At 48.9% G+C, this 57,671-nt stretch carries 58 protein-coding genes and 4 tRNA genes (2 of these 62 cut by a window edge); 33 read left to right on the plus strand and 29 right to left on the minus strand.

Annotated elements, in window-relative coordinates; all coding sequences use genetic code 11:
• On the plus strand, positions 1-270 hold the 3' portion of the coding sequence (locus WC764_02125; protein ID MFA6006504.1) for a hypothetical protein. Its footprint begins 1,011 nt before the window's first position; only the last 270 of its 1,281 coding nucleotides appear in the window; its start codon lies off the left edge, out of view; the stop codon is at positions 268-270.
• A gap of 92 nt (positions 271-362) precedes the next feature.
• On the opposite strand, the gene WC764_02130 is transcribed toward WC764_02125, so the two are convergent.
• The 8 genes from WC764_02130 to WC764_02165 form a co-directional block, all read right to left on the minus strand.
• Complete coding sequence (locus tag WC764_02130) at positions 363-491, minus strand: hypothetical protein (GenBank protein MFA6006505.1); 129 nt, start codon at positions 489-491, stop codon at positions 363-365.
• Positions 492-507: 16 nt separating this feature from the next.
• Entirely contained in the window at positions 508-753 is a 246-nt protein-coding gene (locus WC764_02135; GenBank protein MFA6006506.1) for a hypothetical protein, read from the minus strand.
• Between the two features lie 168 nt (positions 754-921).
• A complete protein-coding gene (locus WC764_02140) occupies positions 922-1,500 on the minus strand; it encodes a hypothetical protein (protein MFA6006507.1) in 579 nt (192 codons plus the stop codon).
• Positions 1,501-2,218: 718 nt separating this feature from the next.
• Positions 2,219-2,527, minus strand: coding sequence for a hypothetical protein (locus WC764_02145; GenBank protein ID MFA6006508.1), 309 nt, complete (start codon positions 2,525-2,527; stop codon positions 2,219-2,221).
• Positions 2,528-3,023: 496 nt separating this feature from the next.
• The gene (locus WC764_02150) at positions 3,024-3,443 is read right to left on the minus strand and encodes a hypothetical protein (protein MFA6006509.1); all 420 of its coding nucleotides are present in this window, start codon (positions 3,441-3,443) and stop codon (positions 3,024-3,026) included.
• Between the two features lie 117 nt (positions 3,444-3,560).
• Complete coding sequence (locus WC764_02155) at positions 3,561-4,184, minus strand: hypothetical protein (GenBank protein ID MFA6006510.1); 624 nt, start codon at positions 4,182-4,184, stop codon at positions 3,561-3,563.
• Positions 4,185-4,347: 163 nt separating this feature from the next.
• Positions 4,348-4,554, minus strand: coding sequence for a hypothetical protein (locus WC764_02160; GenBank protein MFA6006511.1), 207 nt, complete (start codon positions 4,552-4,554; stop codon positions 4,348-4,350).
• A gap of 208 nt (positions 4,555-4,762) precedes the next feature.
• On the minus strand, positions 4,763-5,095 hold the full coding sequence (locus WC764_02165) for a hypothetical protein (protein MFA6006512.1): 333 nt from the start codon (positions 5,093-5,095) through the stop codon (positions 4,763-4,765).
• Positions 5,096-6,187: 1,092 nt separating this feature from the next.
• On the opposite strand from WC764_02165, the gene WC764_02170 reads away from it, so the two are divergent.
• Positions 6,188-7,012 (plus strand): helix-turn-helix domain-containing protein, encoded by an 825-nt coding sequence (locus WC764_02170; protein ID MFA6006513.1) that lies wholly within the window; start codon positions 6,188-6,190, stop codon positions 7,010-7,012.
• Here WC764_02170 and WC764_02175 read toward each other — a convergent pair.
• From WC764_02175 to WC764_02200, 6 genes are all read right to left on the minus strand, one after another.
• On the minus strand, positions 6,954-9,170 hold the full coding sequence (locus tag WC764_02175) for a GNAT family N-acetyltransferase (protein ID MFA6006514.1): 2,217 nt from the start codon (positions 9,168-9,170) through the stop codon (positions 6,954-6,956). The genes WC764_02170 and WC764_02175 overlap by 59 nt on opposite strands.
• Positions 9,171-9,189: 19 nt before the next feature.
• Complete coding sequence (locus tag WC764_02180; protein ID MFA6006515.1) at positions 9,190-9,438, minus strand: DUF5652 family protein; 249 nt, start codon at positions 9,436-9,438, stop codon at positions 9,190-9,192.
• A 24-nt stretch (positions 9,439-9,462) separates the two neighbouring features.
• Positions 9,463-9,533 (minus strand) — tRNA-Pro (locus WC764_02185).
• A gap of 38 nt (positions 9,534-9,571) precedes the next feature.
• A complete protein-coding gene (locus WC764_02190; GenBank protein ID MFA6006516.1) occupies positions 9,572-10,012 on the minus strand; it encodes a YraN family protein in 441 nt (146 codons plus the stop codon).
• Between the two features lie 134 nt (positions 10,013-10,146).
• Positions 10,147-10,220 (minus strand) — tRNA-Gly (locus tag WC764_02195).
• 66 nt (positions 10,221-10,286) lie between these two features.
• Positions 10,287-10,358: transfer RNA gene (locus WC764_02200), tRNA-Arg, on the minus strand.
• A 750-nt stretch (positions 10,359-11,108) separates the two neighbouring features.
• Between WC764_02200 and WC764_02205 the strand changes: the two genes are divergently transcribed.
• The 3 genes from WC764_02205 (at position 11,109) to WC764_02215 (ending at position 13,839) form a co-directional block, all read left to right on the plus strand.
• A tRNA-Leu gene (locus WC764_02205) sits at positions 11,109-11,192 on the plus strand.
• A 17-nt stretch (positions 11,193-11,209) separates the two neighbouring features.
• The gene (locus WC764_02210) at positions 11,210-12,817 is read left to right on the plus strand and encodes an HD domain-containing protein (protein MFA6006517.1); all 1,608 of its coding nucleotides are present in this window, start codon (positions 11,210-11,212) and stop codon (positions 12,815-12,817) included.
• A 65-nt stretch (positions 12,818-12,882) separates the two neighbouring features.
• Entirely contained in the window at positions 12,883-13,839 is a 957-nt protein-coding gene (locus WC764_02215; GenBank protein ID MFA6006518.1) for a hypothetical protein, read from the plus strand.
• 101 nt (positions 13,840-13,940) lie between these two features.
• On the opposite strand, the gene xerA is transcribed toward WC764_02215, so the two are convergent.
• Both xerA and WC764_02225 read right to left on the minus strand, forming a co-directional pair.
• Positions 13,941-14,864, minus strand: coding sequence for a site-specific tyrosine recombinase/integron integrase (gene xerA, locus WC764_02220; GenBank protein MFA6006519.1), 924 nt, complete (start codon positions 14,862-14,864; stop codon positions 13,941-13,943).
• Between the two features lie 272 nt (positions 14,865-15,136).
• Positions 15,137-15,637 carry a hypothetical protein gene (locus tag WC764_02225; protein ID MFA6006520.1) on the minus strand — a complete coding sequence of 167 codons (501 nt, stop codon included), beginning with the start codon at positions 15,635-15,637 and terminating at the stop codon, positions 15,137-15,139.
• A 310-nt stretch (positions 15,638-15,947) separates the two neighbouring features.
• On the opposite strand from WC764_02225, the gene WC764_02230 reads away from it, so the two are divergent.
• Entirely contained in the window at positions 15,948-16,172 is a 225-nt protein-coding gene (locus WC764_02230) for a type II toxin-antitoxin system ParD family antitoxin (protein MFA6006521.1), read from the plus strand.
• Between the two features lies 1 nt (position 16,173).
• On the plus strand, positions 16,174-16,431 hold the full coding sequence (locus WC764_02235) for a hypothetical protein (protein MFA6006522.1): 258 nt from the start codon (positions 16,174-16,176) through the stop codon (positions 16,429-16,431).
• Positions 16,432-16,517: 86 nt separating this feature from the next.
• On the opposite strand, the gene WC764_02240 is transcribed toward WC764_02235, so the two are convergent.
• Together WC764_02240 and WC764_02245 are read right to left on the minus strand one after the other, a co-directional pair.
• The gene (locus WC764_02240) at positions 16,518-16,874 is read right to left on the minus strand and encodes a hypothetical protein (protein MFA6006523.1); all 357 of its coding nucleotides are present in this window, start codon (positions 16,872-16,874) and stop codon (positions 16,518-16,520) included.
• 127 nt (positions 16,875-17,001) lie between these two features.
• Positions 17,002-18,732, minus strand: a complete 1,731-nt coding sequence (locus WC764_02245; GenBank protein ID MFA6006524.1) for a hypothetical protein — start codon at positions 18,730-18,732, stop codon at positions 17,002-17,004.
• A gap of 86 nt (positions 18,733-18,818) precedes the next feature.
• On the opposite strand from WC764_02245, the gene WC764_02250 reads away from it, so the two are divergent.
• From WC764_02250 to WC764_02290, 9 genes are all read left to right on the plus strand, one after another.
• On the plus strand, positions 18,819-19,577 hold the full coding sequence (locus WC764_02250; protein ID MFA6006525.1) for a helix-turn-helix domain-containing protein: 759 nt from the start codon (positions 18,819-18,821) through the stop codon (positions 19,575-19,577).
• Positions 19,578-20,383: 806 nt separating this feature from the next.
• Entirely contained in the window at positions 20,384-20,647 is a 264-nt protein-coding gene (gene rpsO, locus WC764_02255) for a 30S ribosomal protein S15 (GenBank protein ID MFA6006526.1), read from the plus strand.
• An 18-nt stretch (positions 20,648-20,665) separates the two neighbouring features.
• Positions 20,666-21,208: an NYN domain-containing protein gene (locus WC764_02260; GenBank protein MFA6006527.1), complete on the plus strand. Its 543-nt coding sequence runs from the start codon at positions 20,666-20,668 to the stop codon at positions 21,206-21,208.
• Complete coding sequence (locus WC764_02265; GenBank protein MFA6006528.1) at positions 21,189-23,300, plus strand: polyribonucleotide nucleotidyltransferase; 2,112 nt, start codon at positions 21,189-21,191, stop codon at positions 23,298-23,300. Before WC764_02260 ends, WC764_02265 begins: the two co-directional genes overlap by 20 nt.
• A 124-nt stretch (positions 23,301-23,424) precedes the next feature.
• On the plus strand, positions 23,425-23,715 hold the full coding sequence (locus WC764_02270) for a hypothetical protein (GenBank protein ID MFA6006529.1): 291 nt from the start codon (positions 23,425-23,427) through the stop codon (positions 23,713-23,715).
• Positions 23,716-24,171: 456 nt separating this feature from the next.
• A complete protein-coding gene (locus WC764_02275) occupies positions 24,172-24,963 on the plus strand; it encodes a hypothetical protein (protein ID MFA6006530.1) in 792 nt (263 codons plus the stop codon).
• Positions 24,963-26,126: a hypothetical protein gene (locus WC764_02280; GenBank protein ID MFA6006531.1), complete on the plus strand. Its 1,164-nt coding sequence runs from the start codon at positions 24,963-24,965 to the stop codon at positions 26,124-26,126. The genes WC764_02275 and WC764_02280 overlap by 1 nt, the downstream gene beginning before the upstream one ends.
• Before the next feature lie 9 nt (positions 26,127-26,135).
• A complete protein-coding gene (locus WC764_02285) occupies positions 26,136-27,665 on the plus strand; it encodes a YifB family Mg chelatase-like AAA ATPase (GenBank protein MFA6006532.1) in 1,530 nt (509 codons plus the stop codon).
• 86 nt (positions 27,666-27,751) lie between these two features.
• A complete protein-coding gene (locus WC764_02290; GenBank protein ID MFA6006533.1) occupies positions 27,752-28,327 on the plus strand; it encodes a hypothetical protein in 576 nt (191 codons plus the stop codon).
• A gap of 104 nt (positions 28,328-28,431) precedes the next feature.
• Here the strand turns inward: WC764_02290 and WC764_02295 are convergent, their stop codons facing one another.
• The 5 genes from WC764_02295 to WC764_02315 form a co-directional block, all read right to left on the minus strand.
• Entirely contained in the window at positions 28,432-29,247 is an 816-nt protein-coding gene (locus tag WC764_02295; GenBank protein MFA6006534.1) for a LysM peptidoglycan-binding domain-containing M23 family metallopeptidase, read from the minus strand.
• A 78-nt stretch (positions 29,248-29,325) separates the two neighbouring features.
• Positions 29,326-29,664: a type II toxin-antitoxin system PemK/MazF family toxin gene (locus WC764_02300; protein MFA6006535.1), complete on the minus strand. Its 339-nt coding sequence runs from the start codon at positions 29,662-29,664 to the stop codon at positions 29,326-29,328.
• Positions 29,657-29,908: a type II toxin-antitoxin system Phd/YefM family antitoxin gene (locus WC764_02305; protein MFA6006536.1), complete on the minus strand. Its 252-nt coding sequence runs from the start codon at positions 29,906-29,908 to the stop codon at positions 29,657-29,659. The genes WC764_02300 and WC764_02305 overlap by 8 nt, the downstream gene beginning before the upstream one ends.
• Positions 29,909-29,950: 42 nt before the next feature.
• The gene (locus WC764_02310; protein ID MFA6006537.1) at positions 29,951-32,329 is read right to left on the minus strand and encodes a type IV secretion system DNA-binding domain-containing protein; all 2,379 of its coding nucleotides are present in this window, start codon (positions 32,327-32,329) and stop codon (positions 29,951-29,953) included.
• Positions 32,330-32,333: 4 nt separating this feature from the next.
• Positions 32,334-32,753, minus strand: coding sequence for a hypothetical protein (locus WC764_02315; protein ID MFA6006538.1), 420 nt, complete (start codon positions 32,751-32,753; stop codon positions 32,334-32,336).
• Positions 32,754-32,904: 151 nt separating this feature from the next.
• Between WC764_02315 and WC764_02320 the strand changes: the two genes are divergently transcribed.
• From WC764_02320 to WC764_02330, 3 genes are read left to right on the plus strand one after another with little or no spacing between them, the layout of a single operon-like run.
• Positions 32,905-33,477, plus strand: coding sequence for a hypothetical protein (locus tag WC764_02320; protein MFA6006539.1), 573 nt, complete (start codon positions 32,905-32,907; stop codon positions 33,475-33,477).
• A gap of 1 nt (position 33,478) precedes the next feature.
• Positions 33,479-33,745, plus strand: a complete 267-nt coding sequence (locus WC764_02325) for a hypothetical protein (protein ID MFA6006540.1) — start codon at positions 33,479-33,481, stop codon at positions 33,743-33,745.
• Positions 33,746-33,766: 21 nt separating this feature from the next.
• Positions 33,767-35,878, plus strand: a complete 2,112-nt coding sequence (locus tag WC764_02330; protein MFA6006541.1) for a UvrD-helicase domain-containing protein — start codon at positions 33,767-33,769, stop codon at positions 35,876-35,878.
• A 1-nt stretch (position 35,879) separates the two neighbouring features.
• Here WC764_02330 and WC764_02335 read toward each other — a convergent pair whose 3' ends face one another.
• The gene (locus tag WC764_02335) at positions 35,880-36,350 is read right to left on the minus strand and encodes an RNA-directed DNA polymerase (protein MFA6006542.1); all 471 of its coding nucleotides are present in this window, start codon (positions 36,348-36,350) and stop codon (positions 35,880-35,882) included.
• A complete protein-coding gene (locus WC764_02340; protein ID MFA6006543.1) occupies positions 36,308-36,892 on the minus strand; it encodes a reverse transcriptase domain-containing protein in 585 nt (194 codons plus the stop codon). The genes WC764_02335 and WC764_02340 overlap by 43 nt, the downstream gene beginning before the upstream one ends.
• 54 nt (positions 36,893-36,946) lie before the next feature.
• Here WC764_02340 and avd point away from each other — a divergent pair, with 54 nt between their 5' ends.
• Positions 36,947-37,297: a diversity-generating retroelement protein Avd gene (avd, locus tag WC764_02345; protein ID MFA6006544.1), complete on the plus strand. Its 351-nt coding sequence runs from the start codon at positions 36,947-36,949 to the stop codon at positions 37,295-37,297.
• Positions 37,298-37,333: 36 nt separating this feature from the next.
• On the opposite strand, the gene WC764_02350 is transcribed toward avd, so the two are convergent.
• On the minus strand, positions 37,334-37,483 hold the full coding sequence (locus tag WC764_02350) for a hypothetical protein (GenBank protein ID MFA6006545.1): 150 nt from the start codon (positions 37,481-37,483) through the stop codon (positions 37,334-37,336).
• A gap of 343 nt (positions 37,484-37,826) precedes the next feature.
• Complete coding sequence (locus WC764_02355; GenBank protein MFA6006546.1) at positions 37,827-38,615, minus strand: hypothetical protein; 789 nt, start codon at positions 38,613-38,615, stop codon at positions 37,827-37,829.
• 282 nt (positions 38,616-38,897) lie between these two features.
• Here WC764_02355 and WC764_02360 point away from each other — a divergent pair, with 282 nt between their 5' ends.
• From WC764_02360 to WC764_02420, 13 genes are all read left to right on the plus strand, one after another.
• Positions 38,898-40,013 (plus strand): ATP-binding protein, encoded by a 1,116-nt coding sequence (locus WC764_02360; protein ID MFA6006547.1) that lies wholly within the window; start codon positions 38,898-38,900, stop codon positions 40,011-40,013.
• Positions 40,010-40,912 (plus strand): 16S rRNA (adenine(1518)-N(6)/adenine(1519)-N(6))-dimethyltransferase RsmA, encoded by a 903-nt coding sequence (gene rsmA / locus WC764_02365; protein MFA6006548.1) that lies wholly within the window; start codon positions 40,010-40,012, stop codon positions 40,910-40,912. Before WC764_02360 ends, rsmA begins: the two co-directional genes overlap by 4 nt.
• 88 nt (positions 40,913-41,000) lie before the next feature.
• Complete coding sequence (locus WC764_02370) at positions 41,001-41,738, plus strand: hypothetical protein (protein ID MFA6006549.1); 738 nt, start codon at positions 41,001-41,003, stop codon at positions 41,736-41,738.
• A gap of 6 nt (positions 41,739-41,744) precedes the next feature.
• Positions 41,745-45,833 (plus strand): hypothetical protein, encoded by a 4,089-nt coding sequence (locus WC764_02375; protein ID MFA6006550.1) that lies wholly within the window; start codon positions 41,745-41,747, stop codon positions 45,831-45,833.
• A 4-nt stretch (positions 45,834-45,837) separates the two neighbouring features.
• Positions 45,838-48,219, plus strand: coding sequence for a hypothetical protein (locus tag WC764_02380; GenBank protein ID MFA6006551.1), 2,382 nt, complete (start codon positions 45,838-45,840; stop codon positions 48,217-48,219).
• Positions 48,203-48,856, plus strand: coding sequence for a hypothetical protein (locus tag WC764_02385; protein ID MFA6006552.1), 654 nt, complete (start codon positions 48,203-48,205; stop codon positions 48,854-48,856). The genes WC764_02380 and WC764_02385 overlap by 17 nt, the downstream gene beginning before the upstream one ends.
• Before the next feature lie 159 nt (positions 48,857-49,015).
• Positions 49,016-50,056 (plus strand): Fic family protein, encoded by a 1,041-nt coding sequence (locus tag WC764_02390; protein MFA6006553.1) that lies wholly within the window; start codon positions 49,016-49,018, stop codon positions 50,054-50,056.
• Between the two features lie 60 nt (positions 50,057-50,116).
• Positions 50,117-50,542: a PrgI family protein gene (locus WC764_02395; GenBank protein ID MFA6006554.1), complete on the plus strand. Its 426-nt coding sequence runs from the start codon at positions 50,117-50,119 to the stop codon at positions 50,540-50,542.
• 49 nt (positions 50,543-50,591) lie between these two features.
• Positions 50,592-51,254, plus strand: coding sequence for a hypothetical protein (locus tag WC764_02400; protein MFA6006555.1), 663 nt, complete (start codon positions 50,592-50,594; stop codon positions 51,252-51,254).
• A gap of 77 nt (positions 51,255-51,331) precedes the next feature.
• The gene (locus tag WC764_02405) at positions 51,332-53,158 is read left to right on the plus strand and encodes a DUF87 domain-containing protein (GenBank protein MFA6006556.1); all 1,827 of its coding nucleotides are present in this window, start codon (positions 51,332-51,334) and stop codon (positions 53,156-53,158) included.
• Between the two features lie 97 nt (positions 53,159-53,255).
• Positions 53,256-54,203 (plus strand): hypothetical protein, encoded by a 948-nt coding sequence (locus WC764_02410; GenBank protein MFA6006557.1) that lies wholly within the window; start codon positions 53,256-53,258, stop codon positions 54,201-54,203.
• Positions 54,204-54,262: 59 nt separating this feature from the next.
• The gene (locus WC764_02415) at positions 54,263-55,129 is read left to right on the plus strand and encodes a pilin (protein MFA6006558.1); all 867 of its coding nucleotides are present in this window, start codon (positions 54,263-54,265) and stop codon (positions 55,127-55,129) included.
• Between the two features lie 3 nt (positions 55,130-55,132).
• Entirely contained in the window at positions 55,133-56,452 is a 1,320-nt protein-coding gene (locus tag WC764_02420) for a hypothetical protein (GenBank protein ID MFA6006559.1), read from the plus strand.
• A 49-nt stretch (positions 56,453-56,501) separates the two neighbouring features.
• Here the strand turns inward: WC764_02420 and WC764_02425 are convergent, their stop codons facing one another.
• Both WC764_02425 and rpmH read right to left on the minus strand, forming a co-directional pair.
• Entirely contained in the window at positions 56,502-57,224 is a 723-nt protein-coding gene (locus tag WC764_02425; GenBank protein MFA6006560.1) for a YidC/Oxa1 family membrane protein insertase, read from the minus strand.
• A gap of 439 nt (positions 57,225-57,663) precedes the next feature.
• Positions 57,664-57,671: the end of a 50S ribosomal protein L34 gene (rpmH, locus tag WC764_02430; protein ID MFA6006561.1), read on the minus strand. Its footprint extends 127 nt past the window's final position; only the last 8 of its 135 coding nucleotides appear in the window; its start codon lies beyond the right edge, outside the window; the stop codon is at positions 57,664-57,666.

A 57,671-nucleotide genomic window follows, 5' to 3' on the forward strand; every position in this document is an offset into this window, starting at 1 on the left:
AAAAGATTGGCGAAGCAAAAAGATCCGGAGACCGGCGAGCTTCGCGACGTCAGCAAGCTTAATGAGCTTGTTGTGGAAGCCAAGAATTTCGTCGCCGATATTAAATCCAAGATAGATTCCAAGGCGGAGCCAGAAGAGATCTTCGATGCCTTGTCAGATGGCGAATCGCTCCAGAATGATATTATGGAAGAAATGTCGCACGTAAAGGGCCAAGACACCGCCATCGACAAGATGTTCAATCCGGCCTCCGGTTCACAGGGTAAGTTCTAGATAATCAATACTTGAACGACAAAAAACCGTTCCGGCAAAGTGCCGGAACGGTTTTTTAATGTCTTATGTTTATTCTAACGCGCGAAAATCAGCTACGCAACCTCGACAGAACGCTTGCGGACAAGCTTATGCGCAATGCCTTCTATCATCTCCAGCATGCGCTGTTTTAGAACCTCATTTTCAGAGTTCACCAAGCCCTCTTGCATGTGTTCTTGTGCCATACGTATGCTTTAATAATTAGTTTTTATTGTCTTGTATAAGCTTCTCCCACTCTTTGTCCTCCTCGGCCTGATACTGCGCCACCTTTTTCTCCAAAAGCTGTGAAAATTCAACCACATCGGAATACGGGAGCTTGGTCAGCACGTCTTTCATGAGTTCTAGCTCGCTCTGATTCAAGAAATCGAGCGCCTCCATCCACAATTTCTTGTAGTTTTCCGAAAGCGGGCTGCCTCCGATTAATTTTTCTACATCTTGTCGCAACATGATTGTGAATTGTACGCGCCTAAAAATAAATACGCAAGGAAGTTACTCACAAAATGACAGTCCAGCACACGACCGCAGAACAATCAACCTCACCCCTCCCCCTCTCCGAAAGAGAGGGGTTAAGAAATTCGTTCCCTCCCCTTCGGGGAGGGCTAGGGTGAGGTGGTCTTACAATCTTTTCTTCGTCTGTCGAACGATAAGCTGTTCGATAAACACAAAGGCGAAGATAGCGATGAGGAAAATATAGCCCGCATTGCGCAGATACTGCTCGCCATCAGGTAGCCACGAGCCGGCACCGTAGCCTAATCCACCCACGATCAGCATCCAGACGAAGGTGGCGATGATATCGGCACGGAGCAATTCCGGATATGGTATCTTGAGCGATCCGGCGCGGAGGAGAATCGCATGGTGAAAGCCGTAAGCGAATTTAGAGAAGAAAATAGTATGAAAAGGACGCTCTTTAATATGATTATCAAAAGGGTGGGTCACCTTGCTCACCCATTTATTAAGCCTGTTGCCGGTCGCGTTGCGAATCCCCTTGCCGAATGAGTACCACACCGCATCGCCGAAGAGCATGCAGATGAAGACGGTCATCGCCAAGTTGCCGAGATCGAGATAGCCCAAGCTTGCCACAAAGGCAGCGGTAAAGAGCACGATATCGCCCTCTACAAACATCCCCACACCCACAATAAAGTAAGCGATAGCCGGCGAAAGAGTAAGATATTGTAATAAAGTCAGATCACCCATAAGACACCCCTATTGTACCGCGTTTAGAAGCAAAAAGAGAAGCTTTCTGTCCACAGAGCGCACCCGAAGCTCGGCGTCTGGGAGTGCGACGCCGAGCTTCTTTTGGCGCGAACGAGACATATTCTTTCATGAGAGAAGGAAAGTAAACCCCACCGCAACCTCCGTTGGTAAACGGCAGGGCGAGGAGAGAGCCCCGACTCGGCAGTACCGGTCGGGATAAATTCCTTCTCTCGTGAAAAGGCGCGTCGTGGAAAGGTGAGCGCGGGAAAAGGTTGAACCTTTTGAATCCCTAAGGTTCAACCTTGAGGAGCGCTTTCTTTATCCAAGACCCGCCCATGCATAGAAACTTCATTTTGAACCCGCGACAGAATGTCGTGAACTCAAAAATGGGGGCGAGCAGAAGATGTGCGGTCTTCGTACTCGCCCGAGTGCCCCGTAACGTGGTGCCTCCGGTTGATTTTCTCGCGCGTGTCGCGCATTGGTAAATCAACGTAAAACAATTAACTGAATTTTAAGAAGTTTCAGTAAACTCTCGAGCAACTAACGTGTGCTCTGGTCTAAACGCTCTCTTGAATATGCATTACCCATGCACGCCTCAAGATGAGAAGGGTTTCCCGGGGCCTTTCGGCCACCAAACCGTTTTTAATTACGATTCGGCACTTCGACGACTGCTCACTTTCCGTGAGTTTGTCGCCGGACTCGCCAAGGAAAGGCGAGTTTATTCTCGCTCTTTTGCCACGAAGGTCCCGTCCTTTTGGACGTGAACTTCGTAAGAGTAACCCCCTTCAGGGTTACCCCGCTGGGTCGCATAACCCAGCTCAAAAGAGAACGCCTGACCCAGGACATCGTACAACTCCCGGGTCAGACGTCGAACATCCTCCAGCTTCGAACCAGAGGACATTCCTACGCCGTTCTCTCCGACTTTATATCGGGAGAGAACCTCACTCAGCTTTTCGGCCTGAGCTTCCGAAATTGAGTGGTGGACGTCTGTCCACCATTCAATTTCTATATCGTAGTCTGTCGACATCTCGATTCACCTCCTTTCTGCCGATTTTTGCCCTGACCGCCGTCATGGCGAGTCAAGTCGGGCGCGGAGTCTCGGCACCGCAGTGATTGCTCACTAATAAACCCGCAATCTTTCGGTTACGAACTTATTAGTGAGGGTGTCCAGCAAGATTGTGCAATCTTGCTGGACACCCTGATGAGCTGGATTTCCGCCAGCTCGCCGGCGGCAAGGTCTTCCTCTGTGCGAGAGGCAGGTTCTTGCGTCCCTGGCCGTTTATAAATCAAAACGACAAAAACTTTAGAAGCATAAACCTCCATTTCTGCAGGCAAGGTCTCTCCTCCAAGCGGGAGGTGAGTCCTTGCCTACCATTTGCTCCTACCACGCCGGAGCGTTAAGCGGTTTTGTGTAGGCACTCGCCCATGCGGATGGCTACCGCATTTCCCTGTGGTCTCGCTCGCGCATTACTGCGGAGTTCCCCACTCACCTCCGGGAACGAAGGGGGCTCACCAGCCAGGTCTCAACGTGCGCACATCGCGCACTTGCCCTGGTAGCCTGTGAGGTGGTGGTCGGGGCAATAAATATTGCCATACTCCGACCCGCACCCACAGCTCGGGCTGTCATGAGACCAGCCGGTGGGGAGCTTCTGCCCGCTCGACCTGCCGCCTGCCGCTTTTTCATCAGCGGTTTCGACGTGGTCGAGGACGTGAGCAGGAAGCTCCACCTCCTCGAGGCTCGCGCGCTCGAAAGCACGTCGGCAATCCTCTTCCGAACAGCGGAAGTAGGTGCTGACGCTCTTCTTGAGCTCGGCCGTCTTCAGAGACAGCGCGAGCTTGAGCGCCGCCAAGGTCTTGAACACCTCGGCGTGCGTAGCCTCGAAGCTCTTGAGCGCGGCCGTTGCTTCGGCCACCTCGCCCAAGAGCTCTTCGATTTTCTTCATCATTCACCTCCTTTCGTGAAGATGCCATTTTTTCGGAACTAACGTGTCCGGGGCTCTGAACGCCTTTCTTTTTTCGATCGCGAAAAGAAAAGTAAAAAACGATCGGACGTTGCGGCCCTACCTCGTGGGGGTGGTCATCCTCACGAGGTAGTCGAGGTACTCCTCCGCCTTTGCGAGGCGAACGAGCACCTCTGCCCTACCGTTCACCCAGTCGACCCTTGCGGGCTCCTGGGTGAGTCGGTAGAGCACCCAGACGTCCCCGTCAAAGAGGATGGCCGCGGGGTTGAGCTTCTGCTCCAACCCCCGGATCCGCTCCTCGATCCGGAAGACGCGGCGCCGGAGCGCTTCGCCTTCCCGAATGGCTACCGCCTGTTCGGCGGTGAAGCGCGGGGGCAGGGCAATGCCCCACACCCGTGCCTCTGCCTCCAGGCGGCGCGCCTCGCGGAGGTAATCCACGAGGGCGCCGCCCTGGACCTCCAGCGGCTCCTGCTCCCCCGTTTGGGGGTTCAGAATCCGCTGGAACCGGCTGTCGACCCGGCGGCAGTCCCGGTAGTAATACCGGGACTGCCACCCAGGGTGGGCGAGGTCTAGATACCCTCGCCCCGGGTCAGCGGCCAGGAGCGCCGACGTCCTGGCCGTGAGGAGGATGAAGAGCTGCCGGAGCAACCCCTCATACCTCCTCGGGATCCGCCTTTCGGCGCGTTTGCGCGCCAGCGGATCGTTCACGTCGATGGGATTCATAGTACCCATCCTTTCCAAGAGCACGTTGCTCCTGAATTTAATCGCGAAAAAATAATTTTGATTCGTGTGTAAATTCAGAAGCCCTTCAGCTTTTTTGCGGAAAGCGGAAGGGTTCGTGCGAATTATGATATGTGTGCCGTATCAAAATTCTAATTGTGCCCAATCAGACGCCTGCATATCCGGGACTTTGGATGCTGGGGCAGGCCGCCGACTTGCCGGGGTAGATCGACCCGGCAGCGGCCGGGGAGTTTCCTGCGCGTTGGGCGCAGGTCTTCTCCCAGTAACTGGCCACGACCTCCTTGGTCGTGGCGATGGCCAATTTGACTTGATAGTCCAATATCCTTTTATCGAATAAATTTTCTGGTTTCATATATTTGTTATTTATTATTCTAATTCTTCCTTGTTCTCACCACAAGTTTTACTTGCGATGAGAATCAGGAGGAGGAGCGAGGATACTGTGCAGTATTTCGCTCCCCTCGTGAGTGCTTGTCCCCGTGCAGGGGACCTTTTTTGTGCTCGTTTCTTTTTTCCGAAAAAAGAAACGATGCCGAAAGAAAAACTATTTAAGTTTGCGGGGGTTAGGCCCGCTTCAGCCCCTTGCAGCCGACGGGCTGGCCGTCGGCGCCCCTGACCAAGTCGCCCGGGGCGAACACGTCGCCCCGCCCGGCGACTGTCGGGTGAGCGGCCACCAGGCCGCTCACCACGTAACCCACCCCCTCCTCGGGGGCCGGGAGGCCAGTCACCTCCCCGTAGGAGGCACGGCAGGTGGGGAAGCCTGCCACCTCCTTGTCCGCCACGAAGGTGGCGGCGGTCCGGGCAACCTGCCCGGACGGGTCGATGGACCCGACCTGGGCGTTCCCGCCCAGGTCTAAAATGTTGATCCGGTGCGGGGTGAGGTTGACGAGACGCATAATGCGTCCTTTCCTCCGATTTATGCCTCGGAGCACGGCTTTGGATTCAAGACCACGTTGGGCCCTGAAATTTTCACTCGAATTTTCAAGTGGAAATTTCAGGGTAAAGGATATTTATAAGAACATTCTTCCGTGAACGTTTTCCTCACGACTAAAAACACAAGGTCGGTGTCCGAGGTCTCACCTCTGGCCTGTCTGCTTATTGCAGACTTGGGTTGGCCTGAGGAGAGACCTCGGACGCGCAAACATTTTGCGTTCTTGGTCGTGAGGCTGAACATATGTTCAGCCTCCTTCTTTCCCTGTCGAACAACGCCTTGGCTATTTGCCTCGGACTTACTCGCTCGCAGGGTATTCTGTTGTCAAATAACCCGGTCGTTCTGTTGCATGCTATTACCCATACAACTTCAGATTCTCTTCGTTACTCCCCGCCTGCCATCGCCTGAAGCTCAGGCTTTGGCGGGCAGGTCTCCTCAAAAGTTCTCTCCTCTTTTGGATTAACGATGCCGTTTGGTTCTCTCCTCACTTCTATCAGTGAGTGTCGGGGACGGAAGTTGGATGTCCTTCTGTCCCGACGCACTCATTGCTAGCGCATATACTGAATGTATCATTGCCTCCGCTTCTCTCTTTCTTAACCCTACTTGCCGGTTAGGGCGACCGTCCGGGGCTTTGGTATTGGCATACCTCGCCTTGTCCGGATCAGAGTTGAACGGTGTTACATTCTGTCGTATATGACCCTTGCGGGATTTTTGTAAAGACCTAATGCTTCCCTCTCCTCCTTGTCCGCCGGTGAGGCGGGTTATCTTATATAGAGAGAAGATTGTGTCCGACTTGCTGTCCGCTCCAATCTTCTATCTGTATTTTTTAACTGGCATAATCATACGCTAGCCTTGCCAGATTGTCAATACTATGTGATAGTTTATGGCATTTAGCGTCATAAAGCCTTGATATTAGCCAAAATAGTGGCTTTATTGTGTTATCAGAGTGTCAAACTGTATTGACAAGTAAAAGTCAAGATGATAGTATGGCCGAGGAGAGACCTCTGGCTTGCCGTCTTATCGCCGGCTTTAATCAGCCCGAGGACTCACCTCATCTATGGGCGCAATATACAAAGAGAATCTGGTTCAGATAGGCTTATCCGATAAGGAGGCGGTGGTCTATGAGGCCTTGCTCGGAGGTAAAGAGAACAGTATCGGCCAGTTATTGCATAAAATCCCCGAGATTAAGCGCCCCAATATGTATGCCCTGCTCTATAGCCTTAAAGGCAAGGGGTTGGTGCAAGAGGTAGAGAAAAAGGGCAAAAAGGTCTTCACGCCGGAATCGCCCCAAAAGCTTGTCGACTTCGTCGATGCCAGAGGCTTCGAATATGAGCAAGCCAGGACAAATCTCGATTCCGCTCTCCCCTCTCTCATCTCGCAGTTCAATCTAGCCTCCGGCAAGCCGAACGTGCAGTTTTATGAGGGCGAGAAGGGTATGGAGAAAGTGGTCTTTGACTCGCTCACCTCAAAAACTGAAATACTTTCTTACGTCGACCACGAAGCGGTTGAGAAGTACTTCGCATCGTTCAACTCTCGCTATGTGGCCGAGCGCATAAAGAAAAATATTAAAAAGAAAATCATTGCGCTTGATACGCCCAGTATTCGCGAGGCGGCTAAGACGAGATATAATCCGGAATACACCGATGCCCGTGTTATCAGTGCCAGTAAATATGCGTTTGCGACAGTAATGCAAATCTACGACGGCAAGGTGTCGTATCAAACATTAGACGAGAAGCAACTGGTCGGCGTAATAATTCAGGACGAGCGCATTTATAAAATGCATAAAGCTCTTTTCGAGTACACGTGGGAGACGGCAGAGAATATTATGCCGCCTTCAACTCTTCCTGCTCTACCGACGCCTGATCTTCCCGCAGTAATGTAAAATATTCTTGTTTCCCGCGCAACGTCCGGCCGGTGGTCACGAATTTATTTTTGAGTGTATAATGCGCGAGCATTGGGCTGTCGACGGCAACTATCGCTTCTACCGGCGCGCGTCTCGCCTCTTGATCCAGAATAGTATCAAATAATGCGGTACCGAGAGAATATCCCTGCACGGATGGATCTGTAGAAAATGAACCGACGTAAGTGTGGCCGTTTTCGAGCGTCATAAATCGCACAAAGGCCACGACCTTGTCGCCCACTTTAAGCAAGTGGAAGCGCTGTTTTTCGTCTCGCAGAACTTCATCAAATTCGCGCAAAAGAACGTCTTTGGTCTCATTATCATATCGTCCGCGCGTGCGGTCGAAGATATCCCGCATTTGAGCACGTTCTGCATTGTTAAGTTCGCTTCCCAACTTCGTCTCAACGTGAGATGAAATAAGCTCATTGATGGGCAAATCGCCGGATTTCTTCGCCTCTTTGCAAACCGTAGCGAATAAGACTACATCTTTTTTAATACCGCGGAGTTCTTCTATTGCCTCGTGGCAGGTATGCATTATCTCTCCTTCTTTCACACCCTCCAGTTTTTTCACGGTATTATCGAGAAGCGCCTTGCATCTGGATAGCATTAAGCTGACTAATTCATCTTTTTGTTCCGGTGTTATTTCTTGACCAAAAGTAATCGCCACATAATCACTGAACTCATCTGATGCTCTAATAATTTCTGCAGTCTTTGCAAAAATCACGCTCCCTAGTGCGGAAGGAACTTTTTCAGCTAGGTAAGTTATACTCTCTGTTGCGTCAGCGCCGACCGCATTAGTAAGAAAAGTTTTTAGAAAATTGACACCGTATTTTTCCGCACCTTGAACGATTTTCTCTTTCATTTCCGAATCTTTTTCTATCGTGTTGCCGAGCCATATCTGTTCACGCATATTTAATTTGTCGTGGATACCTATTCCGGTTCGCACAGATAATTCCAGAGAAAGATCTTTCACCTTCTTGCGGCTGGCGATTGCGAACTTTCTTTCTTCGCATTCTTTCGGGGTTTCTCCGGGCAGGCAAATTGATGTCGGCAATATCTGCTCGCCCTTTTTAAGCGAAAAGGAAACTCTGCTTCTGTCATTTTTCATCTCAATCATTTTCCTAGCTATATCTTCTTCGTCTGCGAGCAACACTATATACTCTTCTGTTCCATCTTCGTTAAACAGCATGGCCATACCTTTTTCGAGCATTGTAGTCTTCCAGCCGGCGAACTCTCTCCCGAGAATATATTTAGCACCATTTATGTAGGCTACTCCATTTTTTGCGACTGTTTTCTCTTTACTTACCTCTGTGCCCGCTATATCTTTCATAACCCGAAAGTCTTCCGGCCTAAAAAGTCCTTTTTCAATCAATCTGGGACAATGGTCTCTTAGGAATCGCCACGGCGATTCTTCGAAAGTCCCGGAAGTGCCGCCTATCTGGCCGTATTTCCTTGTAAAGGCATAAGCAGAAAAAGGAATCCTCTCGCCATCCTGGATTATTGTCAATCGCCCAGAATTGTCGCGTTCTGCAGCCAGCTCTCCAAATATTTTTTCTGTCAGAAACAGCTCGGCCAAACTTATGCTATTTCCGTCAGGCAGCACAATCTGATAATCCCATTTATGGTTGCCTCCAACATCCCACAGACCCAATTGAAAATCGGGGTAGTGCGCCTGAACATAGTCCGGATCTAGCGCATCTTTTATGGTCGGCGGTAGGTAAAAAAGCGGCCGTGACAAATCTGAAATGTCATTATCGTCTTCATCAAGCTCTTTTAAGTCAGCATAATTAACTACTTTTTCGCCCCTTAAATTTTCGAACAATTCGCTGCGGGACATCTCTCCTAGCTTTTCTACCCCCTTGGTATAATACTTGCTAAAAGCAAGGCGTCTTAATTTTTCCAAATTAACAACAGGTATCCCATCTATTTCTTGCCATATTCCCAATTGTTCCAATCGCTTTATGAGTTTATCTTTCATGGGGACCGCGACTTCCCTCCCAAGCGTCTTCTGTCCATGTTTTATCTCATAAGCTGTAGTCTTGCCTATATCATACTTCTCCATCAGATCTTTGGCTGACAAAGACCTGTCTTCTTCCGGGATTTCTATTTTATTACTTTCTTCGCGACTGAATGATTCCATGACGGAATGTTGAGTTAAGCTACTTTGACTTCCTCTCCCGCTTGCTGAAGTAGTAGATATACAATATTTCTAAGATTCCCATCGTGTTGACGATAAGCAAGGCGACGAACCAGACTTTGTCATTCTTGTGCGCTGCCTTCCAGAGGGCAATACCCTTCAAGGCGATTACAGCGACGAAAGCCGCAGCCAATATTACCGTCACGGCAAGAACCTGCGGGTTACTCAAGTCCCAAGTACCCGTTCGAAAAATAGAGGCAATTGATTGCATATATTTTGATATTAGCTATTAAGGTCGGGGCGCCGGGAATCGGACCCGGTCTACATGCTCCCAAAGCACGCGTACTACCGGTATACTACGCCCCGAGTAGTTGAGCTACTTTAGCACAAATACATAAGAGACACTAGCAGATATCAATGTCCTCTAGGATGCGGACGCGGCCTACATGCGCCTCCCTATCCACTTCTACTGTTACCACGTCTAATTGCCAATCAGGCTCTTCGTCTTCGTCGTCTGGATATTTAGATAGTAAATAGACTTCTATCGTTCTGCGTAGCCTCTTGAGCTTCCAGGGGTGCACGTTCTCTTCGGCTTCATAGTCTTCGTCGTCTGGATCCGAGGAGAGACCTCCGCCTTTGCCGGAGGACTCTCCTCGGATTTTGTCGGCCGTCACCGATTTTACTTCGACAAAGTGCAAATTGCCGTCTTTTAGCGCGATAATGTCAATTTCACCATATTTCTTGCGGTAATTACGCTCTATTACTGTATATCCATGGCGCTCCAGATAGGTCGTGGCGCAGTTCTCCCCTATTTGGCCGATAACTTGCTTGTCGGTTTGAGCCATATTTTATGGGTCAAGTCTTATATGCAATGTCTGTTATCCCCACTGTACACAGACTTATCCACAGTTTTCTGTGTGTAACGTTTATTTCTGTGGGCTGTCTTTATATTTAGAGACACATTGGGTGTCTTAGACTTTGGTGCGGCCAGGGAGAATCGGACTCCCGCCTGCTCGTTGGCAACGAGCCGTCCTACCATTAAACTATGGCCGCTTTTTCAATTATGCAATTCTACACTTTTTTTACTGAAACCTCAAGCACTTTTCTAAAAAACACTTGTGCACCCGGAGGGATTCGAACCCCCAAAGACAGCTTCGAAGGCTGTAGTGATATCCGTTTCACCACGGGTGCTTAAACAAGAAGTATATATGGTATTCCGACTTTTTACCAGTGGATTAATTGGTATACGCACTTTACTTCAGATTTTCTCTTGATATAATTAATTGATGAGGCCCGGGCCGAAACCAAAGATATACATTTCTACTGAGTGGTCTAGCAACCTCGCTTATGCAGTTGGTCTTATCACTGCTGATGGCTGTCTGTCAAAGGATGGCCGCCATATTGACTTTACATCAAAAGACCCAGATCAAATAGAAACCTTTATCAGGTGCCTCGGACTTCACTCACTTGTTAGACCAAAGAAATCCGGTGCTGGAAGGTTTGCATTTCGAACCCAGTTTGGGAATGTATCGTTTTACAGATTTCTATTAGGCATTGGACTAACGCCCGCAAAATCGAAAACTATTTCGAAACTTGAAATTCCCGACGAATATTTCTGGGATTTCATGCGTGGATATTTCGATGGTGACGGCACGAGCTTTTCGTATTTTGATCCGGTATTTCCTAAAAGCTATCGTTTTTATGTTGCTTTCGCTTCGGCAAGTGAGCCATATCTACTTTGGCTACAAGAGAAGGCATATAGGTCCGCAGGGTTAAAAGGCTACATTAACAGAGGCGTTAACCCTTCAAGCCTACAACTCAAGTATGCGAAGAAAGAAGCAATAGTCTTATGTCAAAAAATGTATTATGATGATAGCGCTCCCAGACTCCAAAGAAAATACGAGAAAATCTTGGATTCGATGAGCATTATTAACAGCAAACGCCGGGGTGGTGAAATTGGTATACACGCAGCGTTCAGAACGCTGTGGGGGCAACCCCATGGAGGTTCAAGTCCTCTCTCCGGCACTTTTAACTCATTTCACGTGAAAAATAAGAAAGAATCTCCAGCTTACTATATCCCCTCCCATGTTCTGGGGGTTGTAACTACTTTACAAAAGGCCGGCTTCGAGGCATATCTCGTCGGTGGCTGTGTGCGCGATATATTGATGGAGAACAAGCCAAAAGACTGGGATGTTACGACAAACGCCCGCCCGGAGCAGATCCAAGCCCTATTTAACGAGACTTTCTATGAAAACGAGTATGGCACGGTCGGCGTCGTGGTAGAAGACCTTTCACGTGAAAAGCTCAATATCGTTTCACAAGAAACGTTTGATGAGCTTTCACGTGAAAGCATGGAAGCCTTAGAGGTCGAACCTCGGGCTCCCAGAGGTTCGACCTCGGGCGCAGACCCAAGCCCGAAAGAGGTGATCGAGGTTACACCTTATAGGCTAGAAACCAAGTATTCCAACTTTCGCCATCCGGACGCTGTCACCTTTAGCACCAGTCTGGGGGACGACCTGAAACGCCGGGATCTGACCATCAATGCCATCGCTTATGACCCCAATAGCCCTAAAGGACAGTTTATAGACCCCTTTAACGGTCTAAAGGACATAAAGGACATGGTAATCCGCGCCGTAGGAGAGCCCTCGGACCGCTTCTGCGAGGATGCTTTGCGCATGATGCGTGCGGTGCGCCTGGCCGCCCAGCTCGGCTTTATGATTGACCCTGCGACCGAGCAAGCGATTGTTGCGAACAAGGCGCTTATCACTAAGATAGCGGCCGAGCGTATCCATGACGAACTTATGAAGCTTTTAAATACCGAGTACGCGGTTGATGGCATTAGGTATCTAAAGATTACCGGCCTTCTTGAACTTATAATCCCTGAACTTCTTGAGGGGATAGGCATAGAGCAGAGAGGGGAGCATATCTATGACGTCTGGGAGCATAACCTCAAGTCGCTCGAACACGCCGTCAAGAAGGGTTGGCCATTTCACGTGAGACTTGCAGTGCTGTTACACGACGTGGGCAAGCCGCGTACGCGCTTGCGCGATGAGGAGAGGCAAATCTGGACATTCCATGGCCATGATGTGGTCGGTGGCAAGATGACCAAAAAGATACTTGAACGGCTCAAATTTTCACGTGAAATGATTGATAATATTTCTAAACTAGTGCGTTATCATCTTTTCTTCTCCGATACCGATAAAATCACGCTTTCTGCCGTACGCCGGATGATTCGCAACGTCGGCGCTGATTTGATATGGGATTTAATGAAGGTGCGCCAGTGCGACAGAATAGGCACGGGCCGGCCCAAAGAAAGTCCTTATAGACTGCGCAAATACGAAGCGATGATAGAAGAGGCAATGCGCGATCCAATATCGGTGCAGATGTTAAAGATTGACGGCGCGAAGATAATGGAAATAGGGGAGATGGACCCCGGGCCGAAGATTGGCTGGGTGTTGCACGCCTTACTTGAGGAAGTACTAGAAGACCCGGCTAAGAATACGACAGAGTATCTGGAGACTCATACTAAAAAATTATTGGCACTTTCTGACAAGGAATTACAAGAACTCGGTGAAGCGGGAAAGGAGAAGAAGTCAGGGCTTGAAGAAGCGGCTATAGAAGAAATCAACAAGAGACACTACGTGAAGTAAGAAGTGCGTGATACAATAGCAAAGGTTCAACCTTAGGCATTCAAAAGGTTGAACCTTAAAATCGTATGCTTACTGCCGACAAGTATATTGTGCGCGTCATAAACGATGCGCGATTGCCCGACATTGAACTTTTTACCGATCCCGAACAGGGGATTGCTATTAGCGTAGAAGGAATTGCGATACCCACGGAACGCAACCGCGTAGCACGAAGCGCGAAAGAAATAATTCAACGCGCGCTAGGACTGCTCTCGCTCGATACGCCTAAGGCAATCGTCCACAACACTATCTCATTATTAAAACGCGAGCTCGCCGAACATTTTAGTAAAAAATCAGGTGTATCAAGCGCGCATACTGCCGTTATTAAATTTGCCTGGGATGAGGCACGCGGGCGAGTTGTGGCGATAGGCGAGAGCGATGGCGGTATAAAGAATTGCGCTTACAAAAAAGGGAAGTTTGGCCTCTTGGGTAAGGAATTATCGGCCGACCCCGGCGACATATTCATGCAATGTTCACCGAGCATCTTATCCAACGTTGACGTGTCGGTAATGAAAGAGATTTTGTCTTTTCGCAAGCAACACGATTTGTCGCTTGAGCAAATTCGCCATTTACTCATCGAATCCGCCCACAATAATCTCGAGAAGTTCCGCCACACCCCGCTCTATGACCCGCGCGACATGTCTGTTGTATTAATGGAATATGGTCCAGTTCGCGAATTTGCCGGCAAGGTCTCTCCTCCCGAAAATATTTTCATGGGAGGTGAGACCTTAGAGAAGTCGCCGGCGAACCCTCTTCAGCAGTTTGGCTTCAGTGATTTATTGTTACCCGAGGGCGCAACCAAGGACGACGCGCTCGTAAATTTACAGAAAGTTAGGAACAGGCTAGGGGAGTTAGGCTATGAAGCAAAGATAAAGCCGCACCACTATGCCGAATTACCCAAGCGTGGCGATCTGCAGAAAGTGGTCAAACGCGCACATGACATACTAGAAGCAGCAGAACTGCGCGAGTACCTAAACAATATTTAGCAAAAACAGAAAAGCTACCCTGGCAAAGGTCCTCGGATCTCCTCGCCAGGAGCGAAGTCAGGCTCGGCCAGACCATTTGCCATGGCACTTTTCCTTTTTTGCTACGACCTTGAGTGGAACGCTTTGTGCACCTCGCGCAACTGTTTATCAGTCACGTGAGTATAAATTTGGGTCGTTGAAATATTAGAGTGGCCGAGCATCGCCTGCACCGAACGTAAGTCTGCGCCATTACCGAGCAAGTCTGTAGCAAAGCTGTGGCGGATGACGTGGGGTGTAACTTTTTTAGAAATTCCGGCTTTGATGGCGTAATGCTTGACGATGCGCTCAACCGAGCGAGAAGTGAGTGGTTCGGTGGAGATATTCACAGATTTTACTTTCAACTTTTTACTTTCAACTTTGCCAACTGCACTGTGAGACACGAACAGTGCGTCCCCGGCATCCCCGCGCTTATCAAGATAACTTTTCACTGCTTTTTTCGCCGCGTCGGTCAGGAACACCACGCGCACCTTGCCGCCCTTGCCTCTTATAGAAAATTCGTCGCGCTTCAGGTCTACTTTATCGATAGTCAGAGAACATAATTCAGAAACGCGCAGACCTGTCGAGAAAAGTAATTCTAGTATGGCCGTATCGCGCAAATTTTTAATATCCGTGCCCTGCGCCGACTTCATTAGTCGCTCAAGCTCGTCGTGACTAATCAAATCCAGATGTCGTTCGCCGGTCTTAGCCAGTTCGATACGGTCTGGCGAGAGGGAAGCAATACTCTCCCGCACCATGTATTTCAAAAAAGAGCGTAAAGCGATAAGATGATAGTTCTGCGTGTTCTTCTGCAGATTTTTACGATTCAAAAAAAGTCTGTACTGCCTGACAATTTCATCAGTAATATCAGAGGGCACTTTAGCCTTCGAGAATTCAAAAAATGTCTTGAGATATCGATCATAATTCTCCACGGTCTTGAGCCCGCGCCCTTTCTCAATCTCCACATATTCAAGAAACCGTTGTTTCAAGTCAGGAATATTGTGCGACATATCTTAATTGTACTCTACCCTCGTCGTCAGCACAAATTAACACAGCCCGTTTCAATCAGAAATCGGGCTGTTGGTTGCGCACTTTCGTACTACTTTGGGCGGCACTAGCCCTAAACTCCTGGACATGGGGAAACCGACAGCTTCTCTTCACTCAAGAAGAGAAGTAAACTCCTCTAACTCTCCACAAGGATTCGCTGGCCATATTACTAACCAACGGTTACCGGTTTACAGTTACCATGAGTCACCATAGTCATCCCGTTATCAAACGAGACTCAACATGAACTGCTCGTTCTCTCGTCATCGTATTCCTGCATGGCGTCCTCGATTTCCATATCACACTCGGCCTTGAATTCGACCTGATTCGTGATTTTGGTAATCTCGGAGTAATCCATTGAGAGGAAATAGCGGTGTACGAAAGATTCGAGAAGCTCGTGCCGAAGCCTGCCCGGGTTATGCTCAGAGTTGAGCACCGGCCAAGATGGACGGTAGTACCTCTCCCAATCCCAGCTGCGGTTCTCGAATTCCAGAGCGAAAAGTCGGGCGAAGCCCTTCAATTCGACCCAGGAAATCGTGAAGTAGACGCTGCCGGTCTTGTTTGGGTCTACAACTACATTGTTGCACCCAACGTTGGGATCCATGAAGTAAACGGTAAGGCCCCACCAATGTTCGCTAAGGCAAAGCATCAAGGTCTTGAGAACCTCGTCTCGCCAGGCGCGCCGCTTGCGTTCCTGAAGCAGGTTTGCCTTGATTCGAAACAATTCCAACTGGTCCATGAATTTCCTCCTCCGGCCGGAGGCCGGGGTTTGGAGTCCAAAGTCTTTTCAGACTCCGTTGCCAAGAAAAAGCATATTTTTAGCCATGCCTTGGTAACGAAGTCTGGTAGTACGTTTTAAATGAACTTATTGGAATATATAATAACACTATATCAGTATATTTGTCAAGTATCAGTCGCCCACACCTCCTTTAAGTATCCTGGAAAATAAGCGTGGCGCAAGATTACCGGAAGTATTTGGCATAGTTTGCGTTCTTATAAGCTTTGGTGTATGATAACGTCATATTACAATATCATATAATAAAAATACCATGAGTACATTATCTGTTCCATTGACTCCGCAGCTTGAGGCGTTCATCAACAGTATGGTGAAGCAGGGCAAGGCTGAAAATAAGGCCCAGGTGGTGCGGCAGGCCATCGCGAAGATGGAGGAAGACGAGGAAACCAATGAGGTACTGCTCGCCTACCGCGAGATAGAAGAGGGTAGGGGCCTGCGTGGAGACCTACGCGAGATTGCGAAGAAATTCAAGAATTAGTATGGATATCCAATACGCGCCTAAGTTCATTCGCCAATTCAATAAATTAGATAAGCACCTGCAAGCTGAGGTATACGAAAAAATAGAGGTTTTCAAATCCGGACAGAACACCGAATCACTAAGAATTCATAAACTGAATGGCAAACTAAAAAATGAACTTGGTTTTTGGGTAAACTTCCGTATCAGAATTCGCTACGTTAAAAAGCCAGACGGAGGGTACTGGTTCCTCCGCGTTGGAGACCATAATATCTACGATTAACTAAAATCAAAAACCGCCAATTTTTTGGTGGTTTTTGTGTTGCCCATGAGTCCTCCTTTCGAAATTTACTCCTGGGCGGGAAAGAACTAGGCCTGCTCGTCGGCAGGCAGAGATTGGCCTCGTGTGAGCGGGCGACAGATGCCGAGCACAACCTTGACGCGTTCCGTTGTAGCGGCGAGAAGTGCCCGGAAGATGTACTCGGCCACCCGCCAGTCAATCTGTTGGCCGTTGGCCCAAGCCCGGCAAGTAGCCTCTGCACTCTGTGCAGAGGCTACGTCGTACAGGTACTCGAGGCCTGGTTTCCCCGTTCGCTCGAGTTCGCGGGCAATATTAACCACGTCCTTGGAACTAGCGTCTGCCAAGACTGCGAGCAGACGCCTCCGTTCTTGGTCGTTTCTGATCAGAGTAAGGACGAGCGCAGCATAAGCCCGACGATCGTCCAAGTCCGGAATTATCGGCCGATAAACCACCTTTCACCTCCTTGTAACCGTTACAAGCACACCGTCTGTAATACTAGCATGCAAAAAAAGATTGACAATGAGCCCTGAAGAAAAAGCAAGGGTGTTTTATCTACGCCACTTCGGCGTTGTAGCAGCTCTCGCAGTATACTATCTCCGGTTTATTGGGCGAATACGCTGTTCTGATATCCTTACCGCACTTCGCGCATTGCCTATCGTATAATTCCAGTTTACTGCGCTGTTCGAGGCGCTCGTAATGCCGACAGGCGGGGCAAAGATGCGGCACGGGTATATTATTATCGCGATAAAACTGCAGCTCCGCGGGAATAATTTTGAATGCGGTTGCGCATTGCTGCGAGCAGTTACCTGCATGTTCACAGCCGATAATCTCATTAAGTATCGTATCCGGGGTATCTTTGATTCTGTCAGGAATATTTTCTGGTTTGAGCGTAATGCTGAAACTTTTTTCTGCAGACTTGCGCCAGGCGAACTTCATTGCCGCCGCTTCTGCGGCGTTTAATGGAAAGTAGTCAAAGGCTATTGTCTCGTTGTAAGCCCAAGGAGAGAACTCGGGCGGGAAGAACTCGCCATATGAATAGACGCGCCCTTTCGTATCTTGATACGGCACATCTTTCATATGCTGAATGATTTTCGGCACGAGCGCTTGATACTCCTCTCTACTATACTGCTTGTTCAGGATGCAATACTCCTTTTTGCGCAGGCCAACACAACCGAATAAATTGGCCGAGCTGGAACAGAGCACAGAATACTCAATGTCATGCACACCTTCTTGAACATAAAGACAGAATTTAATACGGTTTGTATCGATACCGCAGGCGCAACATTCATAATCTAGTTGATTGTTGCCGCCCCAGATAGAGAAATCGTAGCAATCTTTACTGCCCGGAATCTCTTGCATATATTGGCAATAACGCAAATCTTCGCCCTCGCGGATCAAGAAACTATCTTTAACATTCTTACTGTGACTGATATAGCTGCCACTCACATCACTGTTGTGCGAGCCGACCAGATATTTGTTCGGGAACTTGAGCCAGAATTCATGTGCCTGCTTCTTTATCTTTTCTAAATTCTGATGCGAATTCCAATCAAGCTCTGCAAGTTTCTTAAAATACTCTTCTTTCGAATACGACTCGTTCCATATATGATATTTCTGATTGCGCAAACCGACACAGCCGACGCAGTCTGAACAGCCGACGCAATTTTTACTGAAGAGCATGTTTACGCAGCTTTCGCATTCGGCAGAGAAGAAAGTTTTTGCGCATGACGTGAGCCAGAAGCTTTCATAACATTGCTCTGATTTTCCTAAATGCGAAACATCTACAGAATCTAGCGTATGCGTGAGCCCGTTTGAGTACATACAGTTTTCCGAATCACTGCAATTAAAAGCGAGATAGCAATTCTTTGGATTAGTAAAGTGATTAACATAATCACTTCCAACACCGTTCACCACGTTCAAGTTCTTCATCGGCACATTCTTCCAAAGATCTCGCACCTGTTCCAAGAATGGCTTATTGAAGTCAATATCGACTCCATATTCCATCGGGTCCCAAGCGTCAGAAAGCCACACATCTTTCTCATACACTTTGTATCCTGACTCTTGCGAATACATCGAGAAGATATCTTTGCCCGTAGCGGCACTTTTGATTTTATACAAATTTCGCTCGTTGCGAAAAGCAAAGCGGCGTTGGGCGCGACACAGAGAGCACCAAGTCGGCGGGGGAACATCTACCTTTGCGTAGAAAGTAAAATCTTGCACGTCTATAACAAAACTCTTTTTGCAACTCTGGCACACTTTTGTTTCACTGTTTGTTTGCGTATTCATATCAACATTCTGCATTACCAAGCGTAATGAGTCAATTCTTGTCAGACAATTGTTGACAGAACACTGACAACGAGTATAATATCATTATGATTAAGCCAATCTTAAGTAAGCTCGGTTTGAGTGAGAGCGAGATCGCTGTGTACAGTCAGGTGGTAAGGCATCGGCTTTGCACACCGGCACTGATTGCCCGCGAGACCAAGTTAAATAGACCGACGGTATACAACATCTGTAAGAAATTGGTCGCCCGCGGCCTACTTATTGAGGATTTGGGTGATAAGACCTTAAAATTACTGCCTACAGCGCCAGATGAACTCGCTTCTATATTAAAACGGGACGAAGAGGAACTTAAAAATAAAGCACTGGTGCTGGAGCAATTGGGTAATGAGCTCGCGCTTATGAAGAGCAGCAGGACGTACCCCGTGCCAAGAGTACGTTTTATAGAACAGGATCGGCTCAATGCGTATATGCATACACAAACGCCGACGTGGAACACGAGCATCGGTAATTACGATAATATCTGGTGGGGATTCCAAGACCATACTTTTGTGGAGCAGTACAAAGAGTATATTTTGTGGTTCTGGAGGACAGCTGATGAGAGTATTAGCCTTAATTTACTTAGCAATAGCGCGCCAATAGAGGAGGAGATGAAAACAGAGAATTTCACACGTCGCCACATAAAGCCGTGGGACAAGGGCATGATGTTTAGTGCCACGACATGGGTATTAGGCGACTATCTCGTTATGATTGTAACCGACAAAGAGCCGCATTACCTTGTAGAAATCCACGACGAACGCATGGCGGGGAACTTTCGCGAGTTGTTTAAGAACATTTGGGGATTGATTTAGACCAGAGGCTCACAGCTGTTTACCGAGTCGGCGTAGGGCCACGCTCGTACTCGAGTGGGGTAAAGACGCGAGGGAGACAGCTGTGAGCCTCTGGTCTTGAGTAAAACAATAAAGGCTTGCGGGGGTTGGGAACTACCGTTTCATGGTACTTCACACTCCCCACAAGCCTTTTGTTCTGCTTGCGCAGACGTTGTTCGTTAATCACGCTATCAAGCTTCCCTAACATTCCTTCGTCTTCACAAAACTCTTTCCGAACTCAAATCGTCGGAGAACGAGTTGTGATGTCCTTTAGCTCTGACCTATAAAAAATTGAGCTTGGACAACGACTTAGGCAACGTGTGCCTTATTCATGATTACCGTGCAACGAACTATGACTGATAGAAGTATCTCATACCAGTTATAAAGGACAAGTGGATAACTTTTTATGTCCTACAGATATATCGCGTCAAGTAACGCTAGACTAAAGCGTAGATATGTGCTTAAATGATGTCGGCAAAGTACCTCTCTCGAGCGACGGGCATGGCACTCCGTAACTGCCGTGGATGCGGTCAGGCTTGAATATCGGCCTATTTTGTCGAGATTCAGGCCACTATGTGCAAACCTCGAGCCGCATATCGAGGACCTGTTCTGTGGAGCACCCCAAAGCTCCGTCGGCCAAAAAGCCGAGCAGACCGGGCGCACAGGCGTCAAACAGAGAGGTGGGGCCAGTACGGCTGGGGAACATCGTGTTCCCCAGCCGTTTCCACTTCTAGCGCCCAAGAAAGCCTTATTTGCAAAATGCCTCTTTATATAGTACAATGTTGCCCATGTTAACAAAAACTAAAAAAGCAAAGGTTATTAAGAAAGTTCAGTCACACGAGACCGACACAGGCTCGGCCGCTGTGCAGGTTGCCATTTTATCAGAACGCATTGTTGAGCTCACAACGCATTTGAAAAAGAACAAGAAGGACAATCACTCGCGAAGAGGATTACTCCAGATGGTCGCCGATCGCCGTTCCCACCTCAAATATTTAGAAAAAAAGGACCCCAAGGTCCACAAGAAACTGGTAAAAGAGCTTTCGCTCGCCTAGTTTCTCTAACATTTTAATATGTCCATAATCAAACACAAAGCCCAGCGTGTCGGGGTGTTTATCGATACGCAAAATATGTATCACAGCGCGCGCAACCTTTACAACGCGCGCCTAAACTTCGGTGCCGTGCTCGAAGACGCCGTCGCCGGACGCTTTCTTGTCCGCGCTATCGCTTACGTTATTACCACAGAATCGGCCGAGGAACAGCCTTTCTTCGAAGCGTTGGTTAAGCTCGGTATCGAGACCAAGACCAAAGACCTCCAGATATTCTCGAGCGGTGCCAAGAAGGCCGACTGGGACGTCGGCATAGCCATGGACGCCGTAAAAATGGCTCCACGCCTAGACGCTATTATCTTGGTAGCAGGGGATGGCGACTTCGTCCCGATGGTGGAATATCTAAGGGCCGAGACCGGCGCCCAAGTAGAAGTGGTGGCCTTCGGCAAGACCACGTCCGGCAAACTCCGCGAGGCGGCCGACGACTTCATCGACCTCGGCGAGAATCCTGATCGTTATTTAATACGCCCAACTAACCGCAGAACATATGCAAAAAAAGGAGTATAAGCTTGAACTGGCCGGTAAAAGCATTACGGCAGAATTTAATGACCTGGCCAACCAGACGAACGGCTCTGTTATCGTCAGTATGGGTAACACCAGGGTGCTCGCGACAGTAGTAATGTCCAAGAAAGACCGCGAGGGTATCGACTTCTTCCCGCTCGTCGTTGATTATGAAGAGAAGTTCTACGCCGCCGGCAAGATCCTCGGCGGGCAGTTCATAAGACGCGAAGGCAGACCTTCCGACGAAGCGATTCTGACTGGCCGTGTTGTTGACCGCACCATTCGCCCGCTCTTCAACCAGAAGATGCGCAAAGAGGTGCAAGTGGTACTGACCGCTCTGGCAGTGGATGATGACAACGACACCGATATTCCGGCAATCTTAGGCGCTTCGCTCGCGTTAGCCGTATCCGACATCCCGTGGGATGGACCTGTCGGTGCCACGCGCGTCTGCGGTTATGCCGATGCGACACTTGAGCTTAATCCTGACCATGCCAAGCGTGAGACATCCGCCTTCGACATGGTTATCTGCGGTAAGGCCGAGACTATCAACATGATAGAAGCCGAGGCAAAGGAAATTCCGGAGACTGTGGCTGTGTCTGCGTTAAATCTGGCACTCGAAGCAATTTCTAAACTCGAAGCTTGGCAGAAGCAGATTGTGAGCGAGATTGGCAAGAAGAAAGTTTCTTTCACGTTTCCAGAAACACCGACAGAACTTACCGCACTTTTTAATTCAGAAATTAAATCCAAGATGCCCCTCGCCATATTCAGTGGCGCAGGACACGAGGGAATACACGGTATTCAAGACGAATGGATGAGTTTAGTGGCCGAGAAATTCCCGGAAGGTAATCACAAGACATTTGCCTCACACCTCTTCGAAGACACTATCAATGACTTGGTGCATGAAGAGGCTATCGCAAATAACAAAAGACCCGATGGCCGTAAGATGGATGAGGTGCGTGAACTCTATGCGCAAGCAGGAGGAGTTTCACCTTTACTCCACGGCACCGGCATCTTCTATCGCGGGGGTACGCACGTTTTGACCGCGCTCACTTTGGGCGGGCCTAAGGATTCACAAATTCTCGACGGTATGGAGGTAGAAGGCAAGAAGTACTTTATGCATCACTACAACTTCCCGCCATTCTCGTCCGGCGAGACAGGCAGAATGGGTGGCATCAATCGTCGCGCGACCGGGCATGGTGCACTGGCCGAGAAGGCCCTTAAAGCGACTCTGCCTTCACGCGATGTCTTCCCGTATACAATAAGACTCGTTTCGGAATCAATGGCATCGAATGGCTCGACCTCGCAAGCATCGATCTGCGCCTCGACCTTGGCCCTCATGGACGGCGGTGTACCCATCACTCGCCCGACGGCCGGTATCGCGATGGGGCTAATGTCATATCCTGATGGTAGATATAAAGTGCTGACAGACATTCAAGGCCCGGAGGATCATCACGGTGATATGGACTTCAAAGTTGCCGGTACGACGGTCGGCGTCACGGCCATCCAGATGGACGTGAAAGTCGGCGGAATATCGGTAAAAGTTCTCTCCGAGGCCCTCGAACAAGGCAAGCAAGCGCGTTTACAAATAATTAGGACTATCGAAACAGCTATTCCGGCCCCGCGCGCAGACTTGGCACCAAATGCGCCAAGAATCGCTATTGTCAAAATCAATCCGGAGAAGATCGGCGCTCTTATCGGCCCCGGCGGCAAAGTCATTCAGGGTATTACCGCCTCAACCGGCGCGGATATTAATGTGGAGCAGGACGGCTCGGTCTTCATCTTGGGTAAAAAGGAACAGGTTGAGCTCGCCAAGAAACTCGTTGACGGAATAACTCATGAATATAAGGCCGGGGAGAAATTCGAAGGCCCGATTGTGCGCATCATGGACTTCGGCTTCTTCGTTGAGCTCTCGCCGAACCAAGACGGCATGGTACACGTATCGGAAATGGCCTCATTCAGGGTGAACAACATCCGTGACTATGTAAAAGAGGGGGACAGAGTGCCTGTCGTAGTAAAAGAAATAGACGAAAAAGGCAGAGTCAACCTCTCCATCAAACGCGCGAACCCGAATTTCTTTACGGAAAAGAAGTCTGCGTAAATCGCATCGTCTCTAATTTTAGAAGCCGTGCTTCTGTGAGCCCGAAGCGCGGCTTCTGCGTTTTCGAGTCGTAAGTATTTTTGTCTCCTTGCGTCATAAGTAGGAATGTAGTAAAGTAGGAATTATGAAAACATTCGAAAAAATTGTATATGCAAGTGAAAAAGGACAGATAACCCTGCCGGTAGCTTGGCGGTCACAAACGGGCACAAATATGTTTCGTATTAAGGCGCATACACCGGGAAATCTCGAGGTTGTACCCGTTCAGGACCAAGAAGACGAGGAAACTGGCTGGGTAACGGTCTTTAACAAAGATCGTGACAATAACGGCAAAGGGTTGCCTGCATCAGAATTTATTCGAGTGCTTCGTAAAATCAGGAAAGAAGAAGACGGCAGGAAATCAAAGAGAAAGAAATGAAGTATTGGGAGAAATTACTGCGCCGAGCCTCCAGATTTGATCGTAACCAGGTTGAAGCCGCAATCGAGATAATTCTGGCACGTAAATTTCCACCGAATACTCTCCCATTAAAAGGAATAGATCATTTTCGTACCCGAGTGGGGGACTGGCGGATTGAGTTTCATCACGTCGATAAGATTGTACTCATAGATAAAGTCGGCCGCCGAAACGAGAGGACTTACAAGCAATAACTAAAAAACACCTTTCGACATGCTCAAGGTGTTTTTTAGTCTGGAGAGCGGAACGGAGTGTTCCTTGCGGCTGCTCTCATCAGCCGATTGGTTGCTTAGCTTGCGCTATGCATCGACGTTGTCGCGCTGATTGAATTCAACCTCCAATCAAGGAGAGTTAAGCAGATAACGACGCGATTAGCAATGCACTGGGCGTTTTTGTGTTTCTTTTGTATACTAGAGGCATATGCCAGATCAAAATACAACTCCAACACCACAGCCAGAAGCCGCGCTTCAAATCCCCACCGCGCCTGCCGGCGGGCAGGGAAGCACGGCTTCGAATGCAACACCCACGCCTATAATCGACCCGACGGTAAAAACTGCGGCGGTTTCGGCTTTGTCAGGACTCGACAAAAAATCCTTCGCCGAGCAGATATTGGCACAGACCGAGAAGCTTGCCGAGCAAGTGGTGCAGAATCCGCCGGCATATGGCGCCGGTGGCGATGCGCACTTGATTAAGGATGAAAAACTAAAGGAGTCGGCGATGCAAGCGTTAGAGGGAGACAAGTGGCACGAGAAACGACTCGAAGAGGAGGCGCGACAAAAACTAGAAGATCAAAAACAACAATTGCTTGTTGAAAAAGAATCAGCCAAAGCCGAGATAGAGAAACTTGATCGCGAGAAAGAGGTCTTCGAACTCCAGTGGGTGAACTTGAACGACCAGAAGGCGCCGATAGACGCTGAGCTCCAGACTATAATTAATGAAGAAACTCGCCTCGAGGGTGAGGAAAAAAAGAAAGAACAAGAAGAGATTGCGGCGGAGAAACCAGAAGACCGCAAGGTCATGGAAGAGGCTCGTTGGCAGATCCAACAAGAGCGTCATGCCACGGAAGAGAAAAAGTGGGCGACGCAGGACAAGGTGAGTACTCTTATGACCGCCATGCAAGCCTTAAGTACGAAATATCAGGAGATCTTGGCGCAAGAGGACATTCGTAAGCGCCGAATCCAGGAGATAGATAACGATATCAAGAATCTTTAATGCCTCCGCAAGACCAGACACAACCAATCGATTCAAGCGTTGAACTCGCCAAGAAACGAGCTATGGCCCAGATGGCGATGGAGGGCGAGGAACGCCGGCTGAAGCGCGAGCAAGAAGAAAAGTTCCGCAAAGAAAAAGAATTACTCGATCAGCGCAAACAAAACGAGAAGATCCGCATGCAGGGTGAAGCGGCTCGGCAAGAGATAGAGCGCCTCGCACAGATAAAGAGGCTTCGCGAGGATCGCGCCACGCACGTAGTGGAAGAAAAAATGGCGACAGCGGAGGTTCGCGAGAACCCGAACATAACCCTCTCGCCAATCCGCACGCTCAAATTCGACATGAGCACGATGATTAAAGACACCAAAGCATCGGTAGTATCGATGGCCATCAAAGAGGACGAGAAAAGACGAATGATGGAAACGGGTGTTATTCAGGAAAAGAAAAAGAATTATATTCTTATCGGTTTTTCAGTCATCTTGCTTATTGGCGGTCTGACAGCGCTCGGATTTTGGGCTTACGGTGCTTATAAAGCCAAACAGTTGGCGACTGTCCCAAACTCGGCAAAGACTGTGGATTCGATAATTTTTGCCGAAGATTACACGGACATAGTAGTCACGAACGAGAACGCAATAACCTTGTCTGCCAAACTCCGTTCGGACGTGCCGAACAACAATATACCGATAGGCAGTGTGAAATATTATCGTTTCATTGATAACGCCACCGGCCAAATACGTGTCTTAACCGCCGGCGAATGGCTGGCCAAGCTTAACGTTGCCGCGCCCGATACTTTGCTTCGCCTTATCGGCGACACCTTTATGTACGGAATATACTCCGGCGCCCAGAATAGCGGGTTCATTATTTTGCAAACATCGTATTATGAAAAAGCCTTCGCCGGCATGCTCGCGTGGGAAGGTTCTTTGGCACATGATCTTTATCCGATTTTATCTGGCAGTCCGGTGACTCCGGAATTACAGAACACGAGATTCACCGACGTCAGCATTAAGAACATAGACGCTCGAGTCCTAAAAAACGCGAACGGCAAAACAGAATTGATTTATGCCTTCTTGCCGAACAGAACAACCGTCGTAATAGCCCATAATGAGGCAACAATACTCGAGGTGTTAACAAGGCTTACGACGCCAAAACCACAAGTGACAAAGTAAAAATAATCCATGCTTGCGAAAGTCCATTCTGCACAAGTCACCGGCTTACGAGCAGATATAATTGATATTGAGGTTGATATTTCCAAATCGTTAAAGTCTTTCACTATAGTCGGCTTGCCGGATAAGGCTGTAGAAGAAGCGAAGGACAGGATCTCGGCGGCAATAAAAAATTCCGGCTATCCGTCACCACACAAGGGCAATAAAAAAACCGTTGTTTCACTGGCGCCGGCGGACATAAAGAAAGAGGGACCGATCTTCGATCTCGGCATTGCCCTGGGCCACATGAAGGCATCGAAGACTATCGAGTTCGATGCGCGGGATAAAATCTTCGTCGGCGAGCTGTCGTTAAACGGCGACCTGCGCCCGGTGAAGGGGATACTAATGATCGCCCGCAAGGCTAAAGAAGAAAAGTTTAAAGAACTTTATGTGCCGGCAGATAATGCCAAAGAAGCGGCGCTTATCGAAGGCATAAACGTGTACGGGTGTAAAAATCTTAAGCAGATAGTCACACACTTAACACCCGGCCCGAGCTTCAAAATAAAACCGAATCCGAAGACGGAGATAATATACGTAGAGCCAACTTACGTGACAGATATGGCGCACATTCATGGTCAGGAATCGGCTAAGCGCGGGCTCGAGATAGCCGCAGCCGGTGGCCACAACATCATCATGAGCGGTCCACCTGGGACAGGCAAGACGATGCTCGCCAAGGCTTTCGTTGGTATCCTCCCGCCACTCTTATTCGACGACGCGCTCGAAGTGACTGGTATATATTCTGTCGCGGGGCAATTGGATGAAGAATTAATGACCCATCCGCCTCTGCGCTCACCGCATCATACATCATCATATGTGTCCCTCGTCGGTGGCGGGACATTCCCCAAGCCGGGGGAGATTACGTTGGCTCATCGCGGAGTATTATTCCTTGATGAATTCCCCGAATTTGAAACTAGAGTTATCGAAGCATTACGTCAACCATTAGAAGACAGGGTCATTCACGTCTCGCGCATCAAAGGCACCGTCAAATTCCCGGCAAGCTTCATTCTTGTCGCGGCTATGAACCCATGCCCCTGCGGTAATAAGGGCTCGAAGAAGAAAGAATGTATCTGCAACCAGTCTATGCTAATGAAATATTCTCGCAAAATATCCGGCCCCATAATTGACCGCATCGATTTATATTTAGAAGTTCCGCAGATAGAACATGCTAAACTCGCCGACACCGGCTATCACGGCGAGTCATCTAAGACGGTGCAAGCACGCGTAAAGAAGGCGAGAGAAAAGGCGCTCACGCGATTTAAGAATGCCGGGGTAAATATAAATATGAACAGCGAGATGAGCGGGGAACAGCTGAAGAAACTCGTGCCGTTAACCAAAGAATGCTCGCAAATACTCATTTCGTCTGCAGAGAGGTTGAACCTTTCCGCAAGGGCATATCATCGGGTTATCAAACTCGCGCGCACTATCGCCGACCTCGCCGATGCAGAAAGTGTCGCTGAAAATCATATCTTAGAAGCTTTACAGTACCGCCCCAAGGTTGCATAATTTCAGAAAAAGAGTATTATTTCCGACGGCAGAGTTTTCCGCTGCCTTACAGTCACTGGTCGCGACGGACCTAAAGGAGGCCCGTTTTGCTTTCTGAAACCGAAAGAACTTTCATCAACAAGCTTCGCGAGGATGAGGTACTCCGAGATATTCGTCGCGATTTGTTGACGAACTTCTTTACTGAAGGAGCGCTTCTTGTAGCCTGCGGAGACTGCGAAAGATTCTGGGAGGCTATCGATTGGTTGCGAAACCATACCGACGGCCTACTTTCTCAGGACAAGTGGCGATTGCAGTTGTGCGTCTTCAACGGCGCACCGTTGCATCTTTCACGCAAAATGAGTTGGGAGCACAAGTTCATTCTGGAGCAATTTTCCCAGACGAACAGCTTCAAGAGCATTGAGCGTGTTATTGTCCACGGACATGGCCCTTGTAGCGCGGCAGGGCATATGGGGCTAACCCTCCCACAGAATCTTGCGCTCACAATGCATGCCCGTGAGGTGATCGTTGACGTTTTCGGGCTCAAACCCGAAAACGTCATTGCCCTGTTCCATGCACATTACCGCGACAAAATGCGGTTGTACAAAATCAAAAGGAGTGCATGGAAACGCGCAACAGAAGAGAACCATGATGTTCGGGTAGGGTTGCACACCCTATCGATATAGGTAGCGGAAAAACACGACCCCCATCGCACACGCGGTGGGGGTCGGGGAGTTTTTAATTCTTAAGGTTCGACCTTAAGCATCCAAAAGGTCGAACCTTTTAAATTCTAAAACGGATTACGTGCGCCGCGGACTTCGAAGTGCAGGTGCGGACCGGTGGATTTGCCGGTATCGCCTAAGAGGCCAATGACTTGGCCTTGGGTAACGTGTTCGCCTACGCCTACTGATGATTTAAGCAAGTGCCCGTATAAAGTCTGAGTACCATTAGTGTGCGCAATCACAATATAATTACCATATCCGCCATTATAGCCACTGTTATTTTTACTTATCAGAACATCGCCCTCGGCGGCAGCAAGAACAGGTGAGCCTTCAGGCAGTACAAGATCGACGCCGTTATGGCCGTGAAGTCCTTGCGTGCGCCGATAGCCAGGCAGAGGGTTTGTATAAAAAGAATCTTTATTCGGCAAGATTTTTACTGATTTAGTGGACTTTTTTATCGGCTTGGCAACCGGCTCTTCGATTGATATCGGCAGGATGGTCAGATGCATGCCGTCTATAATCGGCTCGTTCTGTCCTAGGTCGTTGGCTTTACGAATAGTATATTCCGTCACGCCGTACATGTGCGCAATTTCTGATAGAGTTTCGCCCTTTCGTACAACATATACAGCAATCTGGTCGGCATTGGTGTCATCTTCATCATCAAATCCACCGATACCGCGAGTTAGGGTCGGCTGGGGGAGGTATAGTGTCTGAGAATTAACACTACTCATCGCTCCACCGTCAGCATCCGCCAAGGCACTCCGAACATAGTCGGCATTGCCGCTAAATAACGGCCTAGATACGAGATATAACAGAAAAAGAGCCCCGATGACGAGCCCTCGATTTTTCCACGTTTTTAGCTGTTGTTTCTTCGCTTTCCGCACAGGGATATAGTATAGCAAAAAATCGACCCCCTTTCGAGTTTATCCACACGACATTACGCCTGTCAAGACACCCTTATTTTAGATCAAGAATAGCTTTTTGAGACGCGATTTTACCTGCTTCATATGGTCCTCATCAATAATACCGATATCGCCAAGAATAATGCGCCGATCAAGCGTGGCGAGTTTGGCGACCCGAATGACTGAATCTGACTTTAGTCCGGTTCTTGCAAAATGCGGGTCGGTCCGTTTTATAAGAACATCCATTGGATCAGTACGCTCGGTGTTTGTTGAAATAAATGCCACGACAAAATCCTCGCTCGCTGAATGTTCCGCAATAACGACGGCGGGGCGCACCTTTGCTTCGGAAAGATCTGAATAGGGGAATGGCGTCAAAACAATTAGCCCTCGTTTAGACATAGCGGTGCTTTAGGTCAGCCATAGAATATAGATCCGGCTCATCATAAAGAAAATCGAATGAGGGAGAGCTTGCATTAATCTTCGTAATCTCATTTACCTCTCGAGAGAACTCTCGCGGATATGGAATTAATAAGACTTCCGGCTCATTCCATCGGCCAATCGCCACGGCTTCGCTTTTCTGCCGCACATGATCAATTAGATCGGAAAACTGTTTGCGTGCTTCAGTGGTTGATAGAGTTTTCATATCACTATAATATCATTTTTGTACAATTTGTACAAATTCAAATTATAAGCGTAATCTTGCCAAGATATCCGCTTCGACGTCTTCTAGATCTTTGCCGTAGACGAGGCGGGAGAGTTCTTTTAGCTTTTCGCGGACTTCCGCATTGCCGGGCGGGGGAGGGAGCAGGTGCATCGTGAACGGGCGAGACGGCTGGCCATTTATGAGCATCTTCACGTGGGCGAATTTGTTCTCTATGCTAATTAAATCCTTTGCGGTGAAGATCGGGTCGAATTGTTTACCAAGCACTTCTGTATCCGGCACGCCGACGCGGCAGGCGATAACGGAGCCGACGTTGCCGAAGACGGCATCGCGAATCTTCTCCGGCATCTGGGCGACGAACTGGTGAGCAATTATCATATCAAGGCGATATTTGCGCGCCTCGGAGAGAATGGTCGCGATGGAGTCGGTGGTAAAGTTCTGGAACTCGTCTATATATAGATAGAAATCGCGGCGATCTTCTTGGTTAATTATGTCAGAGCGCCCGAAGGCCGCCATCATCAGCTTGCCGACGATAATCATACCGAGAAGGTTGGCGTTTAACTCGCCGATTTTTGCCTTAGGCAGATTGATGAAGAGCATCTTGCCCTCGTCCATCAGCTTGCGGAAGTTGAAGGCCGACTTGGGCTGGCCAATAATCGGGCGGACGAAATCGTTCGAGAGGAAGTTACCGAACTTGGAGGTAATCCAGACGGTCATATTAGCAAGCGAGTGTTCGCCGGAAGTTTTCGTCGCTTCGCGCTCCCAGAAGTCGATGACGGTCGGATTCTTTACGCGCGCAAGTTTGCGTTTGCGAAAGGCCTCATCGGTAAATATTCGAGGCACTTCTACGAGCGTGCACGGCTCGTTAACCGCGTCTTCCATGAGTAGGAGCAGAGCATTGCGCATGTATTGCTGGAACATCGGCCCCATACTCTGCGCGTCGAAGAGGCGGTCGAAGATGGACTGGATCTCGGATACGACGAAGCTCTTCTGTTCCGGATTATCCAGGTCATATTCGAGCATGTTAAGGCCTAATGGGCGCGCGATATCTGATGGATCGAAGATGATAACGTCGTCTATCCTCTCCTTCGGCACAAGCGCCAACATATCGTTAAAAAAGTCGGTGTTCGGATCAATAAGACAGAATCCTTTGCCGTTCACAATATCTTGCGCCACCATATGTTTCATCGTAAGCGTCTTACCGGTACCGGTCTGGCCGATAATATAGAGATGTCGGCGACGGTCGTCGTCGGTCATGCGGACATTCTTATGCTCGTCGCGATAAACACTCTCGCCTATAATAATGCCTGCATCCGGCAAGCTCTCCGGCGGGGGAGCCTCGCGCGACGTGAGCCACTTGATGCGCGGAATGTCGGTCGAGGATGTTGGCAAGTGGAAGATGCTGGCAAGCTCCTCACTGCTTAAGATCATCGTCTGTCCGCCGTCGTACTCGCGAAAAGAATATTCATAGATTAAGCGTTTCAGATTCTTCGGCCTCACTGGCACAAGCTCGTTGCGCACCGGAGAAGAGAACTGTGAGAAAGAAGCGATAACGGAATTCAAAATACTTTCCGCTCTAGCCATGTCTGTTGCCGAGGCAAGTACGCGGACGTTCACCGCAAAGAGCGGCTTAGAGACTTTCTCTTGTAGTGCCTTAATTGCGTCGTCGTCGGTAACTCTGTATGTTTCTTCTCTTTTTTCTTTTTTTGTATTCGTCGTCGGCTTAAGGACTTTATAAAGTTCTTTCGTCGTTATGAACTGCTTCTTCATCACGCGAGAGAACTTCTCGCCTTGCTTCAAGTTGCGGATAGCGTCCATTATTTTCTTCCTCGCCCTCTTATGCGCCGGCTGGAAGATAATCTGGAGCGAGACGCCTTCGCTCACATCGGCGAGCTTGGAGAAGTTGGAGAGTATCGGGGCGAATGTGTCTACCTGCGCCTCTTTATAAGTGCGAATTGGCGCCACATAACTCTGTTTCTGAGTAAAATAGGCCCCTACGGTCGCGCCATTCGGTTCGAAGATATTATAATCTGCGGTCTCTACAACCTGGCTGTCGGGGAAGAGCCCTTGGATCTGGCGTGAAGCAAACTCAACATAAGCCTCCGGCACGGCAATATAGAAGAAGATATCCTCGCCGATGCGATGTACGGATGTTTCGAAAACGACCGGTTGTTTAACCGATGTAAGTGCGGAGAAAATCTGCTCGGTCAACGCAACCTCTTTGGTAAAATCTATTTGCTCGTTTCTATTTGTGCCGAGCTCATCTTTACGTTTGGCAATTTTAATAATGAGTAGCTTTAGATTAAGCGTATCCAGGCGCCCGACGCGGAAATGGTTGTACGCCATAATCCCGCCGACAATAATGATCGCGATAGTTATAAACGTAAAGCCAAGTAGATTCATAAATTTATTTTACCAAACCTCGTGATTTCATCTCACTATAAAGTTTATCGGTAAGGGCGTCGTGGAAGACGTCGAGCAGGAAAGGGTCTTCTTCTATAACCTGGCGCAGTGTGGCCTGGATGCCGTTATGGAACGCTTGCGCGACGTAGCCGTTAACTTTAGCGACCGTCGCATCATCCACAGTATCGAGATAACTTTTGCTACCGGCTTGGGCTTTCTTGACAGCGGCTTGCCCCGAGCTTGTCGAGGGGGCTGGCACTTGCGTAGTATCATCGGTTGTGGCAGATGGGGCACTCCTCGGTAGGAGCTCGCTGATTTTCTCGGTGAGCGCGGCATGCAACTGCTCTTTAGCGTCAGATGCCGGTCTCTCACTTGCAACCGCTTGTGTTAATGCCGCGAGTTCTGCGTCGAAATTTGAGTCCATAAATTTTTTGATTTAAGGTTCAACCTTTTAGGTGCTTAAGGTTGAACCTTTGCCAGTATAACACGCTCATGACTCACTTCGTAATATGAATAGTCCACAGCTTGTGCGAAAATTAATTGACTCTAAATACAAAAGAGAGGATAATGTATACATGCCCACCACACAGACAACAACACCCCAAGATAAGTTCCCCGGCCTGATAGCGAAATTCCTGACGCCACCAGCAGAAAGTATCGAGACGGAGAGCTTTTCATCGCTCGAAGAAAAAGCAAAAGAAAAACAAACTGCCATTAAAGCGCTTAATGAGGCGATTACGACAGGCGAGCGCGACCTGAACAACAAAAGAGATCAGTTAAAAATCGCGAATGGAGAGCTACAGAAGATCAATGACCGGATCGCCAGCGCAGCCGAAAAAGAAATGAAGGATTTACGGGACAAGCTCCATGAGATGGAGAAACGATATCCAAATTTGAAGCCGGAAACAAACACGGTTGTTGCACCGAAGGCTCCGGAAATAAAAGTTACTCCGGAAGTTATCCCAGACAACTTAGCGCTTGAGCCCGTAGTAAAACTCGTGAAAGCACCGGAACAAAAAGATACTCCGATCGCAATCAAAGTTGAGAAAAAAGTTGCAGCTCAAGTTCGCGCACCCGCAGAAACTAGTGATCCAGTAAAAGAAAAGCTTGTTGAGCTGGGTGAAGAATACTTCAAAAATGTAAATTAATATGAGCAAGTACGCATTCTTAGACACACCATTAGGGGGAACGACAGGGGCACAAATCCCGCCGTTAAAGCTTTGGACCGTCGGCACAATCATCGAGAAATCCGAGAATAAGGCTTACCAGACGCCCAAGAATCCAGTCTACGCACTCGGCCTATATCTCAAGAAGCGCTTCGGCAACAAGCCGGAGGTTATGAGCTTAACACTTGCTGACTGTGCGAAAAAGTATCCGGCAACTCCCGCTGATTTTGCAGGAGACAGTGTGGAATAAACAGTATGTTATACTGGCTGGATGCAGAATAATCATCAAGAGTTGAATCCGGCACAAGCCGAGGTGGCCTCATATCTACGAGGGCCGCTTTTGATTGTGGCCGGCGCTGGCGCAGGCAAGACCAAAACCATTGCGCATCGCATTCTGAACCTTATACAGTCCGGCATACCAGCACACCAAATACTGGCAATAACTTTTACCAACAAAGCGGCGAAAGAAATGCGGGACCGCGTCCTGCATCTTATTCAATCCGAATCAGCCAAACTTTCAACTCCCTTCGTTTCCACCTTCCACTCCCTCGGCGTTTATATAATAAAAGAACAAGCATACCGTCTTGGCCTCACGCGCTACTTCACCATTTATGATCAAGACGATTCTCTATCCGCTATCAAGCGCGCGCTAAAAAGCGAGGGGCTTGACCCGAAACAGTATGAACCAAAGCGCCTGCAGAACGCCATCTCGCGAGAGAAAAACAATCTGGTTACGCATGACTTATATTCAGAACAACATTTGGGTGAATATTGGGGCGATATCGTAGCCAAAGTCTGGAAAGCGTATGAAAAGATTTTAGAAAAAGATAAAGCCCTCGACTTCGATGACTTGATTGTGAAAACAGTCTGGCTCTTTGAGAAATTTCCTGAAGTGCAAAAATATTATGCCAACAAATGGCACTATATACATATAGACGAGTATCAGGATACGAACGTGGCGCAGTATGCGCTATCGCACTTGCTCGCAAAATCACATAGGAATATCTGCGTGGTCGGAGACACCGATCAAGCCATCTACGGTTGGCGCGGAGCAGATTATCAGAATATTCTCAAATTCGAGAGTGAGTATCCTGACGCGAAGGTAGTCTTGCTCGAGCAGAACTATCGCTCGACACAGACGATACTAGAAGCGGCGAACAGCATAATAAGCAAGAATACTTTACGCAAAGAGAAGAATTTATTTACGGCGAACGCCAAGGGCGAGCAAGTTACAATCTACCAAGCGGGGGATGGCCCTCGCGAGGCTCATTGGGTAGCCAAGAAATGCGAGGAATTAATTAGAGGCCGAGGTGAGTCCTCCGGTAAAAGCGGAGGTCTCTCCTCGGCCACAACGGGCATAAACCCCAATAATATAGCCATATTGTACCGAATGAACTTCTTGTCGCGCTTGTTTGAAGAAGCTTTCCTGACGCGCGGAGTGCCATATCATTTGCTCGGCACAGCCTTCTACTCGCGCAAAGAGGTTAAAGATACCCTAGCCTATATCCGCCTTGCGCTTAATTCTGAAGACACGGCAAGTTTATTGCGTATTATAAATGTGCCGGCACGCGGGATAGGCGATGTAACAGCAGAAAAAATCGTAGTGGGCAAAGAAGATGAGCTCCCGGCAAGCATGCGCGACAAACTTTCTAGCTTCCGCAGTATTCTTGCAGATATTAAAGCAAAGTGCTTGAGCGAGACACCGTCTAACGCCGTGCGCTATGCGATAAAGAGAAGCGGGATAGAAGCGATGTATGCTGATGGTAAAGAGGAAAGCGAAGAGAGACTGGAAAACGTACGCGAGCTCGCAACCCTTGCTACGAGATATGACAACCTCACCCCCGGCCCCTCTCCGAAGGAGAGGGGAGAACTAAATGACGCCCCCTCCCTTTCGGGGAGGGGGATGGGGGGCGAGGTGACCGCGGGCATCGAAAAGTTTCTAGAAGACACAGCGTTGCTCTCCGATCAAGATTCTTTGATGAATAAAAAAGAAGGCGTGCGGATGATGACCGTGCACGCGGCGAAAGGTTTGGAATTCGATTATGTATTTATCGTTGGACTCGAAGGCGACATCTTCCCGCACAGGAGGATGAACGATGACGCGAGCATCGAACAGGAAGAAGAAGAGCGAAGATTATTTTATGTCGCGCTCACGCGCGCGAGGAAGAAAGTTTTCTTAACGCACTGTCTCATTCGCACCATCTTCGGCTCGCAGAAAATTCAGTCACCATCGGAATTTATTGGCGATATTCCGGAAGATTTAGCAATTACCGAAGGGGCAGAAAACGGCTATGCAGAGCCATTTTCCCTGCCTCGCCGACAGGCAGGTAGCAATAGCGACGGCGAAGTGGTGATAGAATGGGATATATTTAAACGAAGATAAATTATCTTTTAAAGTTCTCCCAAAACATCACTAGCAATTTTTCGCGTAATTCGTACGCGTCAGCATGAGAGAGAACACCGAGATACGAGTTAAGCGACCCAAACAGTGCTTTCTCTGATAATATCCCGTCCTTGTATTCGGCAATTCTTTCTTCTAGCTTCCGGAATATCCGTCGCCTCGTTTTCGTTCGTAAGGTAATATGGTGTGGTCGTACGACGTAGCCTAGAAAGTCGACGCCTTGATGAAATGTACGAAACTTTATCTTTTGTGGGTGCATTTGCAACTTCAACTTTTTGTTCAGAAAAACTTGCATTTTGTCTAGCAAATCCGCAAGATACGACTTGTCTGTTGAAACAATAATAAAATCATCGGTATAGCGCATATAATTCCTTACTTTAAGCTCATGTTTCATGAATTGATCGAACTCGTTCATATAGATATTAGCGAAAAGCTGGCTGGTGAGATTACCGATCGGCGCGCCTTTTCTACTCTCTCTCTCTCTCTCTCTCGATTACTGCTGACAGTATAACTTTCGATAAGATCTTCGAGGAGCCAGACGGCTTTTTCATCTTTAATCTTTTTCTGCAAAAGTCCGACCAGTATATCGTGGTCGATCGAGTCGAAGAACTTCTTAATATCGCACTTGAGCACCCAGCACTGATGCGCGTTGTTTCTGCTCTCCCGCCGTAGTATCGTAGTGAGTTTCCCCACGGCTTTATGTGTTCCTTTACCAACCCTGCAGGAATATGAAGCGGGAATGAATGTCGGCTCGAAGATACTATTAAGAACTTGATATACAGCATGATGAAGGACGCGATCTCGAACGGTCGCCTTGTTAATATTACGAAGCTTGGGGTCGCGTATCCAAAAACTTTCGTATCTATCGTGCCGATATGTCTGATCACGAAGTTCACGATGTAAGGCAAAAATGTTCTGCTCCAGATTCTGCTCATATTCAGACACGCCTTTCTTGTGTTTCTTGTCTGCCTTAAACTTGTCCCATGCAATAAACAAATTCTCGGGACTAATTATTAACTCAAAAATGTTTCTGCAAACTTTCATAAAATCATGCAAGACTTAGAATTACCGATCTTCAAAAAAACGTACGATTTGTACAAGACGTTTTGTGAATTTCGCTCGCTTGTATCCAAGCAGTACAAACATACGATCTGCGAGAAAGTGGAGAATTACATTCTCGAAATCCTTGAACTAATTCTGCAAACAAACAACGTAAACAGGATTGAAAAGCTGGCACTCCTCGAGACCATGAGCCTCAAACTTAACATGCTTCGCATATTTATCAGACTAATGAAAGATACCCGTGCGATAGATATGAAAAAATATGTAGTACTGCAAGCTGACATAGACGAGATCGGCCGTATGCTTGGCGGGTGGATCAAGTCGACGCGGGAAAAGTAGGAACTCCCGCGCAATGCGGGAGTTCCTTGGACAGAGCTATGACTTCCGGGACGACGAGACTGCGATGTTGTTGTTGCGGTACTCGTCGGTGTCGTTGTTGACGTTCAGACCGTTCTCGTCGAAGTTGCCGACGTCCACACGGTTGCCGTTCGAATCGACACTGTTGCTCGCTCCCGTCCGAGTCACCAGGAAGCTCGAGGTTTGCGTTCATGCCCACCAACTGGCAGACAGTGAATTATATCCTCTGGCTTCTGTAATTTATTTGGGAGCTTTCTCCACCAGAAGCGAGCAAGAAGTTCTGTCTCTATCCTGTTCGCACGCCACTTTTATTCGTAAATAAAAATGCTCCGGCGACTCATCAGCGATGAGAATCTTGCGAGATCAAACCATAATCTGATCTGCATGAGCAAGAGTGCAGATACACTAATGTTTTTCAAAATAAAAAGCAAGTTCAAAAATCAAGAAGCCCGACGCAGAATGCCGTCGGGCTTCAGGGAACAAGAGGGGTCAAACCCTCTATGTTCAAGGTTCAGGAGTGAGACTTCCGGGACGACGAGACCGCGAGGTCGCTGTAGCGGCACCCGCCGACGCCGTCGTTGACGCGCAGACCGCCCTCGCCGAAGAAGCCGACCGCCACACGGCGGCCGCCCGAACCGACATCCGAGCATCGAACCCAGATGCCGGGGAAGAGTCGAACTCTGGTGGCGAGGTAGTGGCCGACGACGGTGTAAACCAGAACTCGCGCGGTCGGGGTCTCATCGTCCTTCGCGAGCAGCGCCTGCTGCTCATCCCAGGACTTACTGGTCGAGTCGGGCACCGCAGTCTTGCGTACGAGGTGCCAGCCGAGTTCGCACTTGGTCGTGGCGAACTTCTCCGTGTTGTACCAGTCCTGCCCGTAGAAGACGGGCTGGCCGGTGCGACCCGCCATCTTCGCCCGCACGTCCGTGATGGACAGCGGGAAGGTCGCGACGAGGATGTGGGTGTCCTTCACGGACGTGAGCACCTCGGGTGAGAACGGGATGTCGGCGAGCTTGGCAAGCTGCTTCTTGGTCGGCTTGACCCCGAAGTGCTTCACCGCCTCCTCGACGCCGAACATGTTCTGGCCCATGATCTCGCGAGCCTTGTCGTGGGCGGTGGGCAACTTGGTGAGATCGGCAATCGCTTGCGCGATCCGTGCCTTGAGTTCACCGCCGCGCTTCTGAAGCAGCCTCGTCCGAAGCTCGTCGAGCTTCGACTGGTCGAAGGCCGCCGCACAGATCGACACGATCTGTGCTCCGATGGGATCCCGGGATGTGACCAATGGCTTGTTTGTCGCCATTGTCAGCCTCCTTGCGGTAAGAGAATTCTCGGAACGCCCGAGAAGGCGACCCGGCCTCACATGAGACGAGTATTATGGTGGCCTTGTATAAAAGACCCTCAAAATACTCGCCTCATAGCTACATTTCTCAATTTTCTGAACCTTGAATTTCCAAAGAACTTAATTCCGTAATTAAAACATATCTATAATATAAAGTCAATCTTTTCTAGGCCACAACCTCGGTGTTTGACAGTATACGCAATAAATGCTAATTTAATAGCAATTAGTGCTTTTTGGAAAAATATGCTTATTTTCAAACGTAAAATAGAGGACATAATTGTAGAACGACTGTATAAAAGGCGGGCTATTCTTATCTTTGGGCCACGCCAAGCTGGGAAGACGACCCTGGCCAAACGGATACTGGAGAGACAAGGCAACCGTGATGCCTATTTTAACTGCGAGCTTGCGACGGTTCGAAAACATTTCATACTCGGGGAACCGAACTCGCTTTTATCATTGGTCGGAAATGCAAAGCTGGTCGTATTCGATGAGGCGCAAACGATAGAGAATATCGGCCCAATCTTAAAGACCTTCATCGATACCTATCCCGAAGTGCAGATTATTGCGACGGGTTCATCTTCATTCGATCTTGCGAATAAAATAAATGAGCCACTGACCGGACGAGCGTTTGAATTTATTTTATTACCACTTTCCTTGAATGAGATTCAATCAGTTGTTCCGCTTACCGAGGAGCGTGTTCTTGAGTTGTTGCGGCTCGGATGCTACCCATCTGTCGTCGCTGAAACATCAAAATCAACGCGTGAGGATATTCTGCGCAACATCGCAACCAATTATTTGTATAAAGACATTTTTATTTTTGAGTCGGTACGAAATCCTAAATTGATCGAAGACTTATTGCGTGCGCTTGCGCTCCAAGTGGGGAGTACGGTATCGATAAACGAACTTGCCATATTACTGGGTGTCTCGCGCGCAACAATTCAGAAATATCTTTCGTTGCTTGAACAGTCATACGTCGTTTTTAGATTGCCTTCATTCTCACGTAACCCTCGAAACGAAATTAAAAAAGCCTTCAAGGTGTATTTCTATGACGTGGGGATCCGGAACGCACTTATCGACAACATCGACGAGCTGACCGGCCGCAACGATCGAGGGCCGCTTCTCGAAAATCTTTTTATAACTGAACGGCTAAAGCTCGGATTACAATCAACACTTCCGCCTCGCCTTTCATTTTGGAGAACTAAAAAAGGGGCAGAAATAGACCTTATTGAGGAAATCGGAGATACATTGCGAGCATATGAATGCAAGTGGAAAGACGGAGACACATCCTTTTCTCTGTTTCGCAAAAAATATTCGACAGTCGAAACACATCTGATTACCTTAGCTACACTTATTCGATGACATTTATGAAACCGAAAAAATCATTGGGGCAGAATTTTCTCATCGAGCCGACCATCGTGCAGAAAATAATTTTTGCCGCAAATATAAAGGGGGGAGGCGAGACCTCCGCCTTTGCCGGAGGTCTCGCCTCTGGGCGTAGCCTCGAAACAGTGCTTGAGGTCGGGCCGGGCAAGGGCATACTCACGCGCGCATTGCTTGATGCCGGTGCGAAAGTTATTGCCGTAGAAAAAGATGATGCTCTCGCAAAAAATCTTGAAATAATTTTCGCAAAAGAAATTTCTGAAGAGAAATTAATTTTAGTTCACGATGATATTCTGAAATTTTTTGAATCCCAGAGGTTCGACCTTTTGGATGCTCAAGGTCGAACCTCTAACAGTGGCTTCTCCGTCGTCGCCAATATCCCGTACAACATCACCGGCGAGCTTATACGCAAACTGTTGGAAGGGGAGCATCAGCCACAAGCGATGACCTTGATGGTCCAAAAAGAAGTGGCGCAGAGAATTGTGGCGAGCGATAGTAAAGAATCGCTTCTTTCGTTGTCTGTAAAAGCATTCGGCACGCCGGAATATGTAGCGACGGTTACGCGAGACAACTTTTACCCCGCGCCAAACGTCGATTCGGCAATATTGCGCATCTCTGATATTTCAAACGATTTTATTAAAACATTACAGCTGTCTGACATGTGGAAAACGGTGTGGAAAACGAGTGAACAAGCCTTCTTCGGCCTCCTTCATGCCGGCTTTGCCCACAAACGCAAAATGCTCGTCAGTAATCTTGCCGCAATTGCCTCAAAAAACGAAATTATGGCCGTATTTAAGGCTTTCAAGATCAATGAAAAGGCTCGTGCCGAGGAACTTTCTCTCTCTGATTGGAGGTGTCTTCTATCTCCCATCTCCTAACTCCCGACTCCCGCCCAATCTTATCCACACATAGGCTGATTTTGCCCTTATTTTTCCGTATTTAGAATGGTAAAATAAAGCCATTCTGATGAAGCTTATCCCGCATAACAAAAACGTCGGTCTTGTTTTCTTTGGCGCCCTTATTCTAACGGCTACTTTTTTGTTTTTTGCCGATAAAGTCGGGGGTAAATCGCAACCTAGCAACAGTGACTCTATCTATGTGAAAGGGCAGGGGCAACTTGCCGAGGCGTCAGCATCGGCAAATGAGACCTCAAATCCCTCATTCGGTCAGGTAGATTGGCAGAACACACTTGGAGGGATAGCCCCCGACTCAGCTACAGCGACAGTCTTCACCCCTTCATCACTGCAAGTCACTAAAGACTCCGGGCCGAGCAGTCTCCGCACTTACGCCGCCGACTTGAGACAAGCGCTCAAGCGCTATGAAGACCCCAAGCTCGGCAATGAGGTAGGTATTTTATTGGCGGCGTCTAAAGCTAACGACGCGACCCTGCTTGCGGGTATCGACACTCTGGAACAACTCCACACAGACACCTTGAGCGACCTGCTCGGCGTATCCGTACCGGCGGATGTCGCGGTGTATCATGCGCAGATACTGAACGCCGTAAAGGCACTTGCTGTCGCCGACGAGGGGATGAAGCAATTATTCTCATCGCCGAACTTGGCGCAGGTCGCGGTGCAAGCTTATGCCCACGATGTTGATGCGATACAAAAGACCCTGCAAAATATCAGCGCGCTTCTCGTGGGTCGCGGTATTAAACTTGCCAACGCAGAGAAATTACACATTTATCTTGGCGTGAATAAATAGAAAATCATGCGCCGGATTACCAGAAAATTCAAAATCATCTTCGCACTGCTTGTTGTAATCGGCATGCACGCTGGCACTCTCACTGCGATTGCCCAGACAATGGATTCAAGTAGTTATTACACGCTCACGAGCTCGATGTCGCCCCAGCTAATGTCCGGGGCGGGGCAGAGTCTCCTTGGCCAGATCCAAGCGGCCAACGGCAACCTCGCTATCATCAATAGCGCCTTCCAGAACGCCATCCAGTATGCCATCCAAACGAACGACCCCGCCAGTGCCCAGCAGGTGTTTAATCTCTACCAGAATTTCCTACGCCCGATAATGGAGAGCCAGCACAATCTCACCGACTCGAGCAATCCGAACAACCTCGCCAATTTAAACGGCACATTACAGAACGGCCTTGCGCCGGTGCTGAATCAGCTTAATACCGTCCTTACCAACAACTCCACGAGCTACGGCGGACAAATAACCGGCTTCAACGCCACACCACAGAGCGCCCAGCAACTCGTCCAAGTCTTCAATCAGCTTCTAGCATTGCAGGGCAATCAAACGGCGCAGACTCAACTCGGCAACCAATTCAACAGCGGTCTCAATTACGCCGACATGGCGCAAGGCAACTTTAACATTCTGAATGTCATCCAGGGCGTCCGCACGCTGACGGCAGACAACACGACAGGCGCCCAACAAGCGGGCGGTGCGGCCGCAATCATCAACTCGCTCGGTCTTGATCCTAATGTGGCCGGGCCGCTCGGTACCATCGCCGGCATGTTGTTCCAGAATAATCAGACGAGCACGAATCTCGGCACAAACCTCGGAGGCATCAACTCCGGCTTGCCGCAAGTAACCAGCATGGTCGGCAATATGATAGGCAGTATGCTCGGCGGGGGGAGCGCCTCGCAAGTCGGCGGCCAGGTCAGAGACTTCGTCACTAGCCAGATGATGAGCGGTATTACTCGCAGTCTTGGCTCGAACAATCAAGCTATCCAACTCCCGGCCGGACTTAACGCCGCAACACAAGCCCTCCAGGGCAATGTGGCCGGTGCGGTTACAAGCGCGGCCGGCCTCGCCAGCAATCTCTCTACCGGCGTGGCCAACACCCCGGGTGCGAACGCAGCGGCGGCTGTTGCTGCCGGAGCATCACCTAGCCCTGCCGCCGATGCAGCCAGAAGTGCCGCTGGCGGCGGGGGCGCATCATCATGCCCTGCAAACGGCGGAGGAGCGGGGACGGGAGGAGCCCCGGGCGGTGCAAAGACTCCAGGGGACACGCAGTCGGTACGAGATTATTTGATAGAAAACAGCGGAGAAACTCCCGCTCAAGTCGACGCCTTCATTCAGCAAGAAGGGCTTGACCCCAACGCTTCGGCAAACGGGTCATGGTATCCGCCGACAGGAGGCGCCACAGGCGGAGGCGGAGCTGGCGCAGGAGGAACAGCGAGCAATGTCGGGCAAGGAGATGCGACATCCGGCTTTGCAGAAGCCAACCCCGATGCGGTCGCGGCGGCGAATAGACAGCCGATTACTACAGACAATCAAGACCTTCCGCTTACCAGAGAAACAACCGGCGCCTACCTGCGCCGTATGGGCCAGTCTCAAGCCGACATCGATAGTTATGTCGCCGCGGGCGGGAGCTTGACCACCCCGGCCACGCAAGAATTTAATTTGCCGGCTCAAACAGATGCTCAAGGGAACGGGATAGTAGACTGGAGCGGACACCAAGGAACACAATCGCCGGCGGGGACAACGGTCGCAAATACCGGCGGGACGGCGAACAATACAGGGGCTCGCACCAACACGCGTTCAAACCAAATCGGCAACCAAGTCTTCCAGCAGGTATTTGGAGGGATTATGCAACAGATCCAGACCGGCCAGCAGAGGACGAACGCAACCAACGCCACGAACAATGCATACGCCCAGCAACCGGCAACAGTCCAACCGCCCATCACCCAGCAGACTCTCGAGGCCCAGCTCCGCGCCGAATTCTTGCGCCAGCTTATGCTCGCCTCGACCACGCCGATCAATCAGGGGACGAATCTGAATGGGACGGTGAGCCTGTTGCCGGCAAAAAGCGGGAACCTGACACAGGCGGTTGCCAACTCATCCTCATTCTTATCGAATATCACCAACTATGCCGATAACCTCGGCAGGAATAGCCTAGGCTTAGGCAATACCGAGCTCGGCAGTGCGATACAAGGGGGCTTAGGCTCGCTTATAAACGGCGGGGGCATAAAGGATATCGCCACCGCGGTCGGCACGGCATCTATCGGCGGGGCCATCGGCGGCGAGATGTTGAACAAAGCTCTGGCCGACAGCCCGGTCTTGAACTCAATGCTCGGCGGAATCGGCGGGGGAGGCAAGGGCGTGCCGGTGCAAGTGCAGAAGGGCGCCTACTACTCGATGGTGGAGAATAATTTGAAAGAAATTTTGAAGACGAACAAAAAACAGCTCGATTGCGATATCGCGAATTATAAAATCCAAGCGGAATTCAGAAAAGCAAAGTTCGTAGACGACCCTGCAGGATATGATAAGGCAACCAAGGCAGCAGCGGATGCAGACAAACAAACACAGAAATTCGCCGAGGGAAATATTGCAACCGATTGGGGAGCATGGGTCAGAGAAATGATTGGTAAATATCTCGAGAAAACCACAAAAGCCGTAGCAGAGAATGATAAAATTTGTTCCCCGTTAAAGGACTCTTTACAAAAAGTAACTACTGCGGTTACTGAAGTGGCATCGGGCCCAAATGCTGCGTGGGTAAAGTCTTTAAGTTGTACTTTGAGTGAAGAACAGTTGGCAAAAGTTGCCACCACCGGCCAACTCCCAGACGGAGATGAAGGATTATTGTTGTTTGCCATGGCGAATGATTCGAATAATACAAAACTCGGCTTGACGAATAAGATGCTGAATAAAGTATGGGCAGAACAAAATCGTGCAGAAAAAATAGAACTCGCAAAACTGACCGCGAGTGGCGGATTTAAAGATGAAACTAAGAAAAAAGATGCCGCACCAAACCCGCAAGGGAAACAAAAAACAGACCCCGATAAACTAGGTGAGGAAATCAAACGCCCCGGTAGTACAATTGCTGGTCTCTATGAGACAAGTCTTGATCGACCCACCAATCAAAGCTCACTTAACGCAAACACAAAAGAGGAGTCTCTTATAATTGCTCCCCAAGTATCACAAAATATACAACGTATTACTGGGAGCGAAGGCACGCCAGCACCAAGAAATCAAACTGGCCAAAACAACAGCGGTGGGACGGATTGGCTTAAGTATTTCCAGCTTGGCGCTCAATTATATTGCGCTATAGACCCGGGCTCGGGTATCTGCGGAGGGGGAGGGAACAATAATCAGCCGCCGCCGCAACCCCAGCCACCTGTAGTCGTGCCCCAGCTCGAGATGATGACAGCGACGACGACAGTCGGCAGTATGCTCGGCTCCGGCATCACTTGGGCCGGCCAAGGAGTAACATCTTGCGTCTACAACACAGACTGGATAAGCTTCGGTAATACAGCCACGGCCGCGACGACTCCGTCTGTCATCTTCGCCAACGGCTCTACGGCAGAATTAGCCAAGACTCTGTTCGTCTACCAGCCACATGTGTTTAGATTGGAAGTCGCCATCTCTCCAAAAGACAGCACTCAAGCTCCGCCTCAAGTTACCCAATACAAGACCCGCCTCCAGAAAGTCTACCCAGCCAATGGCACGACCAATAAAACCGCCCTTATCCAAGAGACCGCTTACGTCCCGAACGTCGTCGGCCTTACTGGTAACTTCGATATCGTAGTCAAGCTCGGTGATGCACAAATGACGATATCGGACTTGCCGACATCAGAAGCAACACCCATGAATATCGCCTCCGCCATAAGCCGTAACATTTCCAGCTCGATGCTCATCCAAGACAGCGCCATCAAACAGTACGTGACAGAGCACAATCTTGTCTTCGTCGCTCTAGATAACAAGCTCACGGTCCACGGTATGCAGATAGTAGATGGTCAGATACCCGATAGCGCCAATTACGGTCTCTCCTGCACCGGCAACAACGGCTCGCCATTGTCGAAGAGTGTGAATATTAGATTCAGTAATGATCGTATAGAATAGAACAATGAAATTCTTTGAGAGATACAGAAAAATAATCGGTTCGGCGATATTGGTTGCTATTTTATTTATACCGATTAAACAGGCACTTGCCGTCGATGGGGATTCTGCACCGAGCGCATCAACAGCTGCCGCAGGAGTGCGTTGGGCTGGCCGCGCCGGAGCTGCAGGTTCTGTCGCCACAGGTGCCATCTCTGGTGCGGCTGCAGGTGCGTGGTTTGGAGTACCTGGAGCAATAGTGGGAGGAGTTTTGGGAGCCGCCAGTGGTGCCTTAAGCTCGGCGGCTACACTTGCTACCACGGAAGCTGTTTCGGGGGCGATTGACGGGGACCCAGGATTTTTAACGACTCGGGTAGTTGGTGCGCTTGTTAGTATGATTCGCGGATTTGCCTCCTGGGCGATGATCACTGGTGCATCGATGCTTGATAAGGCTGTCCTGATGAACTTTGCAACAGATTTTAATCAGATCAAAGCAATCAGTATTGGCTGGAAGATTATACGGGACATAATGAACATGCTCTTTATCTTCATTATGCTATACATTGCGATAGGCACAATCTTGCAGATAAACGGTGTTGACGCAAAAAAAATGATTACGTCCTTAATTCTCGCAGCTCTTTTTGTTAACTTCAGTATGTTTGTGACAAAAATCGGGATCGATGCTTCCAATATTCTTGCTCTCGAGTTTTACAATAAAATAACAGTCGACAATACGCGAAGTATATCGAATACTATTATCAACGGTCTTAATATCGCAGAAAAGGCGATTGTTGACGAGAAAAAAGAATCTGATCTGACTCAAGAACTCTATCGCAATATTTTTATTATTATATTGTACATTTTCCTTGCGCGATTCTTTCTTATGGGAGCACTTATGTTCATCGGCCGCATGATGGCATTCGCGTTTGTATTAATGTTCTCGCCGTTCGCAGTTGCCGGATACATTGTTCCGCAATGGGCACAGTATGAAAAGGAGTGGCTCGGTACCCTTACGGGACAAATGCTCTTTGCACCCTTTTATTTATTTATTGTTTATTTTGTTGCTCAACTTATATACCTTACTGACGGAGCGAAATTTGTCGTAGCAGAAAGCGCCGGTTCCCCAATCGCCATTGCTGGGTATATTAATTACATAATCATTATTGGTTTATTGACGATAGGCCTAGACAAAGCCAAGAAATTTTCTGGCGAGGTAGGAGGGGTGCTGGTAGACTACGGAAAGAAGGCGTTCACCTATGCAGCAGGGGCGGCCCTGGGGGGAATTGCCTTAGGTGGTCAAGGAATTCTTGGTTCAGCAGGTTCGTTCCTGGGAGATCCCAAGCGTATGGCTAACTGGGCAAATAGTTCGAACCCTATAGCACGAAGGGTCGGCAATTTGGCGAGCAAGCCGGGTGTTTCAAACGCCTTGCAAGGTTTAGGGGCGAACACATACGATCCCAGAAATATACCGGGTGTCGGCAACTTGTTAAATCAGGCAGCGGGAGCAGTAACGGGCGGAGGCGGCCTAGGTACGGCCGTAGCCGCAGGTGGTATGGCTGCTATAATTGCCGCAAATAGAAAAAAGAAAGCGGAGCAAGCAAAGAATAATATCAACATAATTAAGGAAACGAATCGGGGAGAGACAAACAAACCGGCTCGCGAGAAAGGAGTCGCGGACTACGTTTCAAAGTTCTCCGGAACCGAACATGAGGAAGTCTATAACCAACTCTCGACCGGTGACAAGGCTGTCATTGAAAACAGGTACGATAACGATTTAACGGAGAAAATAATGACCGCAGGTGTGGACGACGCAACTGAAGTAGGGAAAATCAAAGATCGAATAATGAGCGGTGCATTAACAGGAGACGAAAAGAAAAATGTTGCGGACATTAAATCAAAAATGGGTAAAGGCGAGCAAGTGGATGACAAGTATAAAGACGCGGGCGCATACTATCGAGCCACCCAACTGAAAATTAATGATGTTAAAACAAAGATGGACGCCGACGATATAAAAAAGATCGGCGACGCGGTCAAGGGTATCAAATCCAAAGAGACTTCAGGTCACCTAAAAAAAGCACTTGGAGCAGAGAATCCAGATTCAACTCTGATAAGTTCGCTGGTCAAAGGACTGAAGCGCTCAGACGTTACTGGGCTTGGTGACGAAACCTTGAGTAAATCGCAAGTCGCGACGAACCTTAAGCAAAACCAACTTGACGCCATTGCTCTTAACAACGATATTTCGGAGGAAACAAAAGAAGCTATCGCCAAAGAGATAGGACGTAGCACGGGGAATGAGGAGGTTAAACAGTACATAAATACCGACAAACATTGGCGCAAAATTCAGAATTTATCAACAAACCCACCACAGGGGGGAAGTGGCTTAACAGATCGTTATGGAAGACCCGTCTAACGACAATTCAATGGATGAAGTAGCGTCAATATCACTTGAAACAACAAGTAAGATTATTAAGATTGGGGAGAAAAATAATCTGCATTTTGATCAGACCGGGTTTTTAAGCGATGCGGTGAACTGGGTACTGGATGGGCAAATCCCCGCGAGCAGTTTTAAACAAAATATCGTAAGTTTATTGAAGATTGACGACTATAAAGCCGCCACACTTGCCCAAGACGTCAATGAGCAAATTTTCAAGCCGGTGCAGGAGTCTTTGCGCAAGATGCAGGGCGAGGCGGGGAAGGCCAATGTCGAGGAAGTGCATCTCTCGCGCGAGGATTTATTACATCAGCTCGAGAATCCCATTCCGACTCCGCTCTCCGGCCGGAGAGCGGAGTCGGATGAATCGCGATTCACGATTCATGATTCACGAATAGGCCTTGATGCGGAATCCGGAAAAAATACAGATGATGCACTTGCACAAGAGATGCAAAAGGCGATGCAGACGGAGGAACAGCAGGGGAACGTAGTACCAATAAACAAGCCGGCACAGACTGGCCAACCACAGTCAATACTTGAGAAAAAGATGAGTAAAGTGAATATAACGAATAAAGACGAAGCGCCGGCAGACCCTTATCGGGAAGCGACGGGGTAGAAAAGTACATAGTACACAGTATATAGTATACTTTAAGCAAATTGTTGAATTTTATGGCTAATAATATAGAAAATGACCTACGCTGACTCGGTAATCCTCTCAAATACTTTGACAAATCCTATCAATTTGATAGGATTATAGGCATAAAAAGATAGGATAATGACATCCAAAATAATTCAATTCCTGCGGGCAAAAGGACAAGCTTCTAGTTCGCAGATACATCAAAATATTATCTCACAAGGAGATGATGTATCGCTCGTTACTGTTCGACGCGACTTACGCCTACTTGTGGCGAAAGGAGTACTAAAAGAAGAGGGTCGCGGTCGTGCTGTTACCTATACGCTTACGGTGTACGGTAAGCTTACCGAGCAGGTAGATGCTCATTCGTACTGCTTGATTGATCCGGATACGCGCATAGGCAGGGGAGCGTTTGATTTTAATATTCTGCCGGCGCTCAACTTTAATCCGTTTTCCGATTCTCAAATGGCCGCGATGACGGACGCGACAAAATACTATCGTAGCAAAATTAAAGATATCTCTCCCACACTCCACCAAAAGGAACTTGAGCGTTTCATTATTGAACTTTCATGGAAGTCTTCAAAAATAGAAGGGAACACTTACACCTTGCTGGATACCGAGAAACTGATAATCGAATCTAAGGAGGCGCCCGGACACGACCACACAGAAGCACAGATGATTCTGAATCACAAAAAAGCTTTTGACTACATTCTCGCCCACAATAAGCATCAACGTAGAATTACACTGGCGCAGATTGAAGATGTGCACAAATTGCTCGTTGCCGGCATGGGTGTTACCCACAATCTCCGGAGAAAGCCTGTCGGCGTAACCGGTTCTAAGTATCGTCCGCTGGATAATGAATATCAAATCAAGGAGGCGGTCGACGTATTACTCGCAACAGTAGATAAACTGTCAGGCGGGTACGCAAAGGCCCTCGCCATACTGCTCGGTATCAGCTATATACAACCGTTTGAAGACGGCAATAAACGAACGGCTCGCCTTATGACTAACTCGGTTTTGTTGGCACACGAACTGGCACCCTTGTCGTATCGCAGTGTTTCAGAAGAACAATATCGAGAAGCAACGCTTGTGTTTTATGAGCTCAATTCACTCATCTCATTTAGAGATATCTTCGTTGCCCAATATGACTTTGCCGCTCGCAATTATCTCGTGAATGATTAACGGCTTTTGTGTATAAGTCTTCGGGAAATAAGCCCGTGTTAGTGGTATAATGATTACATTATGCAGTTTCAGGTTCCGCAATTTATCGAGATCGAGGACAAGGTTTTCGGCCCTTTTACCTTCAAGCAATTTATCTACATGCTGGGGGCGGTCGCGGCTTTATACATCCCATTCAAATTCTGGGGAATATACATAGCGGCCTTCACCGGCGGGCCTATCGCTGTACTGGCACTGGCACTGGCTTTTGCAAAAATCAACGGCCGGCCGTTCGTCTATATCGCCGAGTCGTATGTGAAGTACTTCTTCTCCGGCAAGCTCTACCTCTGGAAGCATAAAGACAAAGCGATTCAGACCAAAGTAATAGAAGAGAAGTCCGCCACGCGCGGGATGATAGTGCCGACGCTCTCGCAGAACAAGCTTAAAGACTTGGCGTGGTCGCTTGATGTCAGGGAGATACAGAAACCAAAAGTAGGAGATAGGAGATAGGAGATAGGAGTTGGGGAAAAGACGAAATAACGATACAATATATATAGACATGGCAACTAATTCAAATTCCCAAGCAGCCCAAGACTTCGTACCTATCAAGGAGGTGCGCGATGGTATTGCTATACTTAAAGATGGGGGACTGCGCATGGTGCTCATGGCATCGTCTCTTAACTTCGCCCTCAAGTCGTCCGATGAACAGCAAGCTATCACGATGCAATTCCAAAACTTCTTGAATTCGCTCGATTTTACTTGCCAATTCTTTATCCAATCGCGCCGGCTCGACATCCGCCCTTATATCGCATCTTTGGAAGAGCGTTTGGCGCAAAATACCAATGACCTGCTTAAGGTGCAGATTAAAGAGTACATCGGCTTCATTAAGAACTTCACCGAGACGGTTTCTATCATGACCAAGACATTCTTCGTCGTCGTGCCGTACACGCCGGCCTCGAACATTGTTACAGAAGGGCCGGCCGGCATGCTTGGTGGGCTCTTTGGTAAGGCTACCGCGAAAGAGAAGACGGAGAAGGACTTGATGACCTTCGAAGAGAACAAGACCCAGCTCGAACAGCGCGTCTCCATCGCCGAGACCGGCCTTATCCGTTGCGGGGTCAAGACCTTCCCCTTAGGCACCGAGGAGCTCATCGAGCTGTATTACAAGCTCTTTAATCCGGGAGAGGTCGAGAAGCCGATAACGTCTGCTTTGCAGACATAGGAGTTGGAAGTTAGGAGTTGGGAGTTGGGGAATTCCCCTAACTACTATCTCCTAGCTCCTAACTCCCATTTAAAAACATGTGGCCATTCGATAACAAAAACAAAAAGCCCCAAATAGAGATAGCGCCGGTCGTCCCGCACGAGATTTATGAGGCAGGTGTCCTCGACTTGCGCGATATTGTTGCACCTTCAGCGCTTAAGATCTCACCGAAGGAGATTAATCTCGGCGAGAAGATAGGGCGCACTCTCTTCGTCATGTCTTATCCCAGATTCCTAACCGACTCTTGGTTCTCGCCGATAATCAACCTCGACAAGATGTTTGATATCGCCATTCACATTCACCCTATCGACACGCAAAACGTCTTGCGTACATTACAAAAGAAGGTAGCAGAAGTGCAGAGCCAGATTCAAGGCCGAGCCGAGAAGGGGATGGTGCGCGACCCGGTCCTCGACACCGCTTACCAAGACATCGAGAAGCTCCGCGACCAGCTCCAGCAGTCGCAGGAAAAGCTCTTCGACGTCGGTTTGTACGTTACTCTGTATGGCGACACCGAGGAGGAGCTTAATCATGTCGAGTCGGAAGTTAAGTCTATACTAGAGTCTAAGCTTATCTACCTCAAGCCGGCCTTGTTCCAGCAAGAAGAGGGCTTCCGCAGTGTTATGCCCTTCGCCGACGACGAGCTCAAAATCAATTCCAAATTAAATTCGGAACCGCTTTCGTCGATATTTCCGTTCATCTCCTTCGACCTCACTTCTGACAAAGGCATTCTTTATGGCATCAATAAACACAACTCTTCGTTAGTCTTGTTTGACCGCTTCAGCCTAGAGAACTACAACTCGGTTGTCTTCGCCAAGGCCGGCGCGGGCAAGTCTTATATGACCAAACTCGAGATATTGCGTACCCTCATGTTCGATACAGAAGTAATAGTGATAGACCCAGAGAGAGAGTATGAGTTCTTGGCCGAGGCTGTCGGCGGGCGCTACTTTAATATTTCACTCACATCCGAACACCATATTAACCCCTTCGACCTCCCGCCGATCGGCGAGGACGAGTCACCCGGGGACGTGTTGCGCTCGCATATCATCACGCTTGTCGGCCTGTTCAGAATAATGTTGGGCGGTTTAACTCCGGAAGAAGACTCTATTATAGACAACGCTATTACCGAGACTTACGCGCTTAAAGACATTACCCAAGACAAGAACTTTAATAATCTCGAGCCGCCACTACTTTCCGATCTAGAATTAGTTTTGGCCGGAATGGAAGGGGGAGCGTCGCTCGCCCAGAGGTTGCTCAAGTATACGCAGGGCACATGGGCCGGCTTTATAAATAGGCCGACGAACGTGGACATCAATAAAAAGTTCGTCGTCTTCTCGGTGCGCGATATGGAGGATGAGCTCAAGCCGGTAGCTATGCATATCGTCATGAACTACATCTGGAATTCGGTGCGCAAAGACCTGAAGAAGCGCTTGCTTGTCATTGATGAAGCATGGTGGATGATGAAGTCGCCGGACACCGCCTCCTTCCTCTTCGGCCTCGCCAAAAGGTGCCGCAAGTACTTCCTCGGCCTGGCCACCATCACTCAAGACGTCGAGGACTTCCTCAAGTCGCCTTATGGTTTGCCGATTATTACGAACTCGTCCATCCAACTCCTTATGAAGCAGTCGCCGGCCTCGATTGATATCGTGCAGAAGACATTTAATCTGACAGAAGAAGAGAAGTTTCTGCTCCTCGAGTCGGCTGTGGGAGAGGGAATATTCTTCGCCGGCATGAAGCACGTCGCCATCAAGGTCATCTCTTCTTATACAGAGAATCAGATCATTACTTCTGACCCGTCACAGCTCTTGGCCATTAAAAAAGCGAAGATGGAACTAAAGGAAGCGCAAGGTTCTCAAAATCAAAGTTAAAATATCAAAGATCAAAATGACAGTGCAAAGTTTTAAAATTTCAAATTTTACCCTAAAATTTTACTCTTTGATTTTTGCTTTTTTATTTTTGCCATTTTTGACAAGCGCCTACACCGATACAGACTTCTCCGGCACGATGATTGCCGATGTGAGCCCTGTTAATCCGGCACCAAATAGCGCGGTAAACATTAAGGTCACAAGCTATGCGACCGACCTTAACCGTTCAACCATTGTCTGGAGCGCGAATGGCTCAACATTTACGCAGGGGATAGGATTGCGCACCGTCTCGGTCAAAGTTGGCTCGGCCGGGAGTAAGACGACTATCCGCATAACCGCTCACACGCCGGAAGGGGCGACATTCGCAAAAGACTTGTCGTTCTCCCCGGCCGGCATAGACCTGCTCTGGCAAGCGCATACCTCCGTACCGCCGTATTATATCGGGCGAGCCTTGCCAACAGCCGGCAGCAATATAACGATTATGGCGGAACCGGACTTTATAAACCCGGCCGGCAAGCGGATAGACAGCGCCAATATAGTGTACGAATGGTCTAGGAACGGCAACAAGCTGGAGAGCGCCTCGGGATACGGCAAGTATTATCTCGATATAAATAATTTGAGCAATTTCTCCAACGAAACAATATCGGTAAAAGCGACGGACATCTCCGGCCAGCTTGTCGCCGAGAACACCATCGCCATACCGGTACTCGCTCCGCGCCTGGCTATCTATGAAGAAGATTCGCTGATGGGCACCAAGTTCGAGACGGCTATCACGCGCGTCTTCAACCTCTTTACCGAGGAGGTCACTCTGCGCGGGGAGCCGTACTTCTACCCCAGAATATCAAGCACCCCGGCGCCTGTCTGGATGGTGAATGGGGAGGTGACGAATACCGATCGCACCAATCCGAGCCTAATAACCCTGCGCGAGCCAACCGGCAAATCGGGTACGGCGGCACTTGTCTATAATATAGACGGGGGAGGGAACACGAGACAGTCATTACAGTTACCGATAACCATTAACTTCGGCGCTAAACAGATGAGATTCTAACAGTTTTTAGTTTGCCGTGCCTGCCGGCAGGCAGGTAGTTTTTAAAAAAAAGAGATACCATGAAATTCAAAATTCAAAATTATCTGCCCCACCTCGCCGCTTTTGCAATACTCGCTTTGCCGGTTGTAGCCAGTGCGCAGAGCAGTTATAAATTGCTTTCTCCGCTTGCAGAACCGTTCGGAGGCATTGGCCCGGCCAATCAAGCCGGTAGTTATAATAATCTCGCTGATTATCTCAAAGCTGCCTTCCGCATTGCCGTCGGCTTAGCCGGACTTATTGCTGTCACTATACTTATAATCGGCGGGATAGAATATGTGTCATCGGGCATAAGCGGTAACGAAGCCGCTCGCTCATCAGCTCACAAAAGAATCTGGGACGCCATCACCGGCCTAGTCTTGGCTCTGACCGGCTACCTGATTTTACAAACCATAAACCCCGCCCTTGTAAACTTCCAACTAGAAATCCAGCCGATAACCAGCGGGGGGGCCACAAGTTCTGGAGGCAATAGTCCAATAGTTAACCCAGCCACTGGTGAAACTTTCACGCCAAATAGTGCGCAGCCATCTCAAACAACAAGTCAGACTCCAACACCAGAGTCATCGCCTCAATCGCAGACGACCGTGGTTAATCCGAACGCTCTTATCCCCGCCAATGCTGGTCCGTCTAGATATACTAATGTTGCAAATGATCCAACAATCGAGGGCACGTATAGAACAAAACTTATGCGGCTTGAAAATTTTAGGGGCTCGTCTCTTAACACTTACCAAGACAATAGCGGAATAATTCATGTACAGGATAGCCCTCTTATTAGCGGAAATAACACAACTCCTCAAGACGGGGAGACTTCTCGCGTAATGAGCGGGTACACCAGTTGGGAAACATTTACCTACGATTCCGCCTCCCATGATTGGATCTTAAGCAAATAATCTATGTCACGCAAACTTTCTATTATCATCTTCATACTCTTCTTGGTCCTCGGCGGGGTCTTTGGTTATCTTTATTTCACTTCCAAGAGTTCCCCCAACTCCCAACTCCCAACTCCTAGCTCCTCCACAAGCGGTTTCCCCACATCGGGGACAGTGGCCGGTAGTGTAGGTGCAGGTAATACTTCCACATCTTCTAACTCCCAACTCCTAACTCCTAACTCCAATTTCGGCGGCACATCCAACAACCAAACACTGGGTGCTGTGCGCCAAGTCGTGAACGTACCGGTCGCCGGAGCAACAGCCTTCACCGATAGCAGGGGAGCTGTCGTCGTACGATATGTAGAGCGCGAGACAGGTCATGTGCAGGATCAGCCCATTACGGAGAAGGTGTCTTCCAGAGTCACCGACACTACTATTCCGAAGATCTTTAATGCCATCTTCGGCAAGGACGGCAAGTTCTTGGTCTTCCAATCCCTTTCCGGCAAGTTCAATCAGCTTAATACCGCCTTTGCGGACATTAAGAAGGCACTGCCGGCCACAAGCACACAAGCGGCCGACACCGCACTCCTTGGCGAGCAGAACTTGAGCACCGTTGTCGGCAACTTGGACGGCACACTCCTGCCTGCGACCGTGCACCGAGCCGTCGCTTCACCCGACAAATTATCTTATCTCTATTTTAATGAATCGTCCGACGGCGCATTGGCCGTCATTGTGCCGGGTGATAAAAGCAAACTGGCCAAGTCTTTAACCACCGTCTTCTCCTCCAAACTTACAGAGTGGGCACCGGATTGGCCCACGACCAACACCGTTACATTCACCACCAGACCGGCATCCAACCTCCCGGGTTATATGTACAGCGTCAATGTCTCGAACAAACAAAAGACTCTTCTCCTCAAGAACGTCCTCGGCCTGACGGCGAGCATGTCACCGGACGGCTCGACCGTATTATATACAGAATCATCAGGCACAGGCTTCATCTCGCGACTGTATGATGTAAAGCTCGGCACTATCACCAACTTCCCGTTGCGCACCTACCCCGAGAAATGCCTCTGGAGCAAGAAGACGACTTCTGTTGTTTATTGCGCGGCGCCAGCATATTTTAGCTCCGGTACATATCCTGACGATTGGTACATTGGGGCAACGAGCTTTAGCGATGCATTATGGAGAGTGAATGTTAAGACGGGGGAGACCACGCAGATTGTCCCGGTTGCTGACAATCGAGCCAACGCGCAGGATATGATTAAACTATTTACAGACGAGAAGGAGTTGAACCTATTTTGGGTCAACAAGAGCGATACGACGGTTTGGACCGTTCCGCTTTAAAGTCGGTAAGGTTCAACCTTCCTGCCTGCCGGCAGGCACGGTTGGATGCTCAAGGTTGAACCTTACCGCCCATACGCTTGGCGTATAGCTCTTGGCCTATAGAGAAAACGTTATTGGTTATCCAATACAGAGATATCGCCGAAGCGAACTTAAGACTTATGAAGCCGATAAATAGCGGCAGAATATATTTCGTCTGCGTGCCCATACTGCGGGTGAATTCTTCGCTGAACGACAGCTCTTTGCCCGGTTCTTTCTTTACCGGCAACGGCGCCATGAGTTGGGCCAAGATGAACTGCGTAATAACGACGAGTATTGTTAAGAGTATATATGGCTTTGTCACGTCCATTATGCCAAGAAACATCGTGCCAAGCGTTTGCGGTATCGGTGTGAAAGAATACAAGCTTGCTTGAACGACTTTTATATCCTGCACAACCGAAAATAAACCGATAAGAATCGGAATCTGAATGAAAAGCAAGAAGAAGCTCGAGAACGGATTAACATTGTGCTCTTTATATAATGCCTGGAGCTGTTTAAACTGCTCTTGCGGATCTTTTATCTCTTTGCGCACCTTCTGCACGTGAGGCTCGATCTCGCGCATGGCCTTTTGAGCTAGGACCGCCTTCTGCGAAAGGGGATAGAGAACAAGCTTAGTGATTATAGTGAGCAAGATAACCGCAACGCCAACGTCTCCGCCCGGCACAATGGCCGTGAGGGCGATAAGCAGGTTATAGATAGGGTTATAAACAAGGGCACTATAGATGGCTCCAAACATATCTGGTTATTGTAGCACGCGGGCGTTACGTAACAAAGCGGTGATATCCGCCTGGATTTCTGCGAACGATGCGGTGCAGGCGGGGGATTTGGCGTAGAAAATACAGTAAAAACCCGAAGCACACAAGGCGGTCTTGTGTATAGCCTCCATTGCTCGGCGTTTTATCAGATGCCTATCTACAGAGCGCTTTATCGTTTTCGCCGAAATAACAACTGCAAACTTTGAGGGAGCACACAAGACTGCCTTATGGGGCCCGGCAGAAGGCAGTCTTGTGTGCGGAAAAACATTGAGCGAAAATAAATTACCGTGAACGAGAGCGCTCCGCACGGGCAAGGTGGCGAAATCGACACGGCTAAGGCGCTTGGATTTTGGGAGCATGGACAAGGTTCAACCTTCCTGCCTGCCGGCAGGCACGGTTGGATGCTTAAGGTTGAACCTTTTACAGTG

The sequence above is a fragment of the Candidatus Paceibacterota bacterium genome, from assembly GCA_041660505.1.
Classification (GTDB): domain Bacteria; phylum Patescibacteriota; class Minisyncoccia; order Phycocordibacterales; family JACRKE01; genus JBAZWG01.

Excerpts from the sequence above, each read along its gene's own strand:
- WC764_02130 (MFA6006505.1), bottom strand. The coding sequence starts at position 491 with ATGGCACAAGAACACATGCAAGAGGGCTTGGTGAACTCTGAAAATGAG.
- WC764_02135 (MFA6006506.1), bottom strand. The coding sequence starts at position 753 with ATGTTGCGACAAGATGTAGAAAAATTAATCGGAGGCAGCCCGCTTTCG.
- WC764_02140 (MFA6006507.1), bottom strand. The coding sequence starts at position 1,500 with ATGGGTGATCTGACTTTATTACAATATCTTACTCTTTCGCCGGCTATC.
- WC764_02145 (MFA6006508.1), bottom strand. The coding sequence starts at position 2,527 with ATGTCGACAGACTACGATATAGAAATTGAATGGTGGACAGACGTCCAC.
- WC764_02150 (MFA6006509.1), bottom strand. The coding sequence starts at position 3,443 with ATGAAGAAAATCGAAGAGCTCTTGGGCGAGGTGGCCGAAGCAACGGCC.
- WC764_02155 (MFA6006510.1), bottom strand. The coding sequence starts at position 4,184 with ATGAATCCCATCGACGTGAACGATCCGCTGGCGCGCAAACGCGCCGAA.
- WC764_02160 (MFA6006511.1), bottom strand. The coding sequence starts at position 4,554 with ATGAAACCAGAAAATTTATTCGATAAAAGGATATTGGACTATCAAGTC.
- WC764_02165 (MFA6006512.1), bottom strand. The coding sequence starts at position 5,095 with ATGCGTCTCGTCAACCTCACCCCGCACCGGATCAACATTTTAGACCTG.
- WC764_02170 (MFA6006513.1), top strand. The coding sequence starts at position 6,188 with ATGGGCGCAATATACAAAGAGAATCTGGTTCAGATAGGCTTATCCGAT.
- WC764_02175 (MFA6006514.1), bottom strand. The coding sequence starts at position 9,170 with ATGGAATCATTCAGTCGCGAAGAAAGTAATAAAATAGAAATCCCGGAA.
- WC764_02180 (MFA6006515.1), bottom strand. The coding sequence starts at position 9,438 with ATGCAATCAATTGCCTCTATTTTTCGAACGGGTACTTGGGACTTGAGT.
- WC764_02190 (MFA6006516.1), bottom strand. The coding sequence starts at position 10,012 with ATGGCTCAAACCGACAAGCAAGTTATCGGCCAAATAGGGGAGAACTGC.
- WC764_02215 (MFA6006518.1), top strand. The coding sequence starts at position 12,883 with ATGCTTACTGCCGACAAGTATATTGTGCGCGTCATAAACGATGCGCGA.
- xerA (MFA6006519.1), bottom strand. The coding sequence starts at position 14,864 with ATGTCGCACAATATTCCTGACTTGAAACAACGGTTTCTTGAATATGTG.
- WC764_02225 (MFA6006520.1), bottom strand. The coding sequence starts at position 15,637 with ATGGACCAGTTGGAATTGTTTCGAATCAAGGCAAACCTGCTTCAGGAA.
- WC764_02230 (MFA6006521.1), top strand. The coding sequence starts at position 15,948 with ATGAGTACATTATCTGTTCCATTGACTCCGCAGCTTGAGGCGTTCATC.
- WC764_02235 (MFA6006522.1), top strand. The coding sequence starts at position 16,174 with ATGGATATCCAATACGCGCCTAAGTTCATTCGCCAATTCAATAAATTA.
- WC764_02245 (MFA6006524.1), bottom strand. The coding sequence starts at position 18,732 with ATGAATACGCAAACAAACAGTGAAACAAAAGTGTGCCAGAGTTGCAAA.
- WC764_02250 (MFA6006525.1), top strand. The coding sequence starts at position 18,819 with ATGATTAAGCCAATCTTAAGTAAGCTCGGTTTGAGTGAGAGCGAGATC.
- rpsO (MFA6006526.1), top strand. The coding sequence starts at position 20,384 with ATGTTAACAAAAACTAAAAAAGCAAAGGTTATTAAGAAAGTTCAGTCA.
- WC764_02260 (MFA6006527.1), top strand. The coding sequence starts at position 20,666 with ATGTCCATAATCAAACACAAAGCCCAGCGTGTCGGGGTGTTTATCGAT.
- WC764_02265 (MFA6006528.1), top strand. The coding sequence starts at position 21,189 with ATGCAAAAAAAGGAGTATAAGCTTGAACTGGCCGGTAAAAGCATTACG.
- WC764_02270 (MFA6006529.1), top strand. The coding sequence starts at position 23,425 with ATGAAAACATTCGAAAAAATTGTATATGCAAGTGAAAAAGGACAGATA.
- WC764_02275 (MFA6006530.1), top strand. The coding sequence starts at position 24,172 with ATGCCAGATCAAAATACAACTCCAACACCACAGCCAGAAGCCGCGCTT.
- WC764_02280 (MFA6006531.1), top strand. The coding sequence starts at position 24,963 with ATGCCTCCGCAAGACCAGACACAACCAATCGATTCAAGCGTTGAACTC.
- WC764_02285 (MFA6006532.1), top strand. The coding sequence starts at position 26,136 with ATGCTTGCGAAAGTCCATTCTGCACAAGTCACCGGCTTACGAGCAGAT.
- WC764_02300 (MFA6006535.1), bottom strand. The coding sequence starts at position 29,664 with ATGTCTAAACGAGGGCTAATTGTTTTGACGCCATTCCCCTATTCAGAT.
- WC764_02305 (MFA6006536.1), bottom strand. The coding sequence starts at position 29,908 with ATGAAAACTCTATCAACCACTGAAGCACGCAAACAGTTTTCCGATCTA.
- WC764_02310 (MFA6006537.1), bottom strand. The coding sequence starts at position 32,329 with ATGAATCTACTTGGCTTTACGTTTATAACTATCGCGATCATTATTGTC.
- WC764_02315 (MFA6006538.1), bottom strand. The coding sequence starts at position 32,753 with ATGGACTCAAATTTCGACGCAGAACTCGCGGCATTAACACAAGCGGTT.
- WC764_02320 (MFA6006539.1), top strand. The coding sequence starts at position 32,905 with ATGCCCACCACACAGACAACAACACCCCAAGATAAGTTCCCCGGCCTG.
- WC764_02325 (MFA6006540.1), top strand. The coding sequence starts at position 33,479 with ATGAGCAAGTACGCATTCTTAGACACACCATTAGGGGGAACGACAGGG.
- WC764_02330 (MFA6006541.1), top strand. The coding sequence starts at position 33,767 with ATGCAGAATAATCATCAAGAGTTGAATCCGGCACAAGCCGAGGTGGCC.
- avd (MFA6006544.1), top strand. The coding sequence starts at position 36,947 with ATGCAAGACTTAGAATTACCGATCTTCAAAAAAACGTACGATTTGTAC.
- WC764_02355 (MFA6006546.1), bottom strand. The coding sequence starts at position 38,615 with ATGGCGACAAACAAGCCATTGGTCACATCCCGGGATCCCATCGGAGCA.
- WC764_02360 (MFA6006547.1), top strand. The coding sequence starts at position 38,898 with ATGCTTATTTTCAAACGTAAAATAGAGGACATAATTGTAGAACGACTG.
- rsmA (MFA6006548.1), top strand. The coding sequence starts at position 40,010 with ATGACATTTATGAAACCGAAAAAATCATTGGGGCAGAATTTTCTCATC.
- WC764_02370 (MFA6006549.1), top strand. The coding sequence starts at position 41,001 with ATGAAGCTTATCCCGCATAACAAAAACGTCGGTCTTGTTTTCTTTGGC.
- WC764_02375 (MFA6006550.1), top strand. The coding sequence starts at position 41,745 with ATGCGCCGGATTACCAGAAAATTCAAAATCATCTTCGCACTGCTTGTT.
- WC764_02380 (MFA6006551.1), top strand. The coding sequence starts at position 45,838 with ATGAAATTCTTTGAGAGATACAGAAAAATAATCGGTTCGGCGATATTG.
- WC764_02385 (MFA6006552.1), top strand. The coding sequence starts at position 48,203 with ATGGAAGACCCGTCTAACGACAATTCAATGGATGAAGTAGCGTCAATA.
- WC764_02390 (MFA6006553.1), top strand. The coding sequence starts at position 49,016 with ATGACATCCAAAATAATTCAATTCCTGCGGGCAAAAGGACAAGCTTCT.
- WC764_02395 (MFA6006554.1), top strand. The coding sequence starts at position 50,117 with ATGCAGTTTCAGGTTCCGCAATTTATCGAGATCGAGGACAAGGTTTTC.
- WC764_02400 (MFA6006555.1), top strand. The coding sequence starts at position 50,592 with ATGGCAACTAATTCAAATTCCCAAGCAGCCCAAGACTTCGTACCTATC.
- WC764_02405 (MFA6006556.1), top strand. The coding sequence starts at position 51,332 with ATGTGGCCATTCGATAACAAAAACAAAAAGCCCCAAATAGAGATAGCG.
- WC764_02415 (MFA6006558.1), top strand. The coding sequence starts at position 54,263 with ATGAAATTCAAAATTCAAAATTATCTGCCCCACCTCGCCGCTTTTGCA.
- WC764_02420 (MFA6006559.1), top strand. The coding sequence starts at position 55,133 with ATGTCACGCAAACTTTCTATTATCATCTTCATACTCTTCTTGGTCCTC.
- WC764_02425 (MFA6006560.1), bottom strand. The coding sequence starts at position 57,224 with ATGTTTGGAGCCATCTATAGTGCCCTTGTTTATAACCCTATCTATAAC.